A 56,929-nucleotide genomic window follows, 5' to 3' on the forward strand; every position below is an offset into this window, starting at 1 on the left:
GGCAACGCCTCGTTCAGTAGGGCGAGGTTCACCGGCAACGCCTGGTTCGGCGGGGCGAGGTTCACCGGCAACGCCTGGTTCGGCGGGGCGAGGTTCACCGGCTCCGCCCGGTTCAACGTGACGAGGTTCACCGGCAACGCCTGGTTCAACGAGGCGAGGTTCACCGGCGAGGCCTCGTTCAACGCGGCGAGGTTCACCGGCGACGCCCGGTTCGACGACGCGGTCTTCCGCGCCCACGGGATCTTCGTGGGAGCCTGGTTCGAGCAAACGCGGCAGTTCGGGCCGCTTCTGGCTCACCGAGAGCTGGTGCTGGACGAGGCGCAGTTCTTGCAGCCGGTGCAGATCGAGGTGAGCACAATCAAGCTGTCCTGCCGTCGTGCACGCTTCCCTGGCGGCGTGCAGCTCCGATTGCGATGGGCTCGTGTCGTATTGGACGACACCGACTTCCCCGCACCGTCGATCCTCACCGGTATCCCCCGCCTGGCCGGCAGCCGGATGTCGGCCCAGGAACGGCGCAGTGCCCGGGCCTGGCCAAGCCTGTTGGGAGAGGAGATCTCCGAGCGGCCGCAGCTGCTGTCCTTGCGGCGCGCCAACGTCGCGGGCCTGAGGCTGAGCAACATCACCGCCGCGGACTGCCTGTTCACCGGCGCGCACAACCTCGACAAGTTGCGTCTGGAAGCTGGTGTCGGCTTCACGACTACCTCGGCCCCAGAAAGGGGACCTCGGAGCTGGGATTGGCGGCAGGTGATCGCCGAGGAACGCGCCTGGCGGGCTGCCCGGTCACGTCGCTGGGCCACCTGGTTACCTCGCTGGGCAGCTGCTGTGCTTGATCGGCCCTTCCGGTCGCTCCGCTGGGTCGCCCCGCACTGGCCGGAGTGGTTCGACCAGCCAAAGTCCGGGGACCTGAACCCGGGCCAGATCGCCGCTGTGTACCGGGCCCTGCGCAAGGGGCGCGAGGACGCCAAGGACGAGCCTGGCGCCGCCGACTTCTACTACGGCGAAATGGAAATGCGGCGATGCGCGCGTCCCGCCGCCGGAATCCCGGTCGACGGCCGGAGCAATAGGGGGCGGGTCGAACGCTGCGTGCTGACGGCGTATTGGCTGGTGTCCGGGTACGGGCTGCGTGCCTGGCGGGCCCTTGCCTGGCTCATCGCCGTAACCGCGATGCTCGCGCTCGTGTTCCATCTGGTCGGTTTCACCAGCCCGCCGCAACCGGTCTCGTACTGGACCAGCCTGCTGTATGCACTCCGCGCCACCCTTTCGCTGGCTGACAGCGAGGTGACGCTCACCGCATGGGGCAAGTTGCTCCAAGCCGTCCTCCGCCTCACCGGCCCGGTCCTGCTCAGTCTCGCGCTCCTGGCCCTACGGGGCCGCGTGAAGCGGTGATTGGATGGCGGCTGGACCGAACGGAATGCGATTGATCATTATCCTTCCCATTCGGCGGTACGTCCGGTCCGCCGAATTCCTCCCGCCGGGACCCGCGATCGGCTATGCCTGACGAAGGCCGCACGCCAACCACCACCAGGGGGCATACATGGGCAACGTCTACGACGCGAACCACCGGTACGTGGGCTCGGTGCAGGCCGGGGTGGTCTACGACGCGAACCACCGGTACGTGGGCTCGGTGCAGGCCGGGGTGGTCTACGACGCGAACCACCGGTACGTGGGCTCGGTGCAGGCCGGGGTGGTCTACGACGCGAACCACCGGTACGTCGGCTCGGTAGTTGCCAGCAGCGACACGGAAGGGACAGCCGCCACCGCGATCCTGATCCTTCTACCCCGCTGAGGAGAGGGAATGATCATTATCCTTCCCTCTCTGACGCCAGGTCCGGGCGCGGGCCGGACACCGGTCCGGGGCCCACAGGCACCATCGGGTGAGCGCATCTGAGAAGTGCTGGGCTACCGACGAAATGGCCGGCTTCGGGGTGACGAATCCTCCGGGCTCTCAGCGACTGGTGCCGCGTCGACGGATCCGCCGCCGACGTGCTGGTGGTGGCTTCCCAATTTGGGAGTCGGCGGCCGGGAGGTGATTCCCAGGTTGGGAAGCGGCTGGCTGGCGCGGGCTCGGTAGCGCGGGTTGGTGGACGAGTCGGTGGCCTGCTCCAGTGCGCGGCGGGCCGCGGGCGCCCCGGTGACCTGCTCCTGCATGGGCTCCGAGTCCATGGCCGCCCTCGCCATCAATTCTGGGCTCGTACTGCCGCTGCCTGTCGGCTTGGGGGCGTTCACCTCGCACGCGCTGCCCTACACTCCCGGCGGTTCTCAGCATCACGGTTAACGGAAGTGCATTTAAGTCACTCCAGCCACAAAACCGGAATTTCAGGTTCCTGGAAGTCCGAATCTACCGGGTATTTTGGCATTTTTCACATTACCGGGCTCAATTCTCGCTCAAATTCCATGGAACTTCTTGCCGGAAGTATTCGTGGACTGCGGAATCGTTCATGCCCAATCGATCGATCGGGCCATTCGATTTCGAAGTCAATCGAAATGGAGAAGAAATGCGGAAGACTGTTTCCCGAATTTCTGGTGCGGTGATCGGTGCCGGCGTGCTGACCGCCCTGGCCGCACCCCAGGCTCTGGCCGCGCCCGCCTCCTCGGCGGCCGTGGCCGCCACGCAGCTCCCGGCCGGCGCCGACCCCGCCCACTGGACCATCGACCGCCAGGCTCCGGCGGTGACGCTTCCTCAGGCCCCGGCCCGCGCCCGCATCACGCCGACCCAGGACTCGCCGAGCTCCACTACCGGTTTCACGGAGCCCCGCAACATCTCGTACCACGGGCAGCTCTGCGGCACTGATCTGGTGGACGGAGTGAGCGGACCCGGCCCGATGACTCTGACGCTGACCCAGGCCAGGTCGACGGCGACTCAGTGGAACGCGAGCGCATCGATCAACGCAGGGGTCCTCTCCGCCGGCATCGGCTTCAACGTGACCGACACCGTCACGAAGACCGAGACGGGCTCCTACACCGTTCCCGGCGGAAAGTTCGGAAACCTGCAGGCCTACCCGCTGTACGACTACTGGACGTTCGAGGTCTACGACGGCTCGGTCGGCTGGACCGTCGGCAGCGGAGAGGTGAAGAAGCCGGTAGGCTACTGCTACAACGGCTTGACGAACTAAGCGAGTTGAAGAATATGCGGCGATCCAGCGGAATAATGGGAGCGACAAGCCTCGTCGCTACCGCCGTCCTCGCGACCGCCTGCACTGACAGCGGGACCGCAGCTCCCCAGGAGCAGGGGTCCTGGGCATTGGACGCGACGGCCGCGGCCCCGGCGGACCCCGCAGTCCAGCGCAGCATCGACGCCCCGCCGGCCAAAGGCAAGGCCAAAATCCTGGGCATAGCGGACGTCGCAGGCACCAGCGTCATCCTCGCCATCAGGAACGACACCTGCCAGGTGGCATTCCTGCCAGACGGGGCGACTGTCCCGACGACCGCCGCCCTCGCCTCCATCGGATCGCAGCGCCCTGCCGCCGGATCCTCCGCGGACATCCACGTGGAATTCCTGGGCAGCGTTCTCGTAGGGAAATACACCCAGGCGACCGGGCAGATGGTCCCCTTCAAATTCACCACTATCGGCTGCGGCGAGAAATCGATGGCAGTCAAAATCGAAGGGGCTGGGGATTCCGCCTCGGTGCAAAAGAAATCCGGTGACTCACTGCGATTCTGGCGGACAGGGTCGGACGTGATGCTGGCAGCCGGGGCACTGGAGGCGATCCACCCGGACACCCCGAGCACCAGCACCTCGTCCTGAAGTGTTCGAGGGTGTCCTCCCCGGCCGGGGAGGACACCCTCGAACACCTTCGCCTGGATCCTCCACGGCCACCGCCGCAGGCAGGCCTGCGGGCGACGCAATGAGTCCCCCGGTTCCCTCCTCGCCACCCGGACATTTGCACAGGTCAAGGCACCGCAAGGCACCGATGGATCGGTCGCGATGGGCTGTCCTGTCCTGCTGACGGCTCGTTGAGAACCCCGGACGGCAGGATCTGCTGGACCTGGCCGCCGAACTCGCCCCGGCATCAGCCGGCCGTACGTCTCCGTCGAGGTCTCAGCCCGGGACGTCACCGATCCGAAGCCGGACGAGGCCCACCAGGCCGTCCCGGACATCGCGCTGAAGTACGCCAAGAACGTCGTGGCCGGCTACCCGTGCACAAACCCGGTGCACCTGCCGGACAGCGTCCCCCAGACGGCAACGAACTTCCCGGGCCCGCACCACTGACCCGCGCCCCCGAGCGCGCCAGCACACTGATCGACTTCCCCTGCTGCCCCGTACGAGACACTGTCGGCGACACGCGGTTGACTTCCGCCATGGACGACACCACCGATCACCTGCACCGCATCGACGCCCTGCGGGCCGACCCGGCGCCGGGAATCGCCCGCCTGCCGGCCACCGGCGACCTCGACGCCGCCCACCGGAGCCTCGTCGAGGCGCTGCGCCCGCGCTGGGGGGTGTCGCGCAACCTTGCGACCGGTGGCTTCGTCGACCCGACCCTCGACGACGACTGCGGCCTCGCACTGACCGTTCCCTTCGGCGGGCGCCTGGTCGAGCTGTGCGGCTGGGCGGTGCGTGGGCGCTGGATCGGCTGCGGGATCGTCCGGGACGACGATGGCTCGCCGTACCTGGTGGCGGTGACGGCCCGCCAGGCCGACCCGGCCACGGCCTGCCTGCCCGCCGCGGAAGCCGAGGCCAAGGACGAGGACGAGGCGTCGGGTGCCCGCTGGTTGCGGGGGCTGGCGGTGGTGACGGGCCGGCCGCGGTCGCGGGAGTGGCCCGTCGACTGGCCGTCGGCGGAGGCCCGGCTCGGCACCGCCCTGCCCGCCGACTACCGGGACCTGGCGGAGTACTTCGGCCCCGGTACGTTCGCCGGTTTCCTGAACGTCTTCCTGCCCGGCCCGCCGCCCGGCTCCGACGCCCCGTTCCCGAACGTCCCGTGCCTGGTGAGGAACGCCGGGCGCCTCGCCGAGCTCACCGCTGACCTCGACATCGCCGACGTCTACTACCCCCACGGCCTCCACCCCGCCCCTGGCGGCCTGCTGCAGTGGGCCAGCTCCGAACAGGCCGACCAGTTCTACTGGCTCACGGAGGGCGCGGACCCGAACCGGTGGCCCGTCATCGCCCACAGCGAGGACGGCGACCTCCAGGCCCGGTTCGACGGCTCCACCACCGAGTTCATCCACCGTCTCCTCACCGACCACCGGCACCCGTTCTCGATCTCGGAGCTCCTCGACCACTCCGACTTCGAGCCGTACGAGGCCTGCGAACCCGACGACCCGTCCGAGGACCGGCGACTGCCGTAAACCCCCAGCCCCTCCACAGCAGCTACCCACCCTGGGTGCCTGGTTGACCTGCAGACCGCCACGCGACCTCCAGCTGCGGCCAGGAAAGCGGCGCGGCGACGGGCCTCCCTGACATCGCCGATGCCCGTCGCCGAGCTGTGCCCTTGGAGCTCCGTGTCCGCGGCATGTCGAAAACCGGGACGCCGCGGCGAGAGAGCTGGGAGGATCCGGGTGACATCACTCTCGGGGAGGTACTGGTGACGCTGCGTCGGGACGCGTGGGTGATGCTGGAGACCGTCGCCGCCCAAGGCCCGGAAGGCTGGCTGACCGGCAGCCAGCCCCTGGAGGTCCGCAACTCGGAGATCACCGTCGCCCGCACCCTCGTGGACGCCGGCCTGTGCGAGGCCGCACCAGCCGACCTTCTCAAGAACCTCCTCGCCGACAGGACGCGCCCGACCTGGGCGGTGCGGATCACCACGCTCGGGCGGGACGCCCTGCGCTACCGGGAGCACCAGGAGAACCCGGCCGAGCGTCCGGCCAGGCCCGATCCCGTACCTGAAACCGCGGTCAGCGTCCGCGGCATCGACCTCGACCTCCTGCGCCGCACCCTCGCCGACGCCGAAGCCGGCGCCCTCACCGGCGTCGACACCGTCGCGCTGGGCACCGCGATCGCGAAGGCACGCCCCGTCGACGGCTCCCGCCGCCACACCGTCGACGCCACCGACGCCGAACTCGCAGCGATCATGCGGGTGCTGTACCTGGAATCCCTCTACCGCGACGCCACCGGCTACCACCACATCCTCCGGCACTCCAAGCGGGCGGACGGCATGCGCTTCCACCAGGTGAAGCTGCAGCCCGCTCCTGCCGCGCAGCCGATGGCCGGCGCCCGGATCCCGACGCCGGTCCCAAGCACTTGATCGAGTCGCTCGGCCCGCCCTATGCAGAGCGTCGTCTGCTCGAAGTCGGGAAGGTCGAGGTGGGTGACGCGGGACGCGTCCAGGCCCGCCGCGACAAGGAAACGCACTTCCCCGGCGTTGCGGACGAAGATCCGTACGTAGCGCAGCTGCGGACAGCAGGCGCCCTGGACGTCCTCACCAAACCGGACGGCACCCTCACCACCTCGCCGCGCCTCGGTGTCAGCCCGGAGAACTGCCCTGGCCCCCACGAACGCGAAGTCGTCCTCGGGGCCAGGATCCGGCCGCGGCAGACCTTCGCCCGGTAAGGAGCAGTTCGGCCCCGGCGCGGCCGAGTCGATTCCCCGTCCCGAGCCGGATCCGGTGGCTCCAGACCGCTCTGGCCGCGGTTGCCGGCCGTCCCCAAGGTCACCGACGTGTCAAGCTCGGGCCCACCGGCGGAACGCGAGGGCGCGCAGCCGGTGTGTGCGTTATCCGCACCGGCTGCGCGCCCAGGGGTGGCCGGTCTGTTCAGGTCATCAGGTGGTCATAACCGGGGACCAGGAACTCTCCGTATTCGAATTTGCGCCCGAGCTCCACGTACCTCTCATACTGCTTCCGGGTGATCTGTGGTGCGTAGGTGAGCGCGCGCAGCAAGAAGCGGAACGCCAGGTCGGGGCAGGCGTGGGCCGCGGTGTGGGTGAGTGCGGGCACCACGCCGGGAACGGACTTCCACGACGAGTCCTGCGCCAGCTCCAGGAGGCCGGGAGTGACGATCATGATCTCGTCCAGGACGGCCCCGGTGAGGTACCCGTATGGGGTGGGCGGGACCTCGTCCGGGTGGTCGAGGCCCTCCCGGCTTTAGTCGTTCCCGGCACGCCGGATGATCCGCAGCAGCCAGGCTCGGGGGTCGATCCCCTCGCTCCTGAGTTCCAGGCGGCGTTCGGCCCCGACCGACCAGAGTGTCTCGAACACCCAGGTCGGCACGGCCGGTTCCGTCACCCGGAGGGCGTCGACGAGGAGCGCTTCGACCAGGTGCGTCGGCATGCCGTCGGCGTAGTACTCCAGCGCCTCGTTCTCGGTGGGCCACTCGCCCCGCCAGCTGTGGTGGAAGACCTGGCCGAGGTGAGGCAACCCGAACTCGTCTCCGCCGTAACGTTCTGTCATCACGCGTCACCCTGCCATGGGAAAAATGGAACTGATGATCCACGTCTTGCTGCCATTGTGCGGGTTGGCCGCCCTGGCTATACGGACCTTGACCTTGGTACCGGCCGGCACGGCGTCGAGACTCCCGCCCGCGGGGTGCACCTTGCCCAACGAGGTCAGGCGCTGGCCGTCCCTGATGACATCGACGTCGACGATGAACTCCTTGAAGTCGGGTGCGCCCGGCTGCCCGAACTCGCGCAGAATTCCGGGCCTCTTCTGCATCGCCGAGCGCAGTGCGTCCCCAGCGATGCTGAGGTCGTCGAACACTCCGTTCGGGTCGGTGGCGGTGGTCAGCCCGGCAGCCTGGGCGGGCGTGACGCCCGCTTCCTCGCCGTTCGGACCGTAGGCGTCCTTCGCCACGTGCTTGAGACCTCGGCGTTCACCGCCCTCACGGAGGCGCCCGCCGTTACCAGTGGAGGGCTGGACGGCAGGTGATGTCCATGGGTCTGACGAAGGCATCGGCGGGCGGAGCTGGCGGTGGCGAACACCCTGCTCTACTTCGGTGGGCGCGCCGGATTCTGCCGGGGCCGTGGCTCAGCGGGCCGAGGGGAGGACAACGATGAAGCGGATCGTCAGGCCCGGCCAGGTGTTCCGTGCCCTGGCCCGCGACATGGCCGGGCGGGGCTGGCGGCTGTAGGTGCCGGCCGTCGGTGACGACGGCAGGGCAGAGTGCCTGGTGGTTCACGATCACGCCAGTACCGTAGGCCGCAGGCCGTTCGCCATGGCTGACGCCCTGGCGTCTCCCTCCCGGTACGGGCTCGTCAAGGAAGCGGACGACGACCTCTTCGTCGATCCCTGGTACGCGGCGCTGCTGGCGGCGGTCGCTGCGCTCCACGGTCCGGCGGCCATCCCGGCCGACTACGCCCGTGCCGCCTTCTCCGTCTCCCGCTTAGGTGGCGCAAGCACCCTGGTCTTCCGGTGGGGTGAGGCCGGCCGTGGGTCCGGGCGGTTGGCCGGCGGGCTTGTCCCAGGGCGGTGCTGCTGAGTGGGCAATGCGTCGCCCGGCCGGTGCCGGAGGCGAAGCCGACGGCTGGAAGGCCAGGGCGCGTCTGCGGGCGGCGGCGCCGGGGGGCCGTGGCGGAGAACGTCGCCGGGTCTTGGAGGAGTTCGGGGGGCGCTGGGCGCCCCCCGAACGGCAGGCCTGGTGGCCGGCGGGACCGGTTCCGCTGCAACGGGTGTCCGGTCCGGGTGTCCCGGGTTGTGCTGGCTGCGACCGGGGAACGGGTACCAATCTCCCGGGTGCCCGGAGCAGCGCACCGAGTTGCGATGGCTTCGAGCCGGACGCGGGGTCGGCCAGGAGGCTGCCGCTCCGCAGTTGCCTGGCTCTGACCTGCGGAAACCAGATGGCCGGCGGTCGGCGTTTTTGCACGGAGATCCGGACGAGCATGCAACAACCCGGGGGTGGCGCGGCGGCCGGGCTGAAAACCGGACAGGCCTGGTTCTGCCAGGTGGAGTTGTGCCGCTGGAGCGCTCTGATCTGCGCGGATCCCGGACGCCGGTCGGGCGTTGTTTCAGGCCCTGGCGAATCCGGGAGTCCCGTTGTGCGTGCGGGGGCCGTGGGGTGTTCAAGACTTGTCCGCACGGCCGGTGGGAGCTGCAACTCCCCGTGCCGGTGTTCACAAGGGCTGCGACCGTAGAAGGGAACGCGACATGGGTGTGCCGCGCAAGCGCCGTGAGACAGGGGACGGTGACGGGGTCCTGCCCGTCACCGTCGTGGTCGTCGCCGTCGCCGTGCTGGCCGTGTTCGTCGTGCTGGCCGTGATGGGTCTGCCGACCGAGACGATCATCGCGCTGTCCAGCGCCGCCGTCCTGACGGCGGCGGAGCTGGTGAGACGGCTGGTCTCGGCCGTCTCGGCAACCCGCCGGCGCCGGTGAGCGTGCCGGATGGGAAGGCCGAAGACGGCGGTCGCCCCGGGAGCGGTGGCCGGGGACCTGGCCGAGTTCCTCCACAGCGTCTGCGCGCGCTGTGGGAAGACTTACGCCCAGATCAGCATAGAGTCGGGTATATCGATCTCCACGCTCTCCCGGGCGGCCTCGGGCAAGCGGCGCCCGAAGCTCGAGGTCGTGCAGGCCTTCGTCCGGGCGTGCGGGGGCAGTCCGTCGGAGCTCAGGAAGGCGGAGCGTCTGTGGCGCCGCACCCCGGCCGCCTCGTCCTCCGCCGCCCCGGATGGGCAGCCTGGTGTTCGCTGGCACGACCCGGCTTCTCTGTGCGAGGCGCATCACCTCGGTGAAGCGATGCGCACGGCCCTGCGGCTGAGCGGCAGCCCGTCGCTGCGCGCGGTCAGCGAACGCGCGACGGCGTCGGGACTGAGCCTGTCGCGCAGCACGCTCGGGGACGCCTTGCGCCCCGGGGCGGTGCCCACGCTCCAGGTTTTCTGCGTGTTCATGCAGGTGATCGGGCATTTCCCGGGGTCGCCGGTGGCCGGGTACGACGCGGCGGCGTGGGAGGACGCCTGGGTGCGTGTCCAGGCCCGCCGTCAGCCCCGGGCGCGCGGCGGCGGGCCGGGATCTTCAGGGGTGAAGGTGCTTCAGGCCAGGGGCGGCAGGGCGAAGGAAAGCGGCGGGCGGCGGGCGGGCGGCCGACGGCCGCGGCTGGCGCAGGCCCAGGCGTGGGTGCGCCCTGGACCGCTTCGGGCGCTCAAGGACTGGCTGCACGAGCTGTACCTGGAGGCGGGCGCTCCGTCGCTGACCGACATCACCGCGTCGATTCGGATGGACGACTCCCTCGACTCGGCGCCCAAGCGGGACAGCGTGAACCGGCTGCTGAGGTCGTCGCACCTGCTCTCCGTTCAGGGTGATGCCGTGGCAGTGGCGGTCGCCATGGCCAGGATGGCCGGACTCGACCCGGTCGCGGCCGGCGGGATGGCGCGGGAGCTGTGGATCAGCGCCGCCGCGGTGAGGCCGTGGGGGCACGCGGTCGGTGACGTGGTGGATCCGCTGGCCCTGGGGGTGCGGGAGACGTTCGCCCTGCCGGAGTCGAGACAGGAGCTGCCGGTTCTGGTGCCCTACGTCCGGCGCCAGCACGACCAGGTTCTCGAGCGGATCGTGGAGAGGGCCGTCGACGGACACAGCGCGCTGGTCGTTGCCCGCGGACTGCGGGCCACGGGCAAGACGCGCAGTTGCTGGGAGGCGATGCAGGCACTGCCGGCGGGCTGGAGGATCTGGTTTCCCGCGGATCCGTCCAAAGGCGCGCTGGTGGTCGAGGCCATTGCCCAGGCCGGCCCCGGGTCGGTGGTGTGGCTCGACCGGATCGACCGGTACCTCGATCCCGGCCAGTGCCACGTCGCCGGGATGGTGCAGGCCGAGATCAGCGAGGCCCTGCACGACCCCCGACGTGCTCCGGTGCTGGTGATCGGCACGGTCTCGGCCTCCGCCGGAGTGCTGACCCGCGCGGGGGGCTCCACATCGGGGGCGGCCACGGCGGCCCGGACCATGATCGAGGACGCGGCCGTCGACGTCCCGGACCTGTTCACCGGAGCCGAGCTCGCCGACCTGGCCGACGCCGCCGGGCAGGATCCCCGGCTCGCGCTGGCCGACGCCAACGCGCGGGGGTCGGTCGCCCAGTTCCTGTCCACCAACCGCAACGCCGATCCCTTGCTGAAGGTCCAGGTGCTGCACACGGCGATGACCCAGGGGGACACCGACGCGCTCCTGATGGGCGGGGCGCTCCTGCAGGCCTCGGGACACCGCAAGGAGGCGGCGACCTGGTACCAGAGGGCCGCCGAGGCCGGAGACCGCCAGGCCCTCGAGCCTGCGGCGGTGCTGCTGAGCGAGAACGGCACGGCCTACGAGGCGATCGCGTGGCTGCGGGACCTCGCGGCAACCGGTGACGCCGAAGCCGCCCTCACCGCCGCACGCAGGCTCAGCCGCGAGGGCCGCAACGACGAGGCGATCGAGTTCTACCAGCAGGCCGCACGGGCCGGCGGCAGCAGCCACGCGCTGCGGGCAGCGGCGGCCCTGATGCAGCGCAGCGGGCGCGCGGCGGAGGCGGTGGAGTGGCTGCGCGGGCGGGCCGCAGCGGGGGACGCGAGTGCCCTGCGGGAGACCGCCCATGTGCTGTGGGCGACGGGGGACGTGACCCGGGCCGTCACCTTCTACTCCGAGGCCGGGGCGGCCGGTGACGTGGGGGCCTGGAGGGAGGGCGCCGAGCGGCTCCAGTCCCTGGGCCGTGACGACGAGGCGATCATGATGTACCGGGCGGCAGTACGCAAGGGCGACGGCCTGAGCGCGCGGCCGCTGGCCGACCTCCTGCTGTCGGAGGGCCGGCGGGAAGAGGCGCTGGGCTTCTACCTCCAGGCGGCGGAGCAAGGGGACGCGGTGGCGATGCATCAGGCCGCGGCCCTGTACCGCCTTGCGGGGTGCGTGGAGGAGGCCCTCCAGTGGTACGGCAGGGCTGCCGATCAGGGCGACACGGCGTCGCTGGTGCACATCGGGGTGATGCACCGCGGCCGGGGCGACATCGAGGCGGCCCTGGCCGCGTTCACGAAAGCCGCCGACCTGCGGGAACGCGACGCCTACCGGGAGGCGGTGTGGATGCTGTGGGACTGCGGCCGGCTGGACCGCGCGTTCAACTGGCTCGGCCACCGAGCGGATACCGGAGACCGGCGGGCGGTGCGGGAGATGGCCGACCTTCTCCGCGAAGTGGGCCGGCTGCCCGAGGCGCTGGAATGGTACCTGCGGTCGGCCGGCCTGGGAAGCCTGTACGCCGCCCGACACGCTGCGCAGTTGCAGTCGCTGATGTCCGCGCGGGAGACTGAGCAGGGTGACTCACGATGAGCCCGGACGGCGGGCGTCAATGTGGAGCTCGTCGTCTGTCCCTCACGCCACCTGCGCAACCGGCGCGCGGCGACGGCGAAGTTGCTGGGTCCCCGCTCTCGTCCACGTGGGGCCCTGACCATCGCCGGTTTCCGGTGGCCGGGGCTGCCGAAAGTTGGGCGCACCGTGCGGAGGCCGCTGCCGTTGTCCTTATCTGCCGGGAAAAGTAGTGGACGGGAGTATTCCGGTCGCTGCTCGAGGTCGACGCCGACGACCGGCACGAGGGCGATCGGATCCGGCTCCGGTACGCCGGCGATCCGGAGGCCGAGCAGGGGCCGGCCACCCTGCCGGGCTACGTCATGATCAACAATCCCGCGGCCTCCGAGGACCGGGTGCTCGCCGCGTGCGACCTCTACGTGCCGGGGCTTGGCCGGGCTCCGGGGGCTGCAGCAGGCCTTCGCGCCGGCGACTGCCGCCCACACCGGCGACGACGGCGATGAGTGCGGCATCCTGTGCAACAGTCGCCTCCTGACGGAAGGAATCGACGTCGCCGCCGTGGACGCCGTCTGCTTCGCGGACCCGAAGTCGAGCGTCATCGACATCGTCCAGGCCGTCGGCCGCGCGCTGCGCCAGTCCTACCGCGAGGGCAAGGTGTCCTGGGTCATCATCCCGGTCTACCTGCCGACGCCGGAGGTCGGCGACGGCACCGCCACCGCGGACCCGGCCGAGGTCCACGACGCCGGGGAGGCGGTGAAGGCGGAGGCCGACGCCGAGATCGAGGCCTCCTCGTTCCGCACGATCTGGCGGGTCCTGCGGGCGCTGGCGGCGCACGACGCCCGGGTGGTCGGCCGGATCACCGAACTGCGCGCCCACCGTTCGCAGGGGACCGCGCACACCACCGCGGCCAAGCCGGCCGAGGGCGAGACCGAGGCCGGGGAGGGCGAGCAGCGGCCGGCCCCGGTCGGGTCGCCGATCGAGTGGCTGAAGATCAACGCTCGGCAGCACGCGGCGCGGATCCTGCAGACCGTGAAGCTGCGGGCGTTCAACCCGCGGGCGGTCGAGTGGCAGCGGATGCATGCGGTCGCGGCGGTCTTCCACCTCCGGCACGGCCACCTCGACCCCACCGACAAGGCGCAGCACGGCGAGCTGATCTCCTGGCTCACCCGCCAGCGCCACCTGAACGGCCAGGGCCTGCTCGACCCGGCCCGGGTCAGCGAGCTGGACGCGCTCGGCATGATCTGGTCGAAGAACGCCAACGCCTGGGAACGCGGCGCCGCGTACGCCGCCGCCTTCCACCACCGGCACGGCCACCTGGCGATCCCGGCGACCGCGAAGCTGGACGACTACGCGGTGGGCGCGTGGATGCGCCGCCAGCGCAAGGCCGCGGGCCTCACCACGGACCAGACCGCCAACCTGGACGCGCTGGACGGGCTGTGGCGTCTGGAGCCGGACTGGAACCGCTCCTACCGCCGCCTGCTCTCCTACCTCGCTGCCGGCGGCACCCTCGACGGGCCCGCGAACCGCACCGGCCTCGGTGACGACCCGGCCTTCCGCCCCGGCACGTGGCTGCGCAAGCAGGCGGGGGCTCGCACCGACGGAAAGCTGACCGACCAGCAGACCGCGCTCCTGGACGCGCTCCACCGGCATGCCGAGACCGTGGCGGGCTGACCCGCCCCGCGAGATCCCGCCGTCCCGGCCCACATCGGGCCGGGACGGCCCGCCCGTACCTCGTTCCCGGCTCCCGGAGGTACCGCGCGATGACCGACACCGCCCGCCCCGACCCGGACCCCCGCCGCGCCGGCCCGCCATCACGGTCGTGGGCCTCGCTGTTGCTGACCCGGGCCTGGGTGGTTCGGGCTCTACGAGTGCGAGGGGCTTCAGCGTACGACTTTGACACCGAAGTGCGTGCCGAGGCCGAGGGCGAGGCCGATGGCGCTGTGCATGTGCGCGTACATCTCCATGCCGCGGGCGGCGACGAGGGGGCCGAGGTCGAGGATGTCGCTCCAGCCGTACGCCTTGAGGAGGGTGGTGACGGTGTGTTTGGCGGTGGCGTCCTCGCCCGCGAGGAACATGGTGTGGTCGCCGTCGCCGATCGCGCCGGGGTCGACGACCGTCGCCTGTTCCTGGGTGACGAAGGACTTGACGACCTTGACGTCCGGCAGGGCGCGCTGGATCTGCTCGGCGAGGCTGTCGGTGTCGCAGGGGTCGAGCTTCGGCATGACGCCCCACGGGGTGGGCCAGGGGTGCTCCGTGGCGTGGTCGTAGAGGTAGGGGACGGCGTAGTCGACGAGGACCTTGCCGGTCAGGGCGTCGGCGATGCCGGTCAGCGCGTCGAGGGCATGGTGGCCGTCGATGCCGTTGATGACGATCTCGTCGGCGGCGCCGGCCGCCTCGCCGAACGGCAGCAAGGTGATGCCGGGGCGGTCGGCGAGGAACTGCCGGTAGGGCGGGTTGCCCATCATGTCCGGCTCGGTGCGGGCCAGCGTGGCCTCGGGGTCGCGGGTGCCGACGTACACCTGGTGGCCGAGTTCGGCGAGCTTGGCGGCGTGGGCGCGGCCACCGCCGCCGGTGCCGAGGACTGCGATCTTCATGAGGTAACTCCTTGTGAGGTGAGGTGAGAGTGGAACGGGCGGCCTTGCGCTACCGGGTCCGCTCGCCGTTGACCCGCCGGTCGATGTCGAGGGTGAGCCGCAGCGCGTCGAGCACGGAGGCCGGGGCGATCTCGTTGACGGCCTCGCCGCGCAGGCAGGCCAGCACGTGGTCGATCATCGCCGCGTACTGGTCGGCGGCCGGCAGCTCCAACTGCCGTGCGCCGTCGGCGGTGTACGCGGTGACGGTGCCGGACGGCTTGCCGTCGAAGCCCATCGTGGAGAGCGACTCCAGCACGCCCCCGGTGAAGGTGGCCGTGTAGCCGCCGCGCGCACCCCAGGCCATGGGCATCAGTGCCGAGACCGAGTCGCGGGCGAACGCGCCGTCGAACCGGAGCGTCGCCTCGATGGAGGCGCTGTCCTCGTCGCGGGCGTGGGTGGTGACGTCGATGCCCTGCGGCCTGCCGAGAGTACGGGTGATGATGTCCATGTCGCTGTGCATGGCCTCCAGCGGCAGGGTCCGCAGGCCCAGGCTGGCGCCTGGCCACAGGGGCGCGGTCAGGTTCCACAGCGTGAGCTGTTCCAGGCGCCCGTAGGTGTTCTCGCGCACGGCGTCGAACAGGGCCCGGTTGGCCGGGACGAACCGCTCGAACATGTCGACGAACACCTGCTTGCCGCTGCGCTCGGCGGCCTCGACGACGCGCCGCGCGTCGGCAAGGTTGTCGGCCATCGGCAGCTCGACCAGCGCGTGCTTGCCGGCTTCCAGCGCCCGCAGCACATGCGAGGCGTGCAGCGGGGTGGGCAGGCAGATGTCGACCAGGTCGAACGAGGCGTCCTCGAACGCCCGGTCCGGGTCGGTGGACGCCTCGAATCCGAACCGCCCCGCCGCCGCGGCGGTCTTCTCCCGGTCGCGGCCGAACACGACCACCTCGACGTCGCCCCGCGCCGCGTACACCGCGGCGTGCGCCTGCCCGAAGCCGGTGCCCAGCAGTGCGATCCTCACGCCGGCACCCGTCCGGCGGTCGGCATCGAGAACAGACCGAAGCGGTTGCCCCGCGGGTCGACGATCCGGGAGTAGACCAGGCCGTCGGGATTGGTGTCCGGGCCGAACTCGACCTTCGCCCCCAGCTCGACCGCCCTGGCGGTGGTGGCCGGCACGTCGGTGACGAGGAAGTCGGGCATCAGGTAGTCGACACCGTCCGCCCCGAGGTCGTACATGCCGCCCGACGGCCACTGGTTGCCGGTGAAGACGTTGTGGTACCGCTTGCCGCCCGCGGTGTCGTCGAACACGAACCGCCAGCCGAACGCCGCGGAGTAGAAGCCCTCCGTGGCCTCGGAGTCGGTGGTACCGACCTCGAACCAGGCGTACGAACCGGGCACCGGCCCGGCCGCCACCGGCTCGTCCTGCTCCCGGACCGGCCCGTCCCCGACGATCGAGAACACGTTGCCCCGCGGATCGGCCATCCGGGCGGACCAAGTCCCGTCCGGGGCCCTGGTCTCCGGGACGACGACGCCCGCGCCCAGCTTCTCCAGCCGCTCCCGGTCCGCGGCGACGTCCGCCGAGACCACGCAGACGCTCACCCGCTCCTCCGGACCGTCGGCGTCCTCGTGGATCGCGCCCATCGGGTACGACGCCCCCGGCGCCGTGATCCGCATGCAGGCGACCGCGCCGACCGACGAGTCCGGGTCGGCGGCGAAGCTCCAGCCGAACAGCGAGCCGTAGAAGTCCCGGACGGCCTGGCCGTCGGCCGTGGCGATCTCGAACCGCACGACGTTCCCCGGGTCCATGAAACCCATGACCATTCCTCCTTCGACAAGGGGGGACCTCCGGCAGGAGACGGCGCACCGTCGCGCACCTGCCGATCGTCACACCCCACGGATCACCCCGCGCGTCCGTCATCGCCGGGTATGTCCACCACGCTAGGAGCCTTTTAGGACAGCTCACGTCCTAGAACGATGGCAATCTGAACGGCATGACCCAGGACATGCCCGCCCGCATGCTGCGCCTGCTCTCCCTCCTCCAGACACGCCGCGAATGGTCCGGCGCCGAACTCGCCACCCGCCTCGGCGTCACCGGCCGCACCGTGCGCCGCGACATCGACCGCCTGCGCGAACTCGGCTACCCCGTCGAAGGCACCACCGGCCACGCCGGCGGCTACCGCCTCGCCGCCGGCACCGACCTGCCACCCCTGCTCCTCGACGACGAGGAAGCCATCGCCGCCGCCGTCGCCCTGCGCACCGCCACCAGCGGCGTCACCGGCATCGAGGACACCGCCCTGCGCGCCCTCACCAAACTGGAACAGGTCTTCCCGGCCCGGCTGCGCCACCGGGTCGCCGCCCTCCAGGCCGTCACCGTGCCGCTCGCGCCGGGCGGCGGCCCCCGGGCCGACCCGGCCGCCCTCGCCACCCTGGCCGCCGCGTGCCGCGACCACGAGATCGTCACCTTCGACCACCGCGCCAAACACGCGACGGACGCCACCGCCCGCCGTGTCGAACCCCACGCCCTGGTCGCCGCGGGAAGCCGCTGGTACCTCGTCGCCTACGACCTCGGCAAGGACGCCTGGCGCACCTTCCGCGTCGACCGCCTCTCCGCCCCCGCACCCACCGGACACCGCGTCCCGGCACGCGAACTGCCCGGCGGTGACCCGGCCGCACACGTCGCCGCCACCATCGCCGCCGCCCCCGCCCGCTACACCGCCCGCGCCACCGTCCCCGAATCCGCCGAAACGGTCCGCGCCCGCACCGGCGCCCTCCCCGACCGCCTCCACGCCCTGGACGCCCACACCACCACCGTCGACCTCTCCGCCGACGACCCCCTCCACATCGCCGCACAACTCCTCACCTTGGGACCGACCGCCACCCTCCACGGGCCGAGCGAACTCGCCCCTCACATCGAAGAGCTGGGGCGACAACTGCTCCGGGCAGCCCGCGCACTCAGCGCAGCAGACGACAAGCAACCAGACCGGTGACCGAGCCCAACCACCCAGACCTCCACAATCGACCAACTCCCTTGACCTGCCGTCCGCTCAGCCGGCGCCGCAGCGCCTGCTGCACCGCATAGCCGAGGTCGAGGCCGCCTCCGAGGACACCTGGCACGCTCCCGCGTACGGCGGCGACACCGTCCACGCCCGCGACCACCACCGCGCCCTGCCGGTCGTGGCCACCACCCTGCCGCTGCTGCGCCGCCACGGGGCCGACGCTCCCGTGTGGCACCGGTTCGGTCGCCGAGGCTGGCACACCCTCACCGACGCGCTCGCAAACCCGGACGGCGACGAGCTGCCGGCTGTCGAGCAGGCCGCGGCGGACCGGGCCCGCCGGGCGCGGGAGGCGGCGGAGCGGGAGCGGCGCCGTCCGGCCTGCCGCCGCTGCTCGGCGCCGTTCTCGGACGAGCGGTGGGAGGAGAAGGAACGGGGCTGGAACGACGACGGGCTGTGCGCCGGCTGCCGCCAGGCCGACGCCGACCGGAAGGCGCGGGAGGCCGCCGAGCGCGAGCGGGCCGCCGCCGAAGCCGCGGCCGCCGAGGCGAAGCGCACCAGCTCCTGGCGGCGCCGGTCCTGACCCGGCTCTGTCCCCGAGCGCAGACAGCTGACCTGCGGTGGGGAGTTTCGCCCCCGGAGCCGGTGAGTTTGCCCCGGTTCGGTGCTGAGTTTTCCTGCTATGCCTGGTGAGTTTCGGGTGCCGGCGCTGGTTGGCAGCCGGTGACAACGGCGGGTGCTCATTTCTCGTCGTTTGACGGGTTCTTCCCGTCGGGCTTGTTTCCGTTTCCGACCCAGGCGGCGTGGAGGCCCGCGAGCGGGGCTGCGAGGACGGCGACGGACTCGGCAGACACGTGTCCTACGCACACCAGCAGGACGGCGGTGCAGAGGATCACCACGAGGGCGATGAGGTCGAGCAGGGTCGGGCGGCGACGCACGGCGATTCTCCTTGGGTCGTAAGGCCTGTGGTCGGGGTTACCCGTGAATCCTCCAAGTGCCATAATTCTTGAACCAGTTGCAACAACGTTGTTCGGCAGATCGGCAAGAATCCGGGGGCCAGGTGGACAGGGAACAGGGTCCTGGAGGCCGTCGGCCGGGCCGTCCTCCCAAAGAACCTGAGGGTCTCCGGCCGGGCATGACGGCGTGGCTGGCGCATCTGACCGATCTCGTCGTCAAGTCTTTCGACACGAGGGGTGCGGCGGCCAGGGCCCTCAACCTCCATGAGAGCGAACTGTCCCGGCGCCTGACTGGCACAAAGCTCCCCGACATCGGCTTCGTTCACCAGGTACACATGGTCTGCGTTCACCGTTATCGCGGGGAGATGCCGTCCCAGGCGGATTCCGAGCGGCTCCTCTTGGGGGCCCTCGAAGAAGTGGACCTGCGCCGCTACAGGGTTTCCAAGCGGGTGGTCGACGCCGAGGAGGAACGCGGTCGTCTGGCTGACCGGGCCGTACGCGCGGAGGCACGGGTTGCGCAGCTAGAGGGGGAGTTGGGAGCGGAGCGGGAGTCGGCGGACCAGCTCGCGGGGCGGCTTCGGCGCGCTCTCGATGAGCGCGGTCGTCTGGCTGACCGGGCCGTACGCGCGGAGGCACGGGTTGCGCGGCTAGAGCGGGAGCTGGTGGTCGAGCGGGAATCGGCGGACCAGCTTGCAAGGCAGCTTGAGCGATCCCTCGACCACATTGGTCAGGCCGCGGCCCTTCGGCGGGAGATTTCGAACCTCGGAGTGAGACCCGGGCAGATCCTGCTGGTGCATGTGGGTCCGGTCGACATGGACCGTTACAGGGCGCAGAGTCTGGCACTCGCGCTCTTCGAGGCCCTGGGGCCGGATGGAACACTGGTCGTCTCCACCGCCACGCCGGAGAACTCGAAAGCCTTCTACGAGCCACTCGCCGGCGACCAGGACGCACTCGTGCGGCAAATGTTCATGGACGCTGTGCCTGCCTTCGATCCCGCGACAACCCCGTCGTCGCCGACCCTAAGCGCTCTTTCCGAGGTCGTCCGGACCACTCCGGGAGCGCTGCGAAGCAGCCACCCGCAGGCGTCGTTCGCTGCGGTGGGCCCCTGGGCGGCCCGAATCGTGGGTGACCACCCGGCTGGCTCCGCTTTTGGATGGAGGTCGCCCATTGCTTCGGCCTACCAGCTGGACGCCCGGGTTCTCATCATTGGTGGCCCGCTGCGGGACTTCCCGGCGTACTACCTTGCCGACCACTTCGTGCCCGAGCCCGCAAGAGCGCGTCAGACCTGCAAGGTTCTCGACGCCGACGGCTGGGTCAGCTTCGACGAGGTCAACCACGCTGGCATCCACACACCGGAACTGGACAAGGAACTCCAGCAGGCACTCCACACGGAACTCGGTCCGCGCACCGGCCGGGTCGGCCCCTACGAGGCGTACCTGCTGCCGCTCCGCGAGAGCGTCGAAATCGTGGCCGACCGCCTTGCCCAGGCCTCGCCGTCGACAACCTGATCCATGAGTCTCACCTCACCGACACCACCACGACCGGCCTGCTGCTGCGTCCCGGCGATGACCGGCGCGTCCTACCAGTGGCGCTGACGTCCCGCGCGCATGGCTTCGGCGGCAGGCCACCTGCGGCTCCCGCTCGCCGCCGTCTACAGCTCCGTCCACCCGCACGCCCGCCCACCCCGGGCACCGATCGGGTGCCATACGGGCGCGGACGGTCCGCGCTGCACGAGGTCCTCGATGCGGGCGGCGCCGGCCGGGATGGCGGTGAGCAGCTCGGCGACGGTCGGGTTCTCCTCGACGGCGAGGCACAGGTCCGCCACCGCGCCGCGCACCCCGGCGGTCGCCGTCCCGACCAGCACCACCACCAGCAGCCGCGGGAACGCTCGCCGGCGCCGTTCCCATGCCCGGTCCCGGCCGCCTTCGCCCGCCTGCTCCCACAAGGCGGCGCAGGCCGCCAGCTGCGCCGCGGTCTCCTCGGCGGCGACCTCGGGGCGGTGGCGTTCGACGAACGCCCGCAGCCGGTGCCGCTCCTCGCCGGCGCCCGCGGTCGTCGCCGCTGTCCCGAGGCCTGCTGGCCCTCGCGCGGCCGCGCCGCGCGAGGCGTTGCCGTCGGGCGTTGTCGGTCGTGGTGCTGCGCCGGGTCGCCTGCAGCACCGCCTGGTCGCCGTCCCGCTCGTCGCTCTCGCCGTCCTGCCGCTCGCCGCCTGTGCTGCCTGGCTGGTGCTGCGTCCGGCTTTCACATCTCGTCGACGGGGAGCGTCGTGAAGACGGTCTTCGGGTTCCAGGCTGTGCCGGCGTGGGTGATTAGGGCGTGGATGAGTTGCCTGCGCTCTCGTTCGGTCGTGGGGCCGAGAACGCAGACCGGGACGCGAGTCCTGGGGTCCATGGGGAGGTACCGGACCGGGTAGGCCCTGGCGTACTGCTCCCTCGCTCAGCCCTCTGGACACCGTCGGGATCGTACGCACGGCCGACCCTGCGTCAGGGCGCCGGCCTGCTTTGCGGCTGGACAGAGCAGAGCCTGGATGGCACGGGAAGCACGCGAGCCGATGGACTCCTTGGCCTCGCGGCGGCGAATTCCGCCGGTGCCTCGGGGGAGGGGGTTACCGACAGCGCTCGCCCCACCGGGCCGGGGCGGCACACGTCCCCGCCCCGGCCGGTCAGGCCCGGCAGCGGGCGGCACTGGTCTTCGCCGTGTGGCTGTTCTCCGCTGCCGTCGCGACGTGCCCGGGCGGGGAGAACCTGCGGACCGCTGAGTGCAGAGCCCATTCCAAGGGGCCCCGGTACAGGGGGGTGTGCCGCCACAGGTTGCCGCCAGGCGGTGCAGACGAGGAGGGCCGTTCTGGGCAACGCCGGCCTGCTCGTCCACGGCACCGCCGAACGCCGCGACGGCGCCGTCAACCTCGTCGCCACCCGCCTCACCCCGCTCGTCCTCGCCCCGGCACCCGAAGCTGGGACTTCCGATGACCCCCGCCCACACCCCACGACCGGTACCCGGCGACACCGCCACCCCGGACCCGATGACCCTCCCGCACGGCGCGGGATACAGTCACCCCCCGAACGACCGAGAGGGCATCATGGCCGACACCACCACGACCCGCTCCCGAATCGGCCGGCCCAAAGGCGTCCGCACCGACGGCGACGGGCTCACCGAGCGCCAGCGCCGCGTCATCGACGTGATCCGGGATTCCGTCCAGCGCCGGGGCTACCCGCCGTCCATGCGCGAGATCGGCCAGGCCGTCGGCCTGTCCAGCACCTCCTCGGTCGCCCACCAGGTCAAGGCCCTGGAGCGCAAGGGCTTCCTGTACTGCGACCTGCACCGCCCCCGCGCCTACCGCGTCTGGGACGACCGCCAGACCGAAACCGCAGACACGGCTACCAGCTCCGCTGTCTCGAATGTGCCGCTGGTGGGCCGGATCGCCGCCGGCGGTCCGATCCTGGCCGAGCAGACGGTCGAGGACGTCTTCCCGCTGCCGCGCCAACTGGTCGGCGAGGGCGAGCTGTTCGCGCTCACCGTGCGCGGCGACTCGATGATCGAGGCGGCCATCTGCGACGGCGACTGGTCACCGTGCGCGGCCAGCCGGTCGCCGAGAACGGCGACATCGTGGCCGCGATGATCGACGGCGAGGCCACCGTCAAGCGGCTCAAGCGCGAGGACGGCCGGATCTGGCTGATGCCGCACAACCCCGCCTACGAGCCGATCAACGGCGACAACGCGACCATCCTGGGCAAGGTGGTGGCGGTCCTGCGCCGTCTCTGAACGGGTCCGCCCGCCGTACCGGCCGGGATCAGCTCGACGCCCGCCGGAACCAGGTGTACTCCTCCACCACCGCGCCGCTGGCGACACCATCACCACCACCCTCTACGCCGCGATCGACAGCCCAAGTTCAAGCACTGGATCGACGCCGACGGCAACGGCTGCAACACCAGGCAGGAAGTCCTCATCAACCAGGCCGTCGAGAAGCCCACGATCGGCCTCAAGTACGCACTGACCGGCGGCGTCTGGCTCTCCCCGTACGACAACCTCGTCCTGAACGACTCGAAGCAACTCGACGTGGACCACGTCGAACCCCTCGCCGAGGCCTGGGACAGCGGAGCCTCGAACTGGACTCCGAAGGAACGCGAGCGGTACGCCAAGACCTCGACGAGCCGTGAGCACTGCTCGCCGTCTCCGCGAAGGCCAACCGGTCGAAGGCCGACAAGGACCCGGCTGACTGGATGCCGCCGGCCGCGAGCTTCGCCTGCACCTACATCACCGACTGGACGGCGGTGAAGACCCGCTGAGGCCTGAGCATCGACCAGCGCGAGGCCAGCGCCCTGCACCGGATCGCGTCCGGCTGCGACGACGAGCTCCAGGTCGTGCTCGCCCGATAGCCCCGGCTCAACGCGTTGTGCCCCCACCCCGCTCCGGGGTGGGGGCACCGTGAATTATCAGGCCAGGTCGCCAAAACGGGCCGACACCAATCGGGACGCTGCCTGCGCAGCGCCCCGATTGGTGTCACCGGCGAGTTCGACTATCGAACCTCTCCGCGCCATTCGGCACCGAAGTTGTCCGTCTGCCGAATGATCTTTTCCGGAGCCGGCGGAGCCGGCCAGCACTGCAGCAGGTAGAAGTCACACGGGTCGTCGTCGAGGAGGGTGTCTGTGGCGTGCCCGATGTCCCGCTGGCGTGCGTGGACGCGCAGGCGGTAGGTCCCCGGCCCCGCACTTGTCAGCGCTGGCGCGCCCTCCAGCGGTCCGTAGTCCAGAGACCATGCCTGCAGGGTTCCCGAGCGAGAGAGGACCGAGACCTCGGCCACCTCCTCCCAGACGTCGTCGGCCGCTCCAGGCTCAGCGTCAAGAGGCTCGACGGACACCATGATGGTGCCGGTGTGAAGGCCGCTCAGAACGAGGCAGCCGCTGTGGTTCGCGGCGACCAGTCCGTTGGGCGCGGAATCGGGCAGCTCGGTGATGTCGATGCCGAACTCCATGACCCAGAACTGGTGGCGGTCGGTAGAGAGAGGTGCGGTGTGCAGCATGGCAGGATCCTAGTTCGAGCGGCTTAGGCAATGACGGAAACCCAGAACTCGTCGTTGTCGAGGATCCGATTCTTTGTATAAGTACCCTTCAGGTAAGCGGCGTTGCCTGCCGTACTGTTCTGGGTGGCGTCAACCATTCGCGCGCTGAACGGGCCCCCATACTTCGCTCCCTGCTTGGTGGAGGCCATCGGGTATTCGTCGCAGCTCTTGCCGGCAGGGCGCGGCGTCGAGGGCGGGCATGCGATTGCGCGGCTCTGCCTGTTGGTGGTTTCGTTAGTCTCGCGGCGAAGGGGCGTGCCGTCGCCACGTCGACCGGGATGCCCCGGGAGCAACTGCTGTGCGTCGGCGACGTGCTGAGCGACCTCGGCGACCTTCGGGTCGCTCAGGGACAGAGTGAACGTGGGTACAAACGAAGGGAAGACGCATCCGGCTCCCTGGGCCGAGATCTTGTTGTCGCACCGGACCGGCGGCGAGTTCTCGGTGAACGGGCGTGCTACTGTCCCCGGCTCGGTTGGCGTGAACGAGAAGTTGATCGCCGAGGTGTTCTCCGTCGTCGTGGAGTCCGTGAAGATGGCCTGCCCCACAGCCCGCGTCCCCACTACGGCCGGGATGTTCACGAGACTGGGCTGGACCCTGCTGGTACAGGTTCCGCTGCAGGTTGCACCCACGGTGATCGTGAGCCCTGCGATGCTGGCGTTTCCGTCGTAGGAGAGGAACTCGACGGTGATGTCGTCGGTGTACGTGGTCCCGAGGTAGTTGAGCTTGATGTCGTGGCTCGTGATGAACTTCAGGGACCCGCGGGTCTGCCCGATGGTGATCGGAAGAGTCCGCAGGACTTTGTCGCAGGCGAAGGTGCGGTTGAACTGGTTGCTTCCCGGCGCGACGCACGGCGAGGGGGTGGGGCCCGCCGCAGCCTGCGCTGCGGTCGCCGGACCGGCCAGAAGGGAAGCTGTGGCTATCGCTGCTGCGGTCAGAGCACGACCAAATCGGAATTTGAGCATATCCGCCCCTAGATCTCGACTGCATTTAACAATGAGGGCGTCCCCTTGCTCCGGGCCGTAGCGAGAATTCCTCTTGCCGCCGGAGCCACCCTTGACTGTCCACGAACATATGATGCTCAGTCAGCTTAAGGCAAATCCCCAAAGCAGACCCTGGCGGGCAGTCAGATCATGGCGCCCGAGGACGTGAAGGCAACACGATGGCGAACGGAGGCTGGCCCTCGCAAGGCTCCGAAGCGTGCCTTCGGGGGTGCCTTTGGAGGTTGCTCGGACGGGCGGACATGACTGCGCCCCGCCGCACTTGGGGCGCAGCCCTGCAGGCGGTCACGCGCGGCCGCCGACGGAGTTGGACGCCCACAGCCGGACGCCCGGGTGACCACCCCTCCGTGGCGGGGAACGCTACGCCTGCGGAATCCGGGCGTCCAGATGCGCGGTCTCGGCTCCTGCTAGTCGAGGTAGGGCGGGAACTCGCGGTCCAGATAGCCGGCCATGTGCTGCCTGTCAGTCACGCGAGGCATGCTCCGCACCGCATCCAAGAGAGCGTCGGGATGAACGACGAGCACGCCACGACATCGCAGCCTCAGCCCCCAGAACACCACGCCGTGAACGACCACCAGTACGGAGGGCCTGACGAGCATGTCCGGCTCGACCCTGCTGGCCTCCTTCAACACAGGCACCACGGCGATCTTCGACCGGTCGACCCCGTTGTAGAGAAGCTGCTGCTCGTCTGCGGTGGGCCTGACGACAGCACCCGCCACCGGCCTCCACTTCTTCGAGTCGATCAGCACCACCTGGCCCCGCGGGCCGATCGCGATGTGGTCGAGGTTCGCTGAGGAGTCCCTAATCCGACGGTCGTGGAGGATCGTCCAGCCCTCGTCTTCCAAGGCAGAGAGGATTCGGCCCGTCGCTTCTTCCCCTTCGGCACCAAGCTCGTAGTTGTCGGCCTCCCTGAGGTCCTTCTCCGTGGGAGCGGCCCAGCGACGCTTCTCGGTCCGGGGTAGCTTTGGCTTCGATTGCGCCGGCTGGCCGATCGGCATGCTCAGGACGACGACGAACACCACGATCGCCGCGACGAGGGCCATGAGCGCACTGACGTAGAGGCCAGCCAGTGCGGCGATCACTGCCCAGCCAGCGGACTGCTTCGCGGTCGGGCGCCGGGATCCTGGGGATTCAGCAGGCTGCGCGTGTGTCGCCGTCTCCCACGTGGCCTTCCCTGCGCGCAACTGTGCAGCCTGATGGCGCGCGCTGGCTCCAGGGACGTTGGCGCGCGTGCTGGGGTGGCTGTTCGTCGTCATGGCGGGCAGTGTGTCACCAGGGAGTGACAAAAGGTCACCGAATTTCGATGCCGACGAAGGTGAGCTCGTGACTCAAGCACGTGCGCCTCGCGAGCATGCAGCTCATCTGACCGCAATTGGCAGGCCCACTCGCACGGTGAGCCCTGCCGTAAACCCCGAAGCTGCGCCCGCCACTCAAACCACGCCCGCCGGTAGTCCGCCGTGGTTTCGAAGTCCGTCGTCCACGGCTGCGGCGGCACCTTCGGAGGGAATCGCGGGTTCCATGGCCGGCCGTTCCGCTGTGCAGGCAGGCCGTCTTTGTTGAACAGCGGCAGCTCGGCCCGGACGGCGGCCCGCTCGGCTTGCTCCGCGTGGCCCATGCCGCAGTCCAGCCACTCGACTGCGGTCGCGCCCTCGTCGACCTCAGGCCACCACGGCATCGTCTTGGCGTGCTCCCGGAAACGCCGAACCGGGTGTGTGGTGATTCCGATGTACAGCAGCTCGCCGTCGCGATCGACGGTCCGGCCGTCCACGTCGGTCGGGTCGGCCTCGGCCCGCGTCGCCAGCGACTGTGCCAGCGCGAGGGCTTCATCGCTGAGGCGCCCGAAGTGTCGAGCGGTGTGTCCCAGGCGCAGGCTGGCCAGCCCGAGCATCGGACTGCCCGACACGGCCCGCGTCCCGACTTGCAGACACCAGTGCTCGACGAAATCCGCGTCGTCGTCGTTCAACGCGGTTCCGACCAGCAGTTCCGCCGCCTCGCCTTCCGCCGAGCGGTTGCGCAGAGCCTGCTCCAGCGTCTCGATCACCACCTCGTGAGGCAGCGCAGGAGGGTTCCCGAAGCTCAGATGAGAGTGCACTCCGTGAGACTGTGCGGACCCTGTCCAACAGCTACCTGCCACCACCCTGCCCGGCAGGACGGTGCGAACGTTGCCTGATGCGGCAGTTGCCAGGTCGCCAGGTCGCCGTCCGGCTCCGATGGCCGTGGATCGTAGACGGGTGAGAGCGCCGGTCCAGGGGGTTCCGGAGGCGAACCCGGACGGCGGGATCGGGACTCGGCGACCGCGAAAGCGGCGGACCCTACACGGTCTGGCGGCAGGTCAACCCCCGTCTGACCTGCGGAGACGGACGGCTGGAGCAACGGCTGTGGCCTCGGCCCCGTAATTTCGGGGCCGAGGCCACAGGTGCGGTGCCGCCCCTGCCTTCCAGCCGGGCGGCACCGGTCAGAGTCCCGGCGCGACGGCCTCGCCGTCGGCTCGGACGACGGCGACGACGTGCTGGTGGTACTCGGCGAGGGACTGGTCGACGGGCAGGGGAGTGGGGGTGCCGGCGAGGGTGTACCACTCGTCGGCGCCGCGGTACTGGACCGCGATCCAGACCTGCCCGTCGGGGAAGGAGGTGGTTACGACGGTCAGCTCACCGGTGACGCAGCCGACCTCCTCGGTCATCACCCCGCTGGGCCCGGCCATCACGTGGTCCTGGTGGCGCTCGGCGTCCGGCGGCTGGGTCACTGGTCGCAGGTGTCGAGCATGTCGGAGAGGGCCTGCTTCTCGGTGTCGGTGGTGCTGAGGCCGTAGATGTACTTGATGTCGGTCCAGGCGCGGGAGTAGGTGCACCAGTAGGCGATGGACGGCGGGCGCCAGGCGTCGGGTCCCTTGTCGCCCTTGGCGCGGTTGGAGGCGGCGGAGACGGCGATCAGCTGGGAGTGGGTCAGGTCGTTGGCGAAGGCGCGGCGCTTGTCGGTGGTCCAGGTGTCGGCGCCTGCCCTCCACGAGGCGGCGAGCGGAACCAGGTGGTCGATGTCGAGCGCTTTGGCGTCGGTGAAGGTCTTGTTGTCGTAGAGGCTGAGCCAGGTGCCGGCGACGGCGCGGCACTGGGCGTCCTGGACGACGTTCTGGCCGTCTCTCTGGAGCACGACCTCGCGGGTGTCGCAGGTGCCGTACTGGGTGATCCAGTGCGGGAATTTCTGCCTGCTGTACCCGTCCATGCTGTGCGGGGCTTCGACGGTGAGCTGGTTGAGTTCGGTCCGGGCCTGCTCGGCGGGCGGGGGTTCGGGCATCGCCCGGTGCGGGGAGGCGAGCGCTGTCGACGGCGCAGCGGTCGGGGCTGCTGCTGCGGCCGGGACGGCGGCGGGGATCAGGGCGATGGCGAGCGCGGCGACGGTGGTGGCGCTGCGGCGCCACCAGGCAGAGGTGATCATGCGGTAGGAGCTACCCGCCAACGCCGCTCGGTAGACGAACAGTCACCTGATGGTCGGCGTGGCGTGCTTGACGTTGACGGGAGGCCGGGTTGCGGTCCGTGCTTCGAGGCAGGCGGTCCAGTCGGTGGCCGCGCGCCGGCGCCACTTCTCGGCGGTACCGATGTGGAGGTCGAGGAGCGGGGCGAGGACCGCTGGCGGCATGTCCTGGGCCAGGTGGACGAGAGCGGAGGCCTGGCCCGGCCGGTTGGGGATGCCGTGGGCGGCGAGTCGCCAGGTGCCGTGGTCGCAGCGGTCGAGCGAGCTGTTTCGCACCAAGGTCCGCGACAACGATCCGGCCCTCGCCGACCGGGAGCCGGCCGACCGCACGGTGCACTGGTGGCGCCGCACCTGGCCCGGCCACACCCGTGCTGGGTACCCGTCGGTTGCCCTGGTCGTCACCGACGCCGGACCCCTCGCCCTGGCCAACCGGCAGGAGGCCGTCGCCGATCTGTCGGCGGAGTGCTGGCACGGGTCTTGGTGGACCGCCCGGCTGCGCGCAACGACGGTGACGGCTGGCGCGAGTACGACGACGCCGTGCCTATCGTCGTGACCACCCCGGAGCTGACCACCCAGGCCCGCCGGCCAGCCTCCGACAGTTCGAACATGCGCTAATTTCTGCGAACTGATGTGCCTTGTACGGCAGTTCATGGAGAATCCCTACGGGCTTCCGACGACGGTGGCCTGCGGCACCCCGGACATGGGCCCACCAGCTCGCTCAGCCAACGAGGGAGAACAGCATGCGCACCAGGAAGAGTGTTGCGGCTCTGGCCATTGCCACCGCGGCGACGGTCGGCGTCGGCGTCGTCGGCACCGGCACCGCGGCCGCCACCGACAGCGGCTCCGACAGTGCCACCAGCGTCGGCGGCTCGTGGTATCAGGTCTGGGCGAACGGCAATCTGTGGGGTGTCCACGTCAACGTCGGCCACACCGACGAACGGTTCGTCCTCGCTGCCGGGGACGTCTGTGGCAACCACTGGCCCCCCACCGCTCAGGCCACGACCTGGAACGACGTGAATGACCCCTGGCTGAACAACTACTCGGGCGGCTTCTCGTGCGACGTGGCATGGATGAGCCTGTACCCGACCGATGGCGGAATTCAGGACGGCCGGACAGTCACCCGGTGATCCTCCACGGCGGAAGCGACATCTCGCTGCCAGGCGACATGCCCGGCTGCTGACGCCGAGCCTGCGACGGCGCCGGCCCCGGACACGGGGCGGCGCCGCGTGCCCGGCGTGGATCCGGTGGACTCCCGGCCGCGGACGACGGAGCGGCCGCGGGTCGGGGCTGGTGGCCGGTGTTGCCAAGACCACGCGGCGCCTCGGGCGTGCCGGGTTGGTGATGGGCTGTCGGGGCCGCGAAGCTGTCGTCCATGCGTATGCGTATTTCTTCTCCGGTCCTGCGGCGGGCCGCGTGCGGTGCGGGCGTTGTGCTGCTCGCGGGCCCGCTGATCGGCGGCTGCTCGAAGCCGGCCGGCCACGCCGCGGACGCGAAGCCCGCCCCGCCCGTCTCCCAGCCCGAGGTGTGGCCGGGGCCGGCGCCGTCGTCGGCCCCGGCGGCGCGGGCCGAGCTGGCGGCGTTGACCGTCGCCGCGGCCAGACCGATGACCGGGTACTCCAGGGACCGGTTCCCGCACTGGGCCGCCCAGGGTCAGTCCTGCGACACCCGCGAGAGCGTGCTCAAGCGCGACGGGCAGGCGGTGGTTGCCGACGCCCAGTGCAAGCCCACCTCCGGCACCTGGGTCAGCCCCTACGACGGCCTGACCTTCACCGACGCCAACAAGCTGGACATTGACCACGTCGTCCCGCTCGCCGCCGCCTGGCGCGCCGGCGCCGACAGCTGGACCGACGACCAGCGCAAGGCCCTGGCCAACGACCTGACCCGCCCCCAGCTGCTCGCGGTGTCCGCCGCCTCCAACCGCAGCAAGGGCGACCAGACCCCCGACCAGTGGAAGCCGCCGTCCCAGTCGGCCTGGTGCTCCTACGCGAAGGCCTGGACGGACGTGAAGGCCTTCTACAGGCTGACCGTCACCGACCCGGAGAAGACCGCCCTCGGCCAGATGCTCGACACCTGCCCGGCGGGATCATGACCACCCCCGACCAGCCCGCCTCCGCCCCCGGGACCGAGCCGCTCGTCACCACCGGCATCACCGCCGGGCCCGGCGGCGTCATGACCGTCGACGTCGGCGTCATCACCGGCGACCTCACCCTGCGCACCACCTGGAACGGCCGGCAGGTGCTGCTGGACGTGCAGTACGACGGGGCCGACGAGTGGTACACCGTCCAGGACAGCCCCGTTCCGGCCCCGGACCAGGCGTCTGCCCTGGCCGTCCACGAGGCGATGATCGCGGTCATGGAACGCGGAGGCGGGAGCGGAGCGGAAGGGCCGGCCTGAGCCCGCACGTTCCCTTCAACGCCTCGTGGCCGAGCGTCCGCGGCGGGGCTCGGGGTGGTGGGCTCGGGGTGGCCGCCGGGGCTGGCGTCATCGCCGTGCCGGTCCCGGCGAACGGGGTGTGTGGCTGTCAGCAGTTGGCCAGGAGGCGTGCCTGGGAGAAGAGCTGCCGCAGGTTCGTGTCCTCGGGGGAGCCGTTCTGCAGGTCCCAGGGGATCGTCGCGTTGATGATCCCGTTTCGTTGGCCGTTGCTGAGGACCATCAGGACGTAGAACTTGTTGGGGTGGACGCCGGCGTAGTCGGGGTAATCGACGCTGACCTCGAAGTTGTTGATCGTGCCGCCGTTGTTGAGGCACTGGCGAGCGGTGTTCTCGAAGTCGAAGTAGGTTCCACCGGCGCGGTTGAGCGTCGCCAGCTGGGGCACCAGGTCGTAGCGCTGGTCGACGCCGCCGAACTGGGCGCCGATCAGGTGCCCCCCGTCGAAGTCCTGCGCGCTGTAGGGGGGAGGCGCGGGCGCGAAGTTGCCGACCCTGGTCTGGCACGTTCCCCGGGGCCCCGGGTTGCCGGTGGTGACCGGCGCGGTGTTGATCGCCTTCAGCGGCCGGCCCACCTGGTCCGTGAAGTACCGGAAGCCGTGGGTGGTGTCGTCGTAGTGGCTGTTCGGGTCGATCGTCCGGTCACACGGTACCTGCGGGACGATCCGCGTCGCCGGGGCGGAAGCCGGCGCGAGCCGCTCCTCGACGCTCCTTCGAGCGGCCTCCGACGCGACGGTGCCCGCCCCCGCGGAAGCGGCCTGCGCGGGCGCGACGGCGGACACCAGGACAAGAGCGAGGACGGACGCGGCGGTGGCGACCCGCGCACCGCGCGAACCAAGGCCCCGCCGAGGCCTGACGGGAAGCCCGGATCCGCCCGGTACGAGCCGGCCGTCGTCGCCGAGCAGAACCTTCGGGACCGATCTGAAGAACATGCTGCGCACTCCTGGGCGTGGGGATGACGGTGTGGTGGATGCCGGTCCGGGCCGGTGCCGTGCGGCGTGCCGGGATGAAGCGGGCAGCACCACCAAGGGCCGATCGCACCCGAAGCGACAGGGCAAGTCCTATGTGAAGGAAATGTGGGCGAGGTGTTCGACTCGCCGATCGACGGGGGCCGTTCAGCTGGTATCCCACGATCGGCGCACGCGGCGGCGGAGTCCGGCGAAGCGCGCAGGGCCGCGCCGGTCGTCGCGACCAGGCCGGTGCCGCCGACCGAGCGGTGGGCGCCGCCGCCCACCCGCTTCGCTGGTGTTCCGCTCACGTCACTGCCCGCCCGCGGCCGTCCCACTACCCGGTCGAGGAGGTGGTCGTACCTGAAGGTCCTGTTGACTTCCTGTTGACCGGACGTCGACGCCCGGACGGCAGCCTCGTCGCTGACCGCTGAACCAGCACGAAGGAGTCGTCATGGTCAAGAAGTCCATTCGGAACGCCGCTGTTGCCGCCGTGTCCGCCGTGGCCGCGGGTGCCGCGATGCTCGGTACGGCCGGTACCGCCCACGCCGCGGAGGGCGACCGGATCGACGTCGGCTTCACGGTGAAGAACGAGAGCAGCGCGTACCAGACGATCTTGGGGTCGGGGAGCTACACCAACGCCGGCGGCATCTCCAAGGTGTGCATCAGCATCCAGCGCAGGTACTCCGGCTACGGGTGGGACACCGTCACCACCGCGTGCCGGGCCGTCCAGGACTGGGGCAACATGGGCGAGTTCAGCGCCCCCGACTTCGCGGTGCTGTCCAAGTACGCCCGGTACACCGCCGACTTCCAGACCAAGGTGGAGGCCTTCGACCTGTCGGGCAACAGCTACCTGGTCAAGTTCTCGAACCAGGTGCAGGGCCGATCCAGCTGATCACCGCCCGGGTGGGGCGATCACGGGCACAGCCGGCAACGGTCGACCGGCACCCGGCCGCAGCCTCCTCCCCGACGCCGTCCAGGCCCCGGCTACGAGCCCGGGGCCTGCAACCAACCGGTCGACCCCGCGAGCTGCGTGCCGGCCGCATCGCGGCCCGGCCCGACGGCGGGGCCGGCCCGAGGTCGCTGAGCACGTCGACCGCGCCCTGGCGGTGGCCGAACGCGCGCAGGTCGGGGAGCACACCGCCGAGCAGCTCGCCGCCGTCCTGGACGCCCTGGCCGCCGCCCCCTGTCGACCTGACCGCTCGATGAGGCGTTGGCCGCCGTCCCACCCGTCGTCGCCGTCCCGCTGATCCCGTTCGCCATCGAGCGGGTGCTGGCGTCCGTGCCTCACGGCGAGCCGCCCGGTGGCCGGCCCGGCGGCGGGGCGGTGGGCTTCGGGGAAGGCCGACGCCGTCGAACCACCGGAGCCGTCCCGGCCGGGCCGGACCGCGTACCGACGTGGCGCCGACAACCCGAACCGCTCGACCACCGCCCTGCGCTCCGATGCACTCGGCGCGCTCGGCGTCCCCAAGGTCGCCACCGCCGACCAGCTCCAGCGCCTGCTGCGCCCTGGGGTGGCGTCGAACAAGGCGATCCGGCAGGCGCTCGGCGACCTCGCGCTGCACGGCCTGGTCACCTCCGACGGCAACACCAAGGACCGGCACAAGACCTGGCGGCTGGAAGGCGCCGCCGGGCTGGATGCGGCCGCCGCCGTGCTCGGGATGGTCCGCTCCGACATGGGCTCAACGGCTCGGGGCGCCGGGCGCTCCGGTGCCCAGCACGCGATGGCGGTCAACGAGACGATCGCCGCGTTCGTTCTCGGCGGCAGCGCGCCCGGGGCCGCGGGCGGGGTCGGCACGGTGCGTTCCTGGTCGACCGGGACCGAGTTCCTGCTGCCGGGCGGCAAGCGCAAGGTGCGTCCGGACGGCGTGTGGCAGGCTTCGGAGATCGGGGTGCCGGTGCTGATGGTGGAGGTGGACCGCTCCACCATGTCGCCGGAGCGGGTGGCCGTGAAGTTCACCGCCTGCCGCGAGCTGTTCCGCACCAAGGTGAAGAGCACCGACCCGGCGCCAGCCGACCAGGAGCCGGCCGACGCCCTAGTCTGTGATGGTGACGGTGAAGTTCTCGCCGTCGAGGATGCGTTCGGACAGGACGGCGTTGCCGTACTCGCCGCCCGCGCCGCTGTTCTGTTTGAGCGGTACGTGGCTGCGGACACAATTCACCATAGGTCCGGGGTACCTGATCATTTTGACTTCCCAGTGGTCGCTGTTCCACCAGGGCTGGATCTCCGTGCACAGGTTGCCGTTGGTGCCACCCTGCGCTGTCGCGGCGAACGGGAACTCGTCGCACGAGTCTTGTTCCGCTGTGACGAGGATGGGTTTGAAGGGGTTCGGGGCGGCCTCGCAGCTCTGGTAGCGATTGCGGTCCCTGATCTTTCCGTCGTCGTCCCGGACCCGGATCAGTGTGTGGTCCTTGGTTCCGAAGGTGCCGCCGATGAGCGTCTTCTGGGCCCACTGGTAGGTGATTGCTGCGGCCCCGTACTTGGCGATGGAGATCTTCACGTCGGCCATGTTCCCCATGACGATGCAGCCGGTGTTGGCGTCCTTGCTGACCTTCGCGTCGCAGCGCACCGTGTTGGGGTTGTTCCACCGGTTGTCGCGCTTGCGGGGGATGTTCTCCCCGGTGGAGTACGTGACGGAGTGGTAGGACGGCACGATCTCGCTCTGGGTTTCGTTGCCGACCGTGGTCCTGAAGGTGAAGAAGCCCCGTTTGGTTTCGCCGGGGGCGATGGTCGCGCTCATCCTGCGGTTGTCCAGCGTGCACTGGCCCGAGCATGAGGCCTCGAACGCGAAGACCATGGAGCCGACGTTGGGGGTGGCCTGGACGGTCGTGGCGTCGACCTGCTCGCGCCAGGCCGCCCCCCGCGAATCGAGAGAGGCCTGCTGGGCGATGTGGAGGATGGCGCTGCCGATCGGCGCGCCTTCTGTGTCCTCGAGGGTGTAGTCGACTTCGCTTTCCAGGCAATAGCTGTGGCGGGTCGAGGCGTACCACGTGTCCGATTTGCAAGTCCACACCGGGATGCTGCTCTTGAGGGCTTCCCGGGCCGGGCCGTGTGTGACTTCAGTGCAGGATTTGACCGCGCCTTCCTCGTAGGCCTTGGTTCCGGGGCCGACCGGGGTGCAGGTCTTGCCGGGCGCGGCCGGGGGCACGGTGGCCGGTCCCGTCTTGATACAGGTCCAGGCCATGCCCTCGCGCGAGAGGTCGGCCCCGGGTTCCGTGCAGTCGCCGTGGCCTTGGGGGGCTGTACGGCTCGCGGGCGGTTGGGCAGCGGCCGGTTGGGCGCCCAGGGCACACAGGGCTGCGGTGAGGGCGAGCGAGGCTACGGCTGCGAACAGTTGCCTGACACGTTTCAAAGGATGATCCCCCTGTTCGATGGCGCACGGGTTCACCGAGGATCGAACCGGTCCGGCAGCGGTGTGCACAAGGGGCGGAATAAGTCCCTCCACGAACTTATGTGGCCTGTTCCGGCCTCACGCCGCGCCCTCACGGTCGTTACATTCATCCTTGACCTGACATATACACGACCAGGGGGAAATGGATAATGACGCACCCCATACGACCCGTCAGCCGCACCGGCAGGTCACTCATGGCGGTGACCGCTATGGCCGTCACCACCATGGGTTTTGCCGCCTCACCGGCGGCCGCAGCGCCCGCCGCCACAACGGCGCCCCGGCTCGGTGACACCTGTACGGCGGCCGACCTCGGCACACGCCACCCGGTCATCAAGAGCACCGAAGTAACCCCCACCATCACGCACTTCAAGGGCTGGTATGTCACCGACGGCTCGACCGGTTCGCAGACCGTGGACACCAGTGTCCAGGACACCATCTCGGTTTCCGTCGGCGTCAACGGCAACATCCAGGGCAATTTCCAGGTCGAGGCCCTCGGCATGGTCGGCGGCATGCTCGGCCTGAACGTACAGGTCAACTACACCCACACCTCGACCACGAACAAGTCGATCTCGTGGGACTTCCGCAAGCCCGGCTACTACGGCCTGTATGAGGGCACGAAGAAGGTCACCGGTACGTACGGGAGCCTCAACTGCAACCGGTCGGATGCGGGCGGCCTGAAGTGGGTTGAGGGCCCCGATACCGGGTCCTACACCACCTACACCACCCTCGAAGAAGGCGCGGTGCGCTGCGAGGACAAGGTCCCCGCCAACAGCATCATGGCCAAGGCCCAGGGCCTGCTGGACTGCGGCTCTCCCGCCGCCACCGCGCAGCACCCGGCAGGTCCCGTCCCCTCGGCCAAGGCCGACCAGGCCAAGCACGACACCGCAGCAGCCGACGAGGCCGGCCAGAGCACGAAGGCCACCCAGGCCGCCAAGCCCGCCGCGCTCGCCGCCCTGAACTGCCAACCCGGCGCCTACAGGATCGACGTCCCCGGCAGGGTGTTGAACTGGAGCGCACCGCTGCTGGCCAACGACGGCATCCGCCTGCGCGAATCCACATTCTTCAGCGCCCACCTGGACAACTGGCGGCTGTGCAATGTGACGGAGAACAACGGCGTCATCGAGGCGTCCCTGTGGAACTGGGGCAACGGCGGATGCGCGACCATCCCCGCGAACATCGCCAACCAGGAGCAGGCCTACCTGACGACGGCCAACTGCGGGGAGGACGACCTCCAGCGGTTCTACATCTACCGCGACGTACCCGGCAGCTCGAAGATCGGTCTGCAGAACAAGTACACCGGCTCCATGCTTGGCTACGACCGCTACGCGGACGGCGAGTTGATCCGCCAGTACTCCAGCGGCCGGCAGGACGGTACGGGTACGTTCGCCCTGACCCAAGTCTGACGGCCCACACGCCGTGAACGGCCCGCTGCCCTCGCCCGTGCGGCCCGGCGCAGCGGATGGCCGGCCCACTGGTTCCGCAGCCGTATCGGACGGTGGGTCACCTGCCCGCGCTGGTCGGTGCGGGCAGGCACGGCCATGGGCCGATCGTGGCCCTGCCGGGGGTGGCTTCGGTCGCCCGGGAAGGCGCAACAGCGATGGAAAGGGGCGGCCCGTTCTCGGGCCGCCCCTTCGCCGTTCCCTCCCGGCCCCTCTACAGCTCCGTCCGCCCCGGGTGTTGAGCGGGTGCCGGCCCGGCCCGGAGCTGGCCGCGCTGCACCAGGTCCTCGATCCGGGCGACGCCGGCCGGGACGGCGGCGAGCATCTCGGCGACGGCCGGGTTCTCCTCAGCGGCCAGGCGCAGCTCCGCCACCGCCGAGCGCACCCCGGCGGCAGCCGTGCCGACCAGGGCCACCAGCAGCCGTGGGAGCGGGCGCCAGCGGCGCTCCCAGGCCCGACCGGACCCGCCCTCACCTGCCTGCTCCCACACCCTGGCGCAGGCCGCCGGCTGCGCCGCCCGGCACATCAAGGCCGGCGGAGTCGTCTCCGACGACGAGTAGCCGTCCCGCGGCCCGCCGGCACCGCTCGGCGGGCCGCCTGCTTCACCACCAAGCCGAAGCGAGGCCGTCCCGGCCGGACGGCAGGAAGGATCTGATGCCCCGTGGGGGAGATCGACGAGGGCCCGGAGCGCGCCCACCCAATCCCGGTGCATCTCAACACCCGGGTCAAGGTTCCTGTGGGTTCGGATTCGAGGACGGCTTGCGGCACCGCCGTGCGGGGCGCGGTCGGGGCTGGGGGCGGATTGCGATGTGTCCGCGAGGTGGGGCAAGAGTCGGTTCGGTCCCTGCCGTTGGGCCGCGCGGCCTTCCGGGCGTCGTTGTTCGCCGCTGGGCGCCGGATACTTGTTCGTTTCGGGATTCACCGTTTCGGGTGGTTCCGTATGCGGCTGGTGTGTCCCGTGGCCGGTAGGCCCGGGGTGGTGCTGTCACGTCCGGCGTGGCCGTGACCTGGTTGGCCGGAGGGGTCGGGCGTCGAGGGTGGCCGTCGGCCGGGGATCGCCTGGAGGACTGTATCGGCAGCCTCGGACAACCGTCCTTCGGATCCGGGGCGTCGCCCGCTCATGCTCGTGACGCCTGTTCACGGCCGCTGCTACGGTCCTGTCGCGCCGCCGGCCCCATCCGGGTGGCCGGCAGACGCTTCTGCGGGCACGGGATGCGGCCGCAGGTTGTCGTGCGATGTCCCGCGCGGGGCGCGGATGCAGAGGGATTCGTTTCCGTTCATCGGGCCGCACCGAGCGCTGCGGCCGGAAAGGTTGTCGAACGATGTCGTGGAACCCGGCCGGCGAGGACGGTTGTGAGATCCCGGGCGATGCTCCGGGCGGCTCTGGTGGGCACTGGGACGGCTGGCCCTCGGCGCAGACGATTCGGCAGACGCTCAGTCTCCAGGCGTCGGATGGGTCCCGCCGCTACGAGCTGTCCTACGAGTCCCGCGCCGACGGGCTGGGACGGGTCGTCGTCACCGGATGCGACGCGAATGGGGAGGTGGTGGCCGACCTGCGGGGAGACGTCCTGCCCGCTGCCATCCCCCTGATTGCGCAGCTGCTCATGCGGATGGCGGGTGCGACTCCTGGCGACCGCCGCCCGCCAGCACCGGCGGGTCCGGCCACCGTAGTGCCCGGTCCGCGTGCTCCCCGCACGGGGGAGCTGTGGGGCCGGGAGGAGACAGAGCAGTTGGTGGCCGCTCACCGCGAAGGGGCTGATCCGGCGCAGATCGCGCGCCGGCTGGAGAGGTCCGAGAAGTCGGTCCGCTGGAAGCTCTACGGTCTTCGCCTCGCCCTATATCCCGAGGACCTGGTTTCTGCCTCTCGTGCGGCGGCACCCGCCGGGCGGCCCAAGCCCGAGAAGGCCTACACGGTTGAGGAGGTGCAGCGCCAGTACCCCAACGCCTACAAGCGGTGGACATCGGAGGAGGACGACGCCTTGAAGGCGCGCTGTGCCGAAGGCGCATCGCTCGCTGAGCTTGCAGAGGAGTTCGGCCGCAACAAGGGCGCCATCGCTTCACGCCTCCTCAAGCTGGGTGCAGAGGGTCCCGCGGCCGAGGAGGCCCAGGAGTTCGGGGGTGACTGGTAGGGGACTGAGGATGCTCTCCCGCGTCCGCCGCGGCAGCACACTGCGGGCTGCCGCGGGCGTCTCCCAGCCACCGGAGCGACGTCGCGCGAGCGGGAAGAGGCCCAAAGCCTTGCCGGCTCCGGCGGAAGGACTGCCCTGCCAGCCCGATCGACAGCGCGTCACCACCTCCGCCACCACCGCTTGGCCATCGTCATGCCGAGGGGCCCCGCTGGCAGGGCCACGGATGCCCGCTGCCCCGCCCCATCGATTCCCTGCGCGGACGGCGACTGCCTCGCAGCCTGGCCGCCAACTCCGCGGCTGGCTCTGGTCGGCGCCGCCTCGCCGCTGGAGCCCAGGGCCCGCCCCGGCCTGCAGTCGGCGCGCCGCTCGTCCCAGGTGCCCACCCGCAGGCGCTCCCTGTCACCGAGGCGGAACCCACGCGGTCCGGTGGGGCCTGAACGCAGCGGGTGGTGAGCGAAGGCCCGAGCGCTGACGTCGCACCCTACATGCTTGTACGACTTACTCGAAAGGCGTGGACGGTGTCGGAGGGGAGGCGTAGGGTCACCGTAGCGTTTCAAGTTAGATGAATAGGCGTGGAGGTCGTGGGTGTGTTCGTGACGACGGGGCAGGCCGGGACGGCGCTGGGGTGTTCGATCCCGACGGTGAAGAAACTGATGGCCACCGGCGTGGTCCCCGGTGTACGCGAGCAGGGCCGGCAGGTGTTCCCGCTGGCCGCGCTCCAGCAGTTGCAGGCCCGTCCGGCCGCGGACCTGACCGTGCTCGGCACGGCCGAGGTCGCGGTGCTGCGCTCGGACGCACCCGCGAAGGTGGACGAGCCGGACCGCGACTGGATCGGCTTCGGCACCGCGCTGGACCAGGCGCAGCTTCTGGCAGCGCTGTCCGGCTGGTGGCGCTGCGACCCGGCCCGCGTCGCGGCCGGCGGAGTGCTGCCGGTGACGGTGGCCGGGTTCGTCGTCGCCGTGCTGACCGGCCTCACCGAGTGGGAGTCCGACGGCACCGCCGGCACCACGGGCCGGTACCGCTTCCCGAAGGCGCGGTTGGCCGGCTACCTGACCGACCTCACTGCCCCCGCCAACGCCGCCACCCCGGTCGACCCCGAGGACGCCCGCCTGGCCGGCCTGCTGCTCGGCACCCGCCTGGCGTCCGTATCCGGCGGCCCGATCGCCTACGTCACCACCAACCCGACCACCACCGACCTGCTCGCCACTGAGGGGGAGTGACTCGCTGATGGACCGCAAGACGTACACCGCCGAGCTCGCCGGTCTGCGCGAGCTGCGCGCCGGGATCACGGCCGCCGAGAAGCAGGTCGCGGCCGCGCAGAAGGAGCTGGACAAACTCACCGCCCAGCGCTCGCGCCGGGTCGCCGGGCTGGCGGGGTACGAGGGCGCCCAGGCCGCGCCGATCGCGAAGGCCTCCGGGCTGTCGGTCGGCGACGTCGTGCGGATCGCCCCGCTGCTGGACCCGACCCCGGCCACCGTCCGCACCTTCAGAAGCGACGACCAGGCCGCCGTTGCTGCGCCCGCCCCGGCCTCGCAGGCCGCGCCGGTCGACGAGCCCGCCGTCGCGGTCGCCCCGGCGCTGACCCGCCCGGCCCCCGAGGTCGAAGGCCAGGCCGTCGCCGAGCAGCCTGCCCCGGCCGCTCCTGTGACCGAGGTCGCGGACCAGGCCGTCACCGAGCAACCCGCCGCACTGCAGCCAGGGCTTGCTCCACCGGTCGTCGGGGAGACAGAACCCGGCGTACAGGCCGTCACCGCGTCGATCCCGGGTGCCACCGGGCAGCACGCGGTCGCTCCGGTCGCTGCCGCGCCGCGTCCGGCGGTCGAGTCCGGTCCGCGCGAGCTGCCCACCCTCCCCGAAGGCCGGGCGGGCGCCCGCTTCGAGGCCGTGACGACGGGCCTGGTCTCCAAGCGCCCCAACTTCACGCAGCAGGCCCGCTCGACGGTGTTCCTGGACGCCGCGACCGGCGACCTGGCGGTGCGCGACCGCGTGGTGCGTCTCGACCTCGGCGCCCGTACTCCCGGGGAGATCCTGGATGCGGTGCTGGCCGCCGCGCCTGGCACGGAGCGCATCTACATCACCGCCGGCGCTCCGTGGCACGACGGCGCCGAGCGCTACTCCACGCTCAAGGACGCGGTCGCCGCCTGGCTGAACACGCCGTCAGAGCGCTGGACGACGGCGGTCGGCTCGGGCCGGGACAAGCTGGCCGGGCACTTCGTGCACCAGCGTCAGCCGGTCGGCCGCTACGCCCCGGCCGCCGCGCCGGACGGCGGCAGCACCGAGATCAGGAGCATGGGGGAGTGGTTCGACCCGGACGGTGCCGACGTCGTGACCTGCCGGGATGCGTTCCGGCTGCTGTGGCAGGCGCTGCGCCGCCACTGGGACGACGCGGTGCTGATGGGCTCGCCGTCGCAGACGGGCCGGGACCTGTGGTCGCGCACGATCCCGACCACGGGCAAGTGGGCGGGCGGCTACCCGGTGCTGTCGGAGGAGCTGCGGGGTCTGCTGCACGCGACGGGCGGGCAGGGCCGTACCGAGCTGATCCTGCCCCCGCGCGTGCCGGAGCAGCTGCCCGCGCTGGTGGAGTACGACCGCACCTTCGCCTACGCGAAGCACCTGTGGAAGTCGCCGGTCGGTACCCCGCGCCGGATCACCGCGGCCGCGTTCGCCGCGATGTCGGAGGCGGAGCAGGTCAAGGCGCTGATGTCCTGCTCGCACTGGAACATCAGGGTGACCGTCCCGCAGGGCTGGGACCACGTCGGCCTGCTGCCCGCGCCGGTGACCGGTGACCGCGCCTGGATCTACCCGGCCACACCGGGCGCCACGTTCACCACCTGGGCGGGCGGCGCGGAGATCCACCTCGCCCTGTCGAACCACATCGCACCGTGGCGGATCGAGGTCCTCGGCGGCCTGCTCTTCGAGGACGGCAAGCCGCTCGACGAGTGGGGCAAGCGCCTCAAGGCCGCCTGGGCGGACCTGACCAACCTCTCCAAGCTGCACGGCGACGAGCGCCAGCGCACCGCCGCCTACCTCGCCTCCCGCGCGGTCCGCTCCGTGCTGCTGTTCGGCCTCGGCGGGTTCGCGCAGCGCCCGCGCCTGGTCTCCGGGACCACCCCGCTTGGCGAGGCCCTGCCAGCCGGGGTCGAGATCCTCGGCCAGGACGACCATGTGGTGACCTGGCAGCGGCAAGCCGGCTTCTCCCGCGACCCGTACGCGCACCCCGAGTGGGCCGCCTACGTGTGGTCCGGCGCCCGGGCGGCGTTGCTGGACATGAAGTACCGCCAGGGCAAGGAGGTCATCGGCTACGCCGGTGCCCTGCACGCCAAGCCCGGCACGGTCGTGTACTTCGGTACGGACGGCATCGCGCTGACCGAGCGCCAGCCCTGGCCCTACCGGGGCGAACCGGGGGACTACCTCCTCAAGGGCCACCTGACCGGCCCGGTCGAGCACCCGACCAGCCAGGAGCAGTACCTCAAGCTGCGCGGCCTGGGTCGCGCCGAACTCGCCGCGAAGGGAGCTGACCAGTGAGCCCGGCCGACCCGAACAACCCGAACGAAGCCGCCCGCCTGACCCAGGAGTTGCTGGACCAGGGCTACACCAAGCGCCAGGTTGCCAAGCTGCTCGGCCGCGACGCCAGCTTGGTCAGCCAGTTCTTCACCAAGGGCAAGGGCGCGAGCATGGTCAACGCGCTGCGCCAGCTGGTCCGGGCGGTGCGCGGCGGCGAGCGCGACGAGGAGGCCCTGTCCGGGATCGCGGAGGCGAACACCACCCGCCGCCGGACCAAGACCGGGCAGAAGGCCCGGGTGCGTGGCAAGGACACCGTGGGCGAGGCGGGCGGGTCGATGGCCGGCCGCGCCGGGAAGCAGGCCATCAAGTCCGGTGCGAGCCACCTCGCCCCCGTGGTGCACGAGACCGGCCAGGTCGGCGGCCGCCTCGCCTTCACCGTCCGGATGAAGGCCGACCAGTACGTCTACAGCGCGGGCTCGGAGCAGGACTCCGGCGGCATCCGGCGCGGCTTCGTCCCCCGCTCCGACGGCACCGAGGAGCGCACCTACGGCTCCGCGTCGACCGGCGGGTTCGACGCTGCCGAGTGGTCCCAGCGGGTGGCGGACCATCACGGCGACGTGACCGAGGCGATGCGCGCGTGGCTGGTGGAGACCGGCCGCGCGGTCGAGGACGCCGACATCGCCTACCTGGAGGTCCGCGCCTGGGTGCCCCCCGAGCCCCGGTAAGGAGCGCGCGGCTGTGACTGAGCGCTTCATCTGGCGGTTGAGCAGCCCAGTCGGCGGAACTCCAGCCCGGCTCGGACGGCACCCGGGACTGTTCGGATCGTTGTCACCTGGGCGCGATACCGCGGTGCGTGGCCCCGCCCCACGGCGGGGCCGGCGCTTCTGCGGCATTCTCAGGCCGTCACCGTCACCGTGGTGGTCTCGGGGCTGGCGCTGTTGCCCTGGTAGACGGTGTCGCCGCTGTAGACGGCGGTGATGGTGTGGGTGCCGGTGGTGCGGAAGGTGGTGACGGTCCCGGTCGCCGCGCAGGTGCCGAGGGAGAGGAACAGGTGTCCGGTGCCGAGGGTCGTGCCGGTGGTGGTGTCGGTGAACGTGACCGTGCCGGTCGGCCTGGTCGTGGCGCTCGTACTGGCCGGGCAGACGATGTCACTGAGCACGACCGGAGCGCCGACCCGGGTGCGGGAGGGCATCGCGGTCAGGGTCGTCTTCACGGGCTTGCCCGGGGTGGTGTAGCTGATGGTGATGCTCGGGGCGGCGCTGGTGGTGGTGGGGCCGGTGCCGCCGGCGGGGACCAGCGACGAGCCTCCGCCTCCGCCGCCCCCGCCGCCGCTCGGACTGATGAAGGGGTTGATGTTGCCTCCGCCGCCTCCGCCGTAGTAGCCGCCGCCGCCGGCACCGCCGGTCAGGGAGGCGCCCGGGCCGCCTCCGGTGCCGCCGGTACCGAGCGTGCCGGGCCCACCGCCGAAGAACCCGCCCCCGCCGGTGCCGCCGGCCCCGCCCTGGGTGGACGTCCCCGCCCCGCCGCCGTTTCCTCCGTTGCAGGTCGCGTCCGTGCCCGGCTGGCCGGCGTCTCCGCCCGCGCTTCCGGTGCACTGGCCGGCCCAGCCGGCTCCGCCGCCGCCCGCGGCCACGATGAGGCGGGAGTCGGTGGTGGTGAGGGGCGTGGTGCCGGGCTGGGTGCGGACGTCGGAGGCGCCGCCGCCGCCTCCGCCGAAGTGGGTGCTGCCACCGCCGTTGAACCCGCCGGTGCACTGCGCGCTACCGGCGCACTGGCTGCCGCCGGTGGCGGTGCCGCCGACTTCGACGTAGAGGGTCTGCCCCCCGGAGAGCCCGGTGAGGGTGCCGGACACCTGGGCGCCCCGGCCGCCGCCGACGCCGTTGTCCTCCACGCCGCCGGCCCCGCCGATCGCCGTGACGTCGACCTGCGTGACACCGCCGGGCACGGTGAACGTCTGCTCGGCGCCGGTGGAGGCGAACGTACAGGTGGTGGTGGGGCCGGACACCGTGCAGGTGCCCTGTGCGTGAGCGGGCGCGGGCAGCGCCAGCGGGGCGACGGCCGCAGCGCAGAACACGGCGGCCGCCACGGCCGCCACCCGGCTCCGACGCCCGGACGAACCGGCATGGTGCCCGTGCGTTGAGCTCGGCCGGTCAGCGACCTCGGACAGTGGGAACGTCACGATCAGCTCCAGAAAAGGGAAGAGGGTCTCTCGGCGAGGGATCGCCTTCCGTCACTGTCGATCACACGGGCGGGGCCGCGGTTGCCCGCCGAGCTGACACACCGCCGGTTCACACCGGCGGCCCCTGGCCGGGCGTTCGGCAGCACCCGAGTCCGAAGGTGCGATCACAGCCCCGAAGGAAGCCGCACGGGTGCCGGGCACTGACTCGTCACCAAGCGCTCAGCCTCGCCAACTGGGGCACTCGGTCACAGCGGCCCCACCACAGCCGCGTCGCTTTGTGTGACTAATTGCGCACGCCTTCGATCATGAGGCAAGCCCTGCTAATTTTGGCAGACATTCAGCTACAAGTAGCAGGGGGAGTGCTGTTCATGGCCGCCTTCTACCCGTTCGTCAGGGCCGCCGCCGGAGGGCAGGGCCCGCACCTGGGCCTGACGCCCAAGCAGACGTTCTGCCGGCGGCCCGTACTCGGCCCGACCGGCGAGCAGTTCGCCGCGGACGGGGACCCGGCCGACGTCCCCTGCCCGGAGTGCCGCGAGGACCTCGCGGCCTACCGTCTCCTGGCCGCCCGGAAGGACGAGCACACCCTCACCTGGAACCCCGAGCTCGTCCCGCTCGGGCGCACCACCGCCCTGCACGCACAGGCCACGCTCACCGCGGCCGAACTGCTGGCCCGCCGGCGCACGCGCCGCTGGGAGACACCCGAGACGCAGCAGGCGGAGGTCCTGCTCGGCCTGCTGCGCGAGATCACGGACGCCCGGACGCTGCTGAGCGCGCTCAGCGACGACCTGACCCTCGCCCTGCGCGACCTGTGCCGTCCGGCCCCGTCCTGGGAGCGCATCGGCGAGGCACTGGGCGTCAGCGCCACCCCGGCCCGCCACCGCTACGCCCGGGCCGCCGAGGCAAACCCCGACCGGCCAGTGGCGTGCGGCATCGGCGGGACCGGCTGCGGCGACCTGCGCCAGGCACAGCTCCCCGACGGCAGCGACCCGTGGAAGCACCACGAGGACGAGCACGACGGAAACCCGGAACTGCCGCAGCAGGACGAGGACGAGTAGCCCTCCACCCCGCCCACCACCTCGCCCCGCACCACCCGGCACACGAAGGAGACCCACCGCCGTGGAGACCGCCACCGCAGAGCAGGACACCCCGGCCGGGCTGCGCGCCCAGGCCCTGGTGCCGCTTCCGGCACAGCCGCTCGGCACGGTCAACCCGCTGCCGCTGCACTGGTTCCAGAAGGACGCGGTGGCGGCCGCGGTGCGCGAGGTGAAGGACGGCGGCCGGGCGACGGTGGTCGCCGCGACCGGCTCCGGGAAGACCCTCATCGCCGCCAACTGCGCCCGGCGCCTCGCTGCCCGGGGCCGGGTGCTGGTGATGGTGCCGACGATTGAGCTGCTGGAGCAGACCGCCGAGGCGTGGTCGCTGCGGGGCGGGCGGCGGGGGCTGGCGGTGGCGGCGTGTTCGCGGGAGGAGGCGCTGGAGAGCGCGGAGGCCGGCGGCCGCGTCCACGCCCGGGTCACCACGCAGGCCCCGCGGATCGCCGACCTGGTCGCCGCGGAGAAGGCCGGCGAGCCGGTCACCGTGTACGCCACCTACGCCTCACTGGAGCGCATCGTCCAGGCCCACCACCTGTACGGCCTGCCCGAGTGGGACCTCGTGGTCATCGACGAGGCGCACCGCACGGCCGGTTCGGAGGGCAAGGCGTGGGCCGCGGTCCACGACGACGCCCAGGTCCCGGTGAAGCGCCGGCTGTACTTCACCGCGACTCCCAGGATCGCGGACGACCGGCGGGCGAAGGACGGCCTGGCCGACCTCGCCGACGGTGCGGAGAAGCTGCCCGCGCTCTGCTCCATGGACGACGAGACGGTCTACGGCAAGACCTGCTTCACCTGGACCCTCGGCCAGGGCATCGAGCACGGCTACCTCGCCGACTACCGCGTCCTCGTCCCGGTGGTGACGGACGAGGACCTGCGCGAGCTGCTGCACCTCCCGGCCGTCGCCGACCTGCGCCCCCAGCGCTCGAACGAGGAACTGCTGCGCCTCGCGTTGCAGATCGCGGTGCTGCGCGCGGTCGCGGACTTGGAGCTGCGTCGCGTGATCACGTTCCATTCCCGGGTCAGTGCGGCGCGGGAGTTCGCGGGCACCCTGCTGGAGGCCTCGGAGCTGCTGGAGGACGCGGAGCGCCCGGAGCGGATCTGGGCGAAGGCGGTGGCCGGCACGGACCGGCTCAAGGATCGCCGGGGCGCGTTCGCGGAGTTCAAGGCCCACACCGGCGAGGACGGCGAGGAGTGCGGCATTCTCTGCAACAGCCGGCTCCTGACGGAGGGCATCGACGTCAGAAGTGTGGATGCCATCTGTTTCGCGGACCCGAAGTCGAGCGTCATCGACATCGTCCAGGCTGTCGGCCGTGCGCTGCGCCAGTCCTACCGCGAGGGCAAGATCAGCTGGGTCATCATCCCGGTCTACCTGCCGACGCCGGAGGTCGGTGACGACACCGCCGCCGCGGTCCCGGCCGAGGTCTACGACGCCGGCGAGGCGGTGAAGGCGGAGGCCGACGCCGAGATCGAGGCCAGCTCGTTCCGCACGATCTGGCGGGTCCTGCGGGCGCTCGCTGCGCACGACGCCCGGGTGGTCGGCCGGATCACCGAGCTGCGCGCCCACCGCTCGCAGGGCACCGCGCACACCACGGCGGCCAAGCCGGCCGAGGGCGAGACCGAGGCCGGAGAGGGCGAGCAGCCACCGGCCCCGGTCGAGTCGCCGATCGAGTGGCTGAAGATCAATGCCCGGCACCACGCGGCGCGGATCCTGCAGACCGTGAAGCTGCGGGCGTTCAACCCGCGGGCGGTCGAGTGGCAGCGGATGCACGCCGTCGCAGCCAGGTTCCGCATCGAGCACGGCCACCTCGACCCCACCGACAAGGCGCAGCACGGCGAGCTGATCTCCTGGCTCACCCGCCAGCGCCACCTGAACGGCCAGGGCCTGCTCAATGCGGCCCGCGTCTCGGAGCTGGACGCGCTCGGCATGATCTGGTCGAAGAACGCCAACGCCTGGGAACGGGGCTACGCCTACGCCGCCGCGTTCCACCATCAGCACGGCCACCTGGCGATCCCGGCGACCGCGAAGCTGGACGACTACGCTGTGGGGGCGTGGATGCGCCGCCAGCGCAAGGCCGCGGGCCTCACCACTGACCAGGCCGCGAAGCTTGACGCGCTGGACGAGCTGTGGCGCCTGGAGCCGGACTGGAACCGCTCCTACCGGCGCCTGCTCTCCTACCTCGCCGCCGGCGGCACCCTGGACGGCCCGGCCAACCGCACCGGCCTCGGCGACGACCCGGCGTTCCGGCCCGGCACCTGGCTGCGCAAGCAAGACAAGGCCCGCACCGACGGCAAGCTGACCGCCCACCAGAGCGCGCTCCTGGACGTACTCACCCGGCACGCCGAGACCGTCACCGGCTGACCAGGACCCGAGCGCCGGATGCTCCGGCGTGGAAAGACAGCGGGACGGTGCCTTCTTCCCGTATAAGTTCCTCGATTGTTGATGCGCTAGCGGCCGACGAGGACGGTGTTGTCACCCAAGACCCGCCGGTGACGTCTTCCTCGCCATGGCCCGCGACCACACCGCCATCGGCCGCCGGCAGCGGCGCTACCGCGGCCGAGGCCATGCTCCGCCTGCGCAGACCCACCGCCTGGCATGCCGGCCGACAATCCCGGAGGCGGCCTCACCATCGAGCAGCGCGAGGAGAACGGCGCATCGGTAGAAGATGCCCATCCGGACGGATTCACCTTATTGAGTTCGTACACCCTGAAGATGCTGACCGACTTGCGGTGCGCCCTTGATGTCACGGCAGTTTGTCTGTGTATGGGTTGATTTGCCGTGTTTGATTTGAAGCGAGAGAAGAGCGGACGCTACCTCCCGTGTCTGACAAGGCACTTGCGGGCCGGCAATTCACTACTGTCGGCGCTGATAGCGTTGCTCAACGTGAGCGATGCGCTACAGCGAGGACACCGCTCATGGTCAGTCTTCTGGTCCAGACGACCACCAGCTCGCCCCACGACCTGGACGGCGAGGTGGAACGTCTACGACTGCTCGTTTCCCAGGACATGCAGCAAACCGCAGCGATCCGGGCGGACATCAACCGGCAACGGCAGATCCGGCTGGCAATCGGGGACACGCTGCTGGGCATCGACCCGGCCGATGCCGGTGACCCCACGACGTCGGTCTGGGCACAGGCAGCGGACGCCGTCGGCTTGGCCGTCGCTACCGCCCGGACCTACCGAAAGGTTGCCTGCCGGGTGGGGCCGGCGATCCGCGAGGCGATCGACGCGCTTGACGTGGAGGTCTCCTACAGCACCCTCAGGGCAGCGGTCTCGCTGCCCAAGACCGAGAACGGAGACGTGAGAGTCGCACTGGAACGACGATTGGACCACCTGGTCGGGATGGCGACGGCGGCCGCCGGCACCGACGAGCCGGTCGTCACCGAGACTGGCCTTCGCGCCTTGCTCGGCGATCACCTTCCCCCGTTTGCCGACCAACCCGATCGGACCCAGGCGGACGCGGAGGATACGGCAGGATCCGGGCTGAGGGCTGTGCCGCCGGGGCCCGAGGACGTGAAGGCGGCCATCGGCGCTGACACCGAGGTCGCGCGTAGCGCCTGTGCGGCGCTGCTTGAGAGCTCGACCGGAAGGGCCGAGGTTCTCGCGCGAGTAGCTTCCACCCCGGACTTGCTCAGCGAGCTGATCGCCGACGATCGCGTCTTGCAGACCATCCAGGCGCAGATCAACCCTGCGGCCCGGCCGGAGCATGACCCGGACGACGTCGCGATGAACGATGCTGCGGAGGCCGACCCCGAGGTCGTCCTGGCCCGCTGGCGCGCGGCCCTCCAGCGGCACGACGCGCAGGCCACCAGGCTCCTTGAGTACGACCCTGCGGAGATCGCGGCCAGGGGCGACGAGGAGCTGATCAACGCGGTCCTCACGACCGCGCAGCTGTACAGCGAGTGGGGCCAGCGCCTCGCCGCCGCGGCTCGACGGGAGGGACCGCGAGCCGGATAGCAACCACGAACGAAGGGAACGGCGTTGAGCTCCAAGCATCTCCGCGATGAGCGGGGAAACCGGCTGCACCTTCACCGGGACCACGACCATCTGCCCGATGACGTCCGGCTCGCCCTGGTGAAGGACATCAGGGAGATGCTCGTCAGCTACCCCCACAGCGCGCAAGCCCGGCGCCAGTTCCTTCGCGAGAGGTTCAGCGCCGGCGCGCCCTGGGCGGAGCCGTTCTTCAACAGGTGCATCACGCGTATGGAAGAGCAGGCGGAGAAGGAGTGGAGGTACGGGGAGGCGGCCGTCGCCGCGGAGCGGAGGGAGCGGGAGGCCCGGGAGAAGGAGGAGGCCCCGCCGCCGGTCGTGCCGGGTCAGCGCACCGAGGATTTGCCGAGCGTCAGCCTGGTCGACGACGACCCCACGCCCGGCCCGCTCCACTTCTCCCAGCGCCAGTCGATGACGCTGCTCGAACGGCACTCCCACCAACGACTCCTGGACCTGAAGGAAGAGAAGGCGGAGGCCGTCAAGCGTCGAGACAACGAGGTCGCCCGGCTGAAGGAGATGACGCTCGCGCAAAAGGGCCACCAGGGTGCGATGGAGCTCGCCCGGGCCATCACCGAGGCCTGGAACGGCGATCCGGACGCCATCAACTACGAGCAGGTGATGCGCAACGCCGGACTCACCTACCGCCAGTTCGGGGTGTCCGTGAGGTTCTTCACCACCCAGCTCAACGAGGCCCTTCCCGACGACAAGGTGCGGAGCGCCCAGTGACCTCGATGCTCCTGGCCAGCACCGACCTGGGCGAGGCCGAGAAGCGCCAGTGGGCCGCCGCGCTCACCAAACGGCTCTTGAACCGCGAGGTCGCCCGCGGTGGCCGCCGTGGGGACACCGAGGCGGCGGATGGCACGATCTGGGAACTGGAGACTCCGCCACTCCTGCAGGATCCGATCGCCGGGAAACAGCGTGTCCACCCCCGGATCCGGTGGCTGCTGTGCGGTGTGGCCGAACACGGTGCGCAGAAGCTGCGAATCTTCGACAACGGGGGCGGCCTGGTGGCTGTCGAATGGCATCGCCCGTGGAGCAATTACCCTCAGCTGACCGAGCCGCTCATCGACCTGGGTTTCTCCACCGCTGTGGGCCGCCACGTCATCCTCGACATCGGCGCCTTCAGCACCTTCTCGCGCGCCCGCGCGGAAGGCCGCGGGGTGCTCTACAGCATGCACACCTGGCTTCACCACGTCCGCACCGGTATCCCCCTTGCGCCGGTCCGGGAGCCATGGAACCGACAGGCCCTGGCCGATATCCAAGCGGACCCGAGTACCTAGCACGCTTGTCGGGCAGCCACCCGCTGCCCGACGACACCTTGGCCTGGTGCCCGGTCGGCGTGGCGTGCCGGTCGTTCCTTCCCTTCAATCAGCCAAGAGTGAGACGGCGGTATGAGAGGTCTCACAGTTTCTCCCAGTGATCGCCCGGGCACTCGTTGTCAGTGGGGTCTGGGATGCTCGCCCCCAGGTACGGCAGCGGCCGTGTCGGTAGGTCCGCCCGTGTGCTGCGGGCGGTGACAGGACGGGAAAGCCGATGCCGGACCCTACGCAGGAGCAGTCGGCGGTTGTGGACGAGTTCCAGAACGGCGGTGATCTTGTCGTCCAGGCCGGAGCTGGGACGGGTAAGACGACGACACTGCAGATGCTGGCCGAGGCCGACACCCGAAACGGCTTGTACATCGTGTTCAACAAGGCCGCGGCAAGCGAGGCGAAGCGTAGGTTTCCCGCCCGGGTGCAGTGCACCACCGCGCACTCCCTGGCCTACCGCGCGGTAGGCCACCGCTACCGGAACCGCTTGAGCAGTCCGCGGATTCCCTCACGCAAGGTCGCCGTCGCCCTGGGGATCCACCAGGACCTGCAGTTGGGCGGCAAGGTACTGGAGCCGTGGAACCTTGCATACGTGGCGACCGAGACCGTGCGCGGCTTCTGCCTGTCCGCCGACCAAGAGCTGACGGAACGCCACGTGCCCGTACAGCGCGGCGCCGAGAGCCCGGAGGTTCACGTGCTGCTGGCCGAGGTGGTGGTGCCCTTCGCACGCCAGGTCTGGGCGGACGCCGTCCACCCCGAAGGCTGGAAAGTCAAGTTCCTCCACGACCACTACCTCAAGCTCTGGCAGCTCACCCAGCCGCAGCTGAACGCCCCGTACGTGATGGTCGACGAGGCACAGGACACCAACCCCGTCCTGGAATCGGTGATCAACGGTCAGCGCGGCCACACCCAGCTCGTCCTGGTCGGCGACTCCGCCCAGCAGATCTACGCCTGGCGCGGCGCCCGCGACATCATGACCGGCTCGCCAGGGCGCCACCTCAACCTCTCCCAGTCCTTTCGCTTCGGCACCCAGCTCGCCCACGAGGCCAACCGCTGGCTGAGCATCGTGAACGCACCCCTGCGCCTGACGGGTCACCACGGAACGAGAACCAGCATCGGTCCCCTTGAGCACGCCGACGCAGTGCTGTGCCGCACCAACGCCGGGGCGATGATCGAGGTCCGGCGCCACCTGGGAACCGGGCGCAGGGTCGCGATGGCCGGCGGCGGGGACGACCTGCGCAAGCTGGCGCTCGCCGCGCGCGACCTCAAGTCCGGCAAGGGAACGAACCACCACGACCTGCTGCTGTTCAAGTCCTGGGGCGAACTCCAGGAATACGCCGAGAACGACCCGGCAGGGCGCGATCTGCTGCCCTGGGTCGAGCTGGTCGACGACCTGGGCCACGAAGAGATCCTCGGCTTCCTGGACCGCCTGGGTGACGAGCACAGCGCGGACGTCACGATCTCCACCGCGCACAAGGCCAAGGGCCGGGAGTGGTCCTCGGTACGCATCGCCGACGACTTCCCCGAGCCCGAACCCACCGACACGGGACAGCCCGGCCCCATCTCACGCGCCGAGGCCCGCCTGGCCTACGTCGCCATCACCCGCGCCCGCCACCACCTGGAGCGCGGCAGCCTGGCCTGGATCGACGACCACCCCGCCGGACAGACCTCCGGCACCCCGAACACCGCACGACCCGGGCACAGCGATCCGTGGGCCAGGCTCGGACCGGCCCCCCGGTAACGGCCGCCGAACGCCCCGTCGGAGAACCCCGTGCCCCTGACCGCCCTGCATCCCAGCCACGGCACCCTGGACGCCACCGTCGACGACCTCGGTGCCGGACTCCACTGGAGCACCGTCCACCGGGCCAAACCCCGCCCCGACCTGCGGTGCCCCGCCTGTGCCGGCCTCGTCCACGCCAAGACCTCCCACCGCGGATTGCGGTTCTTCGCCCACGACACCGTCCAGCCCCACTGCCCCAGCACCGGCGAGAGCCTCGAACACCACCACCTCAAACGCGCCCTCGCCCACGCCGCCCGCACCGCCGGCTGGCACGCCGCAGTCGAAGTCCCCGGGGACGGCTGGCGCGCCGACGTCCTCGCCACCGCCCCCGACGGCCGCCGCCTCGCCCTCGAAGCCCAGCTCTCACCCATCACCACCGCCGACATCGAAATGCGCACCCGCCGCTACGCCGCCGCCGGCGTCGACAGCTGCTGGGTCACCACCACACGCGCCCCCTGGCTACTCGCCGTCCCCTCGCTACAGGTCCGCCAGGACGAAGCCGACTGGGTGGTGGTCGACGGCCACCGCCGGCTCGCCCACCCACCCCTGGCTGGCCTTCGCGCGGTGGCCTGCGAGGGCTACCACGACCGGGATCCCACCAGCGGTCGCGGACAGCGTTGGCAGCAGGAAGGGACCGACGTCCCCCTGCCCTGGGAGACCTCCTGGAGCGTCCTGCAGGCCCACGCGCAGTACAACCACATGGAGGACCCGTCCGGGTACGGGGACGGCACCGGTGCCATCCCCTGCGCGGCCGAGTTCCTGTGCGGGATCAGATGGTGGCGACCAAGGCGTGAGCCGCAGCTCGCGCACGTCCTTGCCGCCGTCCTTCACGGCACCGTGGTGGCACTGGAGCTCGCCGCGCCGTACCACGACACTTCCAGCAGCTTTCCGGACCCGATCGTATGGACCATCACCGCAGACCTGGGACGCGCCGCGACGCTCACGGCCCTCGCCTACGGCTGGCAGCTCTTCCACCGCTCCGAGAACCAGGCCTGCGGCTGCGGCGACTCCAGCGACTCCAGCGACTCCTACGCGCTGACGACCACCTTCGCGCCCGTTGCTGGCTTCCGCCTGTGCTCGCGCTGCGACGTCGACCTGATCGCGCTACACCAGGTCCTCGTCCCCGACGCCCACCAGGCCCCCGCCCGGTACGGGCCCCTGCTCGTGGACACCCCGCTGGCCAACCTGCCCCCCAGCCAGCGCCAAGCGCTGAATCGCCCCACCGAGTCCGTTCGAGTCCGACAGGTCGACCCCCGCGACATCCGCCGCATAGCGCGGTGGTTCACCGGCCTGGACCGCTCCTGAATCCGAGCATATGAGCGCCAGTCCGGCAGGCGCGGGTTTCACCCTAGGGGGGCGGTGGTTGGTGGTGGCGTCCGGATGGTGTCGCCCGCACCCTGCCCGGCCTCCGGCCGGCCCACTACGAACCGCGGCCCGCGAACCCGAGCCAATGGGACTGACTGGCAAGGGGACACCCCCTGACCCCTGCGGGCAACTCCGCAGGCCCCGCAGAGCATGCGCACACACACTGGGGAGGCCGGTCCGCACCCGGACCCCCCCGAGCGGGCAGCGGACCGGCCTCGAACCGGGCCGCCAACGCCGGGAAGGACAACGGCCACCGCCCGTCCGTGAGGCGACGGCCACCAGAACACGGCCGACCGGCCACGCCGGCGCCTACGAAACAGCGTCCTCCGCGGCAACCAGCCGATCGTCGACCTGGGTCAGTCTGCTGTGGGCCCGGCAGCGGGCTCCTCGTACGTCTCGAACAAGAACCGGTACTCCCCATCGTCGAGAAGGTGCGGGGGCACCCAGGAGCAGCTGACACAGCAGGTCTTCACCCAGGGCATGATCCACGCGCCGCAATACTCATCCCAGATCCATACAACCCGCTTGCGGCCAGGTGCCGGGCAGCTCTGGCAGGTCACGTCCGCCTCCCGCTGCGCCTCGCGGAGAATCTGGTGGGCCTCGGTCGGCGCGTCCTGCCAGGGGAAGCTCTTCCAGCACAACTGGCCGAACTTTTCCTCCCAGTGCGGCCTAGGGCGACCAGGCCAGGCCCGGTCGAATCGCTGCTCGGCGCGTTGGGTGATGGGAGTCCATCCAGCCCCACGGGCCGAGAAGCTCTGATGGTGAGTGGTACCCAGACGCTGGGCGCGTAGGGCAGTCGTGTACTTCTCACCGGTGGCCGCCTGCCGCTGGCGGGCGCGCTGCGCTGCGGTCGACCTGTTCTTTGGCATCTGAGGCCCGTTCCCAGCGGTCTCCCACGCTCCCGCCGGACGAAGACAGGACGATCGAACGCGGGCCCCGAAGGACCTTGGCCGGACGATCACCTGGAGGCGTGGGCACCGGTGACGGCGGAGGGCGTACGCGACTTGCCCGTCCCAGATCGTACAGCGGATCCGCCGCTCACCACCCATGCCCAGAACCCCCACCACCCCGACCATGCCCAGGACGAGGGCGACAACCAGGACAACGGGCTGCTCGGCGGCGTCCGCAGTCTGGTCCGCCGTCAGGCGACCCTGGAGACCATCGAGCAGGCCCAGCACCGGGCCCGGGAGGACGAGCGCGCCGCCGACCGGTACGCCGACGCCGGCCACATGGCCGCCTATGCCACCGCGGCCGACGCCTTGGTCGAGTGGCAGCGCGTGCGCGACCGCACCGCCGAGACCCGGGCCGAGCGCTACGACCCCGACCACGACACCGCTCTCCAGCACGCGCTGTGCCGTGAGCGTCACCGCCAGGACGTCGCAGAATGCGCCCGCGAGGCCGCCCAGCAGGCCCGGCAGAGCTCCGACGCCGCCCATCGCAGCCTCGCCAGCACCGCCGCCCAGCCGCCCTACACCGCCCTGGAGCGTGCCGGCCTCCACGTGCTCACCGACGACGACCACCAGGCCGTCCGCGACCTCACCCAACAGCTCGGCCCTGCCACGTTGTGCCAGATCATGAGCTGGCTGGAGCGCACCCGCGTCGCGGCCTTCGCGTTGCGCGGCACCGAGCAGACTCCGCCTGTCCGGCCCGTCGTACGGCGCAGCCGGTTCTGACGGGCCGGTCCCTGGTGAAAGGTGTTGACCTTGCTGTTCGGCGGGCGTTGGATGGGCGCTCCCGGGCCGGGGCCCCACACCTGGTCCGCCGCGCAGGAAGAAGTTGATGCCCTGTGGCCGACCCGCACGCCGAGCAGCCGAACATCCGCCTCCTCCTGTGCGAGGACTGCCAGGCCGAGCCGGACAGCGGCGAGATCCGCACCATCGCGATCGGCCGCGACCGGACCGTCACCGAGACCTGGCACACCGACCGGTGCCCCACCTACACGATCGAGCGGATCCTGATGGAGGCCGGCGCCGAGAGGGCGAAGGAACAGGACGCGAGAGCCAAGGAATCCCTCTCCGCCGCCTACCGGCGGCTCCAGGACGCCGCAGCCCGCGTCCCCGCCGGCGATGCCGCCGCCCCGTTCGTTGCGGCTCTGCTGGAGATCCTCCAGGCCCAGACCGACGACTCTGGCCTCTTCGTCACCCTGCCCACGTGGGCCGAGATCCTGGAACGGCACTTCCCGCCAACGGACCCGGCCTAGAACGTCCGGTGGATCCGGATGCACGGGGCGCTGCGGTCCTCGCCGCCCCGCCCTCCTGGGATGGTCGGAAGGCCGCCACCTGCGGGTGGCGGCCTTCCTGCGCCTTCTCGGGGCGCGGGCAGCGTACCGCCAGCCTGCCCGGCCGCCCATGGCGGGCCGGGGGGTCAGGCGGCCGGCTGCTCCTCGACGGGGTCGTCGAGGTGGTGGAGCCGGCTGCGGGCGATGACGCGGTCCTCGCCGGACATCGTGGCCCGGTACCCGTCCGCCCACACCGCGTGCACGGCCTGCCGCTCGGCCTCCGCCAGCCGCGCGTACTCGGCCAGTTGCTCCTCGGTCAGGCCCTGACGAACCGCCGTAAGGTCGCCGCCCCAGGCCGGCAACGTCTCCAGGAACGCGCGGCGCTCGGCCCGCACGGCCATCAGCGCGCGCTGCGCGGCCTTCAGCTCGTCGGTGTACTCGAAGGTCTTCTGCTTGCCCACGGCTGGAATCGTACGCGTGACCGGACGCCGCCCTGGGCTGCGCCCCGCCGGGAGCCATAGCACGGATCTCGGGCTGGTGGTGCTGCCATTGGCAGCACCATACGGGCGTGGGCGGCTTTAGATTCGGTTCCGGTGGGCTCCGGCAACGGACTGTCCGCCGGCCCGGTCTCGCAGGCGTAGAGCACGTACTCGGTGCACCGGACCCGGTGCCGGGTGCGGCGGGTCGTGCTGTGCGTGGCCGGCAACAGGCAACCGGTGACACGACGGACATGCGGCGCCATGGGGACTCCTCGGAGCGGGTAGGAGGCGAGGGCAGGCGGCGGGTCGCATCTTGGCGCCGACGGGCATTCTGGTCATCGGGCCCGGGAGGGGCGCGTGTCAGAAGCCGCGGTGGTTCTGCTGCCGCCAGGCGACGAGGGTGTCGTAGGCCTTTATCGCGCGGTCGACGTCTCCATTGAAGGCCCCGGCCTGGAGGAGCGGCTGCAATGCCAGGGCGCGGTCGGGGTCCCACGAGTTGCCGAGGAGGAATTCTCCC

Annotated in this window: 55 protein-coding genes and 2 pseudogenes (1 of these 57 only partly in view); 35 read left to right on the top strand and 22 right to left on the bottom strand. The window is 70.9% G+C overall.

Annotation, left to right across the window (positions count from 1 at the left end; genetic code table 11):
- From ACFVSN_RS30725 to ACFVSN_RS30755, 7 genes are all read left to right on the top strand, one after another.
- Positions 1–1,386, top strand: a 1,386-nt coding sequence (locus tag ACFVSN_RS30725) for a pentapeptide repeat-containing protein (RefSeq protein WP_387956964.1), incomplete at its 5' end; no start/stop codon positions are given.
- Between the two features lie 148 nt (positions 1,387–1,534).
- Positions 1,535–1,786, top strand: a complete 252-nt coding sequence (locus ACFVSN_RS30730; protein ID WP_387956965.1) for a 5-fold beta-flower protein — start codon at positions 1,535–1,537, stop codon at positions 1,784–1,786.
- Between the two features lie 652 nt (positions 1,787–2,438).
- Entirely contained in the window at positions 2,439–3,113 is a 675-nt protein-coding gene (locus ACFVSN_RS30735; protein ID WP_387956966.1) for a hypothetical protein, read from the top strand.
- A gap of 128 nt (positions 3,114–3,241) precedes the next feature.
- Positions 3,242–3,745, top strand: a complete 504-nt coding sequence (locus ACFVSN_RS30740; RefSeq protein WP_387956967.1) for a hypothetical protein — start codon at positions 3,242–3,244, stop codon at positions 3,743–3,745.
- A 554-nt stretch (positions 3,746–4,299) separates the two neighbouring features.
- A complete protein-coding gene (locus ACFVSN_RS30745; RefSeq protein ID WP_387956968.1) occupies positions 4,300–5,289 on the top strand; it encodes a hypothetical protein in 990 nt (329 codons plus the stop codon).
- A 236-nt stretch (positions 5,290–5,525) separates the two neighbouring features.
- Positions 5,526–6,185, top strand: coding sequence for a hypothetical protein (locus ACFVSN_RS30750; RefSeq protein WP_387592365.1), 660 nt, complete (start codon positions 5,526–5,528; stop codon positions 6,183–6,185).
- Positions 6,182–6,490 (top strand): hypothetical protein, encoded by a 309-nt coding sequence (locus tag ACFVSN_RS30755; protein WP_387592363.1) that lies wholly within the window; start codon positions 6,182–6,184, stop codon positions 6,488–6,490. The genes ACFVSN_RS30750 and ACFVSN_RS30755 overlap by 4 nt, the downstream gene beginning before the upstream one ends.
- A 202-nt stretch (positions 6,491–6,692) precedes the next feature.
- Here ACFVSN_RS30755 and ACFVSN_RS30760 read toward each other — a convergent pair whose 3' ends face one another.
- The 3 genes from ACFVSN_RS30760 to ACFVSN_RS30770 all read right to left on the bottom strand — a co-directional run bounded on the left by ACFVSN_RS30760 (position 6,693) and on the right by ACFVSN_RS30770 (position 7,727).
- Complete coding sequence (locus ACFVSN_RS30760) at positions 6,693–6,941, bottom strand: hypothetical protein (RefSeq protein ID WP_387592360.1); 249 nt, start codon at positions 6,939–6,941, stop codon at positions 6,693–6,695.
- Positions 6,942–7,022: 81 nt separating this feature from the next.
- Positions 7,023–7,328 (bottom strand): hypothetical protein, encoded by a 306-nt coding sequence (locus ACFVSN_RS30765; protein ID WP_387956969.1) that lies wholly within the window; start codon positions 7,326–7,328, stop codon positions 7,023–7,025.
- Between the two features lie 6 nt (positions 7,329–7,334).
- On the bottom strand, positions 7,335–7,727 hold the full coding sequence (locus ACFVSN_RS30770) for a hypothetical protein (RefSeq protein WP_387956970.1): 393 nt from the start codon (positions 7,725–7,727) through the stop codon (positions 7,335–7,337).
- A 277-nt stretch (positions 7,728–8,004) separates the two neighbouring features.
- Between ACFVSN_RS30770 and ACFVSN_RS30775 the strand changes: the two genes are divergently transcribed.
- The 4 genes from ACFVSN_RS30775 to ACFVSN_RS30790 all read left to right on the top strand — a co-directional run bounded on the left by ACFVSN_RS30775 (position 8,005) and on the right by ACFVSN_RS30790 (position 13,790).
- A complete protein-coding gene (locus ACFVSN_RS30775; protein ID WP_387592355.1) occupies positions 8,005–8,352 on the top strand; it encodes a DUF6354 family protein in 348 nt (115 codons plus the stop codon).
- Between the two features lie 665 nt (positions 8,353–9,017).
- Entirely contained in the window at positions 9,018–9,242 is a 225-nt protein-coding gene (locus tag ACFVSN_RS30780) for a hypothetical protein (protein WP_387592352.1), read from the top strand.
- Between the two features lie 45 nt (positions 9,243–9,287).
- Entirely contained in the window at positions 9,288–12,143 is a 2,856-nt protein-coding gene (locus ACFVSN_RS30785) for a tetratricopeptide repeat protein (RefSeq protein WP_387956971.1), read from the top strand.
- Between the two features lie 405 nt (positions 12,144–12,548).
- A complete protein-coding gene (locus tag ACFVSN_RS30790; protein WP_387956972.1) occupies positions 12,549–13,790 on the top strand; it encodes a Helicase associated domain protein in 1,242 nt (413 codons plus the stop codon).
- Positions 13,791–13,999: 209 nt separating this feature from the next.
- Here ACFVSN_RS30790 and ACFVSN_RS30795 read toward each other — a convergent pair whose 3' ends face one another.
- The 3 genes from ACFVSN_RS30795 to ACFVSN_RS30805 are packed head-to-tail and all read right to left on the bottom strand — an operon-like array spanning position 14,000 to position 16,507.
- Complete coding sequence (locus ACFVSN_RS30795; protein WP_387956973.1) at positions 14,000–14,713, bottom strand: NADPH-dependent F420 reductase; 714 nt, start codon at positions 14,711–14,713, stop codon at positions 14,000–14,002.
- A 49-nt stretch (positions 14,714–14,762) separates the two neighbouring features.
- Complete coding sequence (locus tag ACFVSN_RS30800; protein WP_387956974.1) at positions 14,763–15,713, bottom strand: Gfo/Idh/MocA family protein; 951 nt, start codon at positions 15,711–15,713, stop codon at positions 14,763–14,765.
- Positions 15,710–16,507: a VOC family protein gene (locus tag ACFVSN_RS30805; RefSeq protein WP_387956975.1), complete on the bottom strand. Its 798-nt coding sequence runs from the start codon at positions 16,505–16,507 to the stop codon at positions 15,710–15,712. Before ACFVSN_RS30805 ends, ACFVSN_RS30800 begins: the two co-directional genes overlap by 4 nt.
- 176 nt (positions 16,508–16,683) lie before the next feature.
- Here ACFVSN_RS30805 and ACFVSN_RS30810 point away from each other — a divergent pair, with 176 nt between their 5' ends.
- Entirely contained in the window at positions 16,684–17,679 is a 996-nt protein-coding gene (locus ACFVSN_RS30810; RefSeq protein ID WP_387956976.1) for a helix-turn-helix transcriptional regulator, read from the top strand.
- A 187-nt stretch (positions 17,680–17,866) separates the two neighbouring features.
- On the top strand, positions 17,867–18,268 hold the full coding sequence (locus tag ACFVSN_RS30815; RefSeq protein ID WP_387956977.1) for a hypothetical protein: 402 nt from the start codon (positions 17,867–17,869) through the stop codon (positions 18,266–18,268).
- Between the two features lie 157 nt (positions 18,269–18,425).
- On the opposite strand, the gene ACFVSN_RS30820 is transcribed toward ACFVSN_RS30815, so the two are convergent.
- Positions 18,426–18,623, bottom strand: a complete 198-nt coding sequence (locus ACFVSN_RS30820; RefSeq protein WP_387956978.1) for a hypothetical protein — start codon at positions 18,621–18,623, stop codon at positions 18,426–18,428.
- 197 nt (positions 18,624–18,820) lie between these two features.
- Between ACFVSN_RS30820 and ACFVSN_RS30825 the strand changes: the two genes are divergently transcribed.
- Positions 18,821–20,149: an AAC(3) family N-acetyltransferase gene (locus tag ACFVSN_RS30825; RefSeq protein WP_387956979.1), complete on the top strand. Its 1,329-nt coding sequence runs from the start codon at positions 18,821–18,823 to the stop codon at positions 20,147–20,149.
- Positions 20,150–20,292: 143 nt separating this feature from the next.
- Here ACFVSN_RS30825 and ACFVSN_RS30830 read toward each other — a convergent pair whose 3' ends face one another.
- Positions 20,293–20,886: a hypothetical protein gene (locus ACFVSN_RS30830; RefSeq protein ID WP_387956980.1), complete on the bottom strand. Its 594-nt coding sequence runs from the start codon at positions 20,884–20,886 to the stop codon at positions 20,293–20,295.
- 855 nt (positions 20,887–21,741) lie between these two features.
- Between ACFVSN_RS30830 and lexA the strand changes: the two are divergent.
- A pseudogene (gene lexA, locus ACFVSN_RS30835) lies at positions 21,742–22,403 on the top strand (transcriptional repressor LexA); the annotation flags it as partial.
- A gap of 102 nt (positions 22,404–22,505) precedes the next feature.
- Here the strand turns inward: lexA and ACFVSN_RS30840 are convergent.
- From ACFVSN_RS30840 to ACFVSN_RS30875, 8 genes are all read right to left on the bottom strand, one after another.
- Complete coding sequence (locus tag ACFVSN_RS30840) at positions 22,506–22,706, bottom strand: hypothetical protein (RefSeq protein WP_387956981.1); 201 nt, start codon at positions 22,704–22,706, stop codon at positions 22,506–22,508.
- Between the two features lie 451 nt (positions 22,707–23,157).
- The gene (locus ACFVSN_RS30845) at positions 23,158–23,661 is read right to left on the bottom strand and encodes a hypothetical protein (protein WP_387956982.1); all 504 of its coding nucleotides are present in this window, start codon (positions 23,659–23,661) and stop codon (positions 23,158–23,160) included.
- Positions 23,662–23,684: 23 nt separating this feature from the next.
- On the bottom strand, positions 23,685–24,662 hold the full coding sequence (locus ACFVSN_RS30850) for a NucA/NucB deoxyribonuclease domain-containing protein (RefSeq protein WP_387956984.1): 978 nt from the start codon (positions 24,660–24,662) through the stop codon (positions 23,685–23,687).
- A gap of 443 nt (positions 24,663–25,105) precedes the next feature.
- Positions 25,106–25,954 (bottom strand): nuclease-related domain-containing protein, encoded by an 849-nt coding sequence (locus tag ACFVSN_RS30855; protein WP_387956985.1) that lies wholly within the window; start codon positions 25,952–25,954, stop codon positions 25,106–25,108.
- On the bottom strand, positions 25,951–26,739 hold the full coding sequence (locus ACFVSN_RS30860; protein ID WP_387956986.1) for a hypothetical protein: 789 nt from the start codon (positions 26,737–26,739) through the stop codon (positions 25,951–25,953). Before ACFVSN_RS30860 ends, ACFVSN_RS30855 begins: the two co-directional genes overlap by 4 nt.
- A 414-nt stretch (positions 26,740–27,153) precedes the next feature.
- Positions 27,154–27,441, bottom strand: coding sequence for a hypothetical protein (locus tag ACFVSN_RS30865; RefSeq protein ID WP_387956987.1), 288 nt, complete (start codon positions 27,439–27,441; stop codon positions 27,154–27,156).
- Positions 27,438–28,130: a DUF1524 domain-containing protein gene (locus ACFVSN_RS30870; protein WP_387956988.1), complete on the bottom strand. Its 693-nt coding sequence runs from the start codon at positions 28,128–28,130 to the stop codon at positions 27,438–27,440. Before ACFVSN_RS30870 ends, ACFVSN_RS30865 begins: the two co-directional genes overlap by 4 nt.
- A 42-nt stretch (positions 28,131–28,172) precedes the next feature.
- Complete coding sequence (locus ACFVSN_RS30875) at positions 28,173–28,442, bottom strand: hypothetical protein (RefSeq protein ID WP_387956989.1); 270 nt, start codon at positions 28,440–28,442, stop codon at positions 28,173–28,175.
- A 464-nt stretch (positions 28,443–28,906) separates the two neighbouring features.
- Here ACFVSN_RS30875 and ACFVSN_RS30880 point away from each other — a divergent pair, with 464 nt between their 5' ends.
- The 3 genes from ACFVSN_RS30880 to ACFVSN_RS30890 all read left to right on the top strand — a co-directional run bounded on the left by ACFVSN_RS30880 (position 28,907) and on the right by ACFVSN_RS30890 (position 30,560).
- Positions 28,907–29,293 carry a hypothetical protein gene (locus ACFVSN_RS30880; protein ID WP_387956990.1) on the top strand — a complete coding sequence of 129 codons (387 nt, stop codon included), beginning with the start codon at positions 28,907–28,909 and terminating at the stop codon, positions 29,291–29,293.
- A 245-nt stretch (positions 29,294–29,538) separates the two neighbouring features.
- A complete protein-coding gene (locus tag ACFVSN_RS30885) occupies positions 29,539–30,255 on the top strand; it encodes an HNH endonuclease family protein (protein WP_387956991.1) in 717 nt (238 codons plus the stop codon).
- Complete coding sequence (locus tag ACFVSN_RS30890; protein WP_387956992.1) at positions 30,252–30,560, top strand: hypothetical protein; 309 nt, start codon at positions 30,252–30,254, stop codon at positions 30,558–30,560. Before ACFVSN_RS30885 ends, ACFVSN_RS30890 begins: the two co-directional genes overlap by 4 nt.
- A gap of 127 nt (positions 30,561–30,687) precedes the next feature.
- Here ACFVSN_RS30890 and ACFVSN_RS30895 read toward each other — a convergent pair whose 3' ends face one another.
- Positions 30,688–31,524, bottom strand: coding sequence for a DNA/RNA non-specific endonuclease (locus ACFVSN_RS30895; RefSeq protein ID WP_387956993.1), 837 nt, complete (start codon positions 31,522–31,524; stop codon positions 30,688–30,690).
- Positions 31,525–31,993: 469 nt separating this feature from the next.
- Here ACFVSN_RS30895 and ACFVSN_RS30900 point away from each other — a divergent pair, with 469 nt between their 5' ends.
- Together ACFVSN_RS30900 and ACFVSN_RS30905 are read left to right on the top strand one after the other, a co-directional pair.
- On the top strand, positions 31,994–32,434 hold the full coding sequence (locus ACFVSN_RS30900) for a hypothetical protein (RefSeq protein ID WP_387956994.1): 441 nt from the start codon (positions 31,994–31,996) through the stop codon (positions 32,432–32,434).
- 409 nt (positions 32,435–32,843) lie between these two features.
- Positions 32,844–33,521: pseudogene (locus tag ACFVSN_RS30905) on the top strand (replication-relaxation family protein); the annotation flags it as partial.
- 54 nt (positions 33,522–33,575) lie between these two features.
- On the opposite strand, the gene ACFVSN_RS30910 reads toward ACFVSN_RS30905, so the two are convergent.
- A complete protein-coding gene (locus tag ACFVSN_RS30910; RefSeq protein WP_387957023.1) occupies positions 33,576–34,961 on the bottom strand; it encodes a hypothetical protein in 1,386 nt (461 codons plus the stop codon).
- Positions 34,962–35,125: 164 nt separating this feature from the next.
- Between ACFVSN_RS30910 and ACFVSN_RS30915 the strand changes: the two genes are divergently transcribed.
- Positions 35,126–36,334: a hypothetical protein gene (locus ACFVSN_RS30915; RefSeq protein WP_387956995.1), complete on the top strand. Its 1,209-nt coding sequence runs from the start codon at positions 35,126–35,128 to the stop codon at positions 36,332–36,334.
- A 250-nt stretch (positions 36,335–36,584) separates the two neighbouring features.
- On the opposite strand, the gene ACFVSN_RS30920 is transcribed toward ACFVSN_RS30915, so the two are convergent.
- Positions 36,585–36,860 carry a hypothetical protein gene (locus ACFVSN_RS30920; protein ID WP_387956996.1) on the bottom strand — a complete coding sequence of 92 codons (276 nt, stop codon included), beginning with the start codon at positions 36,858–36,860 and terminating at the stop codon, positions 36,585–36,587.
- A gap of 832 nt (positions 36,861–37,692) precedes the next feature.
- Between ACFVSN_RS30920 and ACFVSN_RS30925 the strand changes: the two genes are divergently transcribed.
- The 4 genes from ACFVSN_RS30925 (at position 37,693) to ACFVSN_RS30940 (ending at position 42,728) form a co-directional block, all read left to right on the top strand.
- Entirely contained in the window at positions 37,693–38,499 is an 807-nt protein-coding gene (locus ACFVSN_RS30925; protein WP_387956997.1) for a hypothetical protein, read from the top strand.
- 641 nt (positions 38,500–39,140) lie between these two features.
- Positions 39,141–39,719, top strand: a complete 579-nt coding sequence (locus tag ACFVSN_RS30930) for a DNA-binding protein (protein ID WP_387956998.1) — start codon at positions 39,141–39,143, stop codon at positions 39,717–39,719.
- Positions 39,720–39,726: 7 nt separating this feature from the next.
- The gene (locus tag ACFVSN_RS30935; protein WP_387956999.1) at positions 39,727–42,024 is read left to right on the top strand and encodes a hypothetical protein; all 2,298 of its coding nucleotides are present in this window, start codon (positions 39,727–39,729) and stop codon (positions 42,022–42,024) included.
- Positions 42,021–42,728, top strand: a complete 708-nt coding sequence (locus tag ACFVSN_RS30940; protein ID WP_387957000.1) for a helix-turn-helix domain containing protein — start codon at positions 42,021–42,023, stop codon at positions 42,726–42,728. Before ACFVSN_RS30935 ends, ACFVSN_RS30940 begins: the two co-directional genes overlap by 4 nt.
- A gap of 170 nt (positions 42,729–42,898) precedes the next feature.
- Here the strand turns inward: ACFVSN_RS30940 and ACFVSN_RS30945 are convergent, their stop codons facing one another.
- Positions 42,899–44,089 carry an Ig-like domain repeat protein gene (locus tag ACFVSN_RS30945; protein ID WP_387957001.1) on the bottom strand — a complete coding sequence of 397 codons (1,191 nt, stop codon included), beginning with the start codon at positions 44,087–44,089 and terminating at the stop codon, positions 42,899–42,901.
- Positions 44,090–44,550: 461 nt separating this feature from the next.
- On the opposite strand from ACFVSN_RS30945, the gene ACFVSN_RS30950 reads away from it, so the two are divergent.
- The 10 genes from ACFVSN_RS30950 (at position 44,551) to ACFVSN_RS30995 (ending at position 55,915) form a co-directional block, all read left to right on the top strand.
- On the top strand, positions 44,551–45,237 hold the full coding sequence (locus ACFVSN_RS30950; protein ID WP_387957002.1) for a hypothetical protein: 687 nt from the start codon (positions 44,551–44,553) through the stop codon (positions 45,235–45,237).
- A 61-nt stretch (positions 45,238–45,298) separates the two neighbouring features.
- Positions 45,299–47,635, top strand: a complete 2,337-nt coding sequence (locus ACFVSN_RS30955; protein WP_387957003.1) for a Helicase associated domain protein — start codon at positions 45,299–45,301, stop codon at positions 47,633–47,635.
- A 234-nt stretch (positions 47,636–47,869) separates the two neighbouring features.
- Positions 47,870–48,046: a hypothetical protein gene (locus ACFVSN_RS30960; RefSeq protein ID WP_387957005.1), complete on the top strand. Its 177-nt coding sequence runs from the start codon at positions 47,870–47,872 to the stop codon at positions 48,044–48,046.
- Between the two features lie 143 nt (positions 48,047–48,189).
- Complete coding sequence (locus ACFVSN_RS30965) at positions 48,190–49,230, top strand: hypothetical protein (protein ID WP_387957006.1); 1,041 nt, start codon at positions 48,190–48,192, stop codon at positions 49,228–49,230.
- A gap of 24 nt (positions 49,231–49,254) precedes the next feature.
- Positions 49,255–49,989 carry a hypothetical protein gene (locus ACFVSN_RS30970; RefSeq protein ID WP_387957008.1) on the top strand — a complete coding sequence of 245 codons (735 nt, stop codon included), beginning with the start codon at positions 49,255–49,257 and terminating at the stop codon, positions 49,987–49,989.
- A complete protein-coding gene (locus tag ACFVSN_RS30975; protein ID WP_387957009.1) occupies positions 49,986–50,543 on the top strand; it encodes a hypothetical protein in 558 nt (185 codons plus the stop codon). Before ACFVSN_RS30970 ends, ACFVSN_RS30975 begins: the two co-directional genes overlap by 4 nt.
- Positions 50,544–50,796: 253 nt before the next feature.
- On the top strand, positions 50,797–52,311 hold the full coding sequence (locus ACFVSN_RS30980) for a UvrD-helicase domain-containing protein (RefSeq protein WP_387957010.1): 1,515 nt from the start codon (positions 50,797–50,799) through the stop codon (positions 52,309–52,311).
- Between the two features lie 30 nt (positions 52,312–52,341).
- Positions 52,342–53,655 (top strand): competence protein CoiA, encoded by a 1,314-nt coding sequence (locus ACFVSN_RS30985; protein ID WP_387957012.1) that lies wholly within the window; start codon positions 52,342–52,344, stop codon positions 53,653–53,655.
- A gap of 1,064 nt (positions 53,656–54,719) precedes the next feature.
- Positions 54,720–55,388, top strand: a complete 669-nt coding sequence (locus tag ACFVSN_RS30990) for a hypothetical protein (RefSeq protein ID WP_387957013.1) — start codon at positions 54,720–54,722, stop codon at positions 55,386–55,388.
- Between the two features lie 113 nt (positions 55,389–55,501).
- Positions 55,502–55,915, top strand: a complete 414-nt coding sequence (locus ACFVSN_RS30995; protein WP_387957015.1) for a hypothetical protein — start codon at positions 55,502–55,504, stop codon at positions 55,913–55,915.
- A gap of 164 nt (positions 55,916–56,079) precedes the next feature.
- On the opposite strand, the gene ACFVSN_RS31000 is transcribed toward ACFVSN_RS30995, so the two are convergent.
- Both ACFVSN_RS31000 and ACFVSN_RS31005 read right to left on the bottom strand, forming a co-directional pair.
- Positions 56,080–56,394 (bottom strand): hypothetical protein, encoded by a 315-nt coding sequence (locus tag ACFVSN_RS31000; protein ID WP_387957016.1) that lies wholly within the window; start codon positions 56,392–56,394, stop codon positions 56,080–56,082.
- Positions 56,395–56,772: 378 nt separating this feature from the next.
- A protein-coding gene (locus tag ACFVSN_RS31005) for an SIR2 family protein (RefSeq protein WP_387957017.1) crosses the window boundary here: on the bottom strand, positions 56,773–56,929 show its 3' end. It continues 1,634 nt past the right edge of the window; only the last 157 of its 1,791 coding nucleotides appear in the window; its start codon lies off the right edge, out of view; its stop codon occupies positions 56,773–56,775.

The sequence above is a fragment of the Kitasatospora sp. NPDC057904 genome (assembly GCF_042887925.1).
GTDB lineage: Bacteria > Actinomycetota > Actinomycetes > Streptomycetales > Streptomycetaceae > Kitasatospora.

What these genes read in the sequence shown, in the direction of transcription:
- ACFVSN_RS30730 (WP_387956965.1), top strand. Translation starts at nt 1,535, where the DNA reads ATGGGCAACGTCTACGACGCGAACCACCGGTACGTGGGCTCGGTGCAG.
- ACFVSN_RS30735 (WP_387956966.1), top strand. Translation starts at nt 2,439, where the DNA reads ATGCCCAATCGATCGATCGGGCCATTCGATTTCGAAGTCAATCGAAAT.
- ACFVSN_RS30745 (WP_387956968.1), top strand. Translation starts at nt 4,300, where the DNA reads ATGGACGACACCACCGATCACCTGCACCGCATCGACGCCCTGCGGGCC.
- ACFVSN_RS30760 (WP_387592360.1), bottom strand. Translation starts at nt 6,941, where the DNA reads ATGATCGTCACTCCCGGCCTCCTGGAGCTGGCGCAGGACTCGTCGTGG.
- ACFVSN_RS30765 (WP_387956969.1), bottom strand. Translation starts at nt 7,328, where the DNA reads ATGACAGAACGTTACGGCGGAGACGAGTTCGGGTTGCCTCACCTCGGC.
- ACFVSN_RS30780 (WP_387592352.1), top strand. Translation starts at nt 9,018, where the DNA reads ATGGGTGTGCCGCGCAAGCGCCGTGAGACAGGGGACGGTGACGGGGTC.
- ACFVSN_RS30795 (WP_387956973.1), bottom strand. Translation starts at nt 14,713, where the DNA reads ATGAAGATCGCAGTCCTCGGCACCGGCGGCGGTGGCCGCGCCCACGCC.
- ACFVSN_RS30805 (WP_387956975.1), bottom strand. Translation starts at nt 16,507, where the DNA reads ATGGGTTTCATGGACCCGGGGAACGTCGTGCGGTTCGAGATCGCCACG.
- ACFVSN_RS30810 (WP_387956976.1), top strand. Translation starts at nt 16,684, where the DNA reads ATGACCCAGGACATGCCCGCCCGCATGCTGCGCCTGCTCTCCCTCCTC.
- ACFVSN_RS30825 (WP_387956979.1), top strand. Translation starts at nt 18,821, where the DNA reads ATGACGGCGTGGCTGGCGCATCTGACCGATCTCGTCGTCAAGTCTTTC.
- ACFVSN_RS30845 (WP_387956982.1), bottom strand. Translation starts at nt 23,661, where the DNA reads ATGCTGCACACCGCACCTCTCTCTACCGACCGCCACCAGTTCTGGGTC.
- ACFVSN_RS30850 (WP_387956984.1), bottom strand. Translation starts at nt 24,662, where the DNA reads ATGCTCAAATTCCGATTTGGTCGTGCTCTGACCGCAGCAGCGATAGCC.
- ACFVSN_RS30855 (WP_387956985.1), bottom strand. Translation starts at nt 25,954, where the DNA reads ATGACGACGAACAGCCACCCCAGCACGCGCGCCAACGTCCCTGGAGCC.
- ACFVSN_RS30870 (WP_387956988.1), bottom strand. Translation starts at nt 28,130, where the DNA reads ATGATCACCTCTGCCTGGTGGCGCCGCAGCGCCACCACCGTCGCCGCG.
- ACFVSN_RS30880 (WP_387956990.1), top strand. Translation starts at nt 28,907, where the DNA reads ATGCGCACCAGGAAGAGTGTTGCGGCTCTGGCCATTGCCACCGCGGCG.
- ACFVSN_RS30885 (WP_387956991.1), top strand. Translation starts at nt 29,539, where the DNA reads ATGCGTATGCGTATTTCTTCTCCGGTCCTGCGGCGGGCCGCGTGCGGT.
- ACFVSN_RS30890 (WP_387956992.1), top strand. Translation starts at nt 30,252, where the DNA reads ATGACCACCCCCGACCAGCCCGCCTCCGCCCCCGGGACCGAGCCGCTC.
- ACFVSN_RS30895 (WP_387956993.1), bottom strand. Translation starts at nt 31,524, where the DNA reads ATGTTCTTCAGATCGGTCCCGAAGGTTCTGCTCGGCGACGACGGCCGG.
- ACFVSN_RS30900 (WP_387956994.1), top strand. Translation starts at nt 31,994, where the DNA reads ATGGTCAAGAAGTCCATTCGGAACGCCGCTGTTGCCGCCGTGTCCGCC.
- ACFVSN_RS30915 (WP_387956995.1), top strand. Translation starts at nt 35,126, where the DNA reads ATGGCGGTGACCGCTATGGCCGTCACCACCATGGGTTTTGCCGCCTCA.
- ACFVSN_RS30925 (WP_387956997.1), top strand. Translation starts at nt 37,693, where the DNA reads ATGTCGTGGAACCCGGCCGGCGAGGACGGTTGTGAGATCCCGGGCGAT.
- ACFVSN_RS30935 (WP_387956999.1), top strand. Translation starts at nt 39,727, where the DNA reads ATGGACCGCAAGACGTACACCGCCGAGCTCGCCGGTCTGCGCGAGCTG.
- ACFVSN_RS30950 (WP_387957002.1), top strand. Translation starts at nt 44,551, where the DNA reads ATGGCCGCCTTCTACCCGTTCGTCAGGGCCGCCGCCGGAGGGCAGGGC.
- ACFVSN_RS30960 (WP_387957005.1), top strand. Translation starts at nt 47,870, where the DNA reads ATGCCGGCCGACAATCCCGGAGGCGGCCTCACCATCGAGCAGCGCGAG.
- ACFVSN_RS30965 (WP_387957006.1), top strand. Translation starts at nt 48,190, where the DNA reads ATGGTCAGTCTTCTGGTCCAGACGACCACCAGCTCGCCCCACGACCTG.
- ACFVSN_RS30980 (WP_387957010.1), top strand. Translation starts at nt 50,797, where the DNA reads ATGCCGGACCCTACGCAGGAGCAGTCGGCGGTTGTGGACGAGTTCCAG.